Raw genomic sequence first — 57671 nt, 5'->3', positions numbered from 1 at the left:
TGCAGCGCGCCGTCGGGCAGCTGACCGCCTGGGACGCCGAGGGCCTGGGCACGGAGGGGCACTACGTCGGCGTCAACTTCTCGGTGCGCTCGCTCGAGCGGCGCGGGCTGGTCGAGGAGGTGCTCGCCGTCCTGGGCGCCGCGGGGCTGTCGCCGGCCCGGCTGCTGGTCGAGGTCACCGAGGAGGCCGCGGCCTCGAGCGCCGCGGTCCGTGCCACGCTGGAGCGGCTGCGCGCACACGGGATGCGAGTGGCGCTCGACGACTTCGGGACCGGCTACTCCTCCCTGGCCTATCTCGAGCAGATCCCCGCGGACGTGCTCAAGGTGGCCAAGCCACTGGTCGACCCGCTCGACGCGGAGCCTGCGACCGACCATGTGCTGCGTGCGCTCGTGGCGTTGGCGGCCGACTGCGGCCTGGAGGTCCTCGCGGAGGGGGTGGAGACCGAGCGCCAGCGCCGGCGGCTGCTCGGGCTCGGGGTCTCGCGGGCCCAGGGCTATCTCTTCTCCCGCCCGCTGCCGGCGGAGGAGGCGCGCGGACGGCTGACGGCGTACCCGGAGCTCGTTGCTCCCTGAGCGCCGCGGCTCGCCTGTCCGGAGACGGCTGGCTCGCCCCGTAGCCTTGGTCGCATGTGCGGGATCGTGGGTTACGTCGGGAGCAAGCCGGCGCTGGACGTCGTGATGAACGGGCTGCGCCGCCTGGAGTACCGCGGATACGACTCCGCGGGGGTCGCGGTGGTGTCCGAGGGCAAGCTGGCCACGCGCAAGCGCGCGGGCAAGCTGGCCAACCTGGAGGCCGCTCTCGGCGAGCAGCCGCTGCCGGCCAGCTCGACCGGCATGGGGCACACCCGCTGGGCGACGCACGGCGCGCCGAACGACCGGAACGCCCACCCGCACCTGGACGACACGGGCAGTGTCGCGGTCATCCACAACGGGATCATCGAGAACTTCGCCACGCTCCGCGCCGAGCTGGAGGCTCGCGGCCACGAGCTGGTCTCGGAGACCGACACCGAGGTCGTCGCCCACCTGCTGGCCGACGAGTTCGACGGGCAGCAGGAGGACGGCGGCGAGGCCGACCTCGCCGAGGCGCTGCGCCGGGTGTGCAGCCGGCTCGACGGGGCCTTCACGCTGGTCGCGACCCACGGGTCCGCCCCCGACGTGGTCGTGGCCGCGCGCCGCAACAGCCCGCTCGTGGTGGGCCGCGGGGACGGGGAGAACTTCCTCGCCTCGGACGTGGCCGCGTTCATCGAATACACCCGCAACGCGGTCGAGGTGGCCGACGGGCAGGTCGTCGAGCTGCGCCCCGAGGGCATCACGATGACCGACTTCGACGGCAACGAGGTGCAGCCGAAGGAGTACCACGTCGACTGGGACGCCTCGGCGGCGGAGAAGGGCGGCTACCCCTACTTCATGCTCAAGGAGATCGCCGAGCAGCCCAGGTCCGTCGCGGACACCCTGCTCGGGCGCATCGACGACACGGGTCGGCTGGCGCTGGACGAGGTCCGGCTGTCCGAGGAGGACCTGCGCGAGGTCGACAAGGTGATCGTGATCGCCTGCGGCTCGTCCTACCACGCCGGGCTCATCGCGAAGTACGCGATCGAGCACTGGACGCGGCTGCCGGTCGAGGTCGAGGTGGCCTCGGAGTTCCGCTACCGCGACCCGATCATCGACCGCTCCACCCTCGTCGTGGCGATCTCGCAGTCCGGCGAGAGCATGGACACCCTCATGGCGGTCCGGCACGCCCGGGAGCAGAAGGCGCGCGTCATCGCGATCTGCAACACCAACGGGTCGACGATCCCGCGCGAGTCCGACGCGGTGCTCTACACCCACGCCGGCCCGGAGGTCGGGGTCGCCGCGACCAAGACCTTCCTCACCCAGCTCGTCGCGTGCTACCTGCTCGGCCTCTTCCTCGCCCAGGTGCGCGGGACCAAGTTCGCCGACGAGGTGCAGGCCATCGTCCGCGAGCTCGCGGCGATGCCCGACGCGGTCGACGACGTCCTCGACACCGTCGAGCCGGTGCGCGAGCTCGCCCGCTCGCTGGCCGACGCCAAGGCCGTCCTCTTCCTCGGCCGCCACGTCGGCTACCCGGTGGCCCTCGAGGGCGCGCTCAAGCTCAAGGAGCTGGCCTACATGCACGCCGAGGCGTTCGCGGCCGGCGAGCTCAAGCACGGCCCGATCGCGCTCATCGAGGACGGCCTGCCGGTCGTCGTGGTCGTCCCGTCGCCGCGCGGGCGCTCGGTCATCCACCAGAAGATCGTGAGCAACATCCAGGAGGTACGCGCCCGCGGGGCCCGCACCATCGTGATCGCGGAGGAGGGCGACGAGGCGGTCACGCCCTATGCCGACACCGTGATCCGCACCCCGCGCACCGCGACGCTGCTCGCGCCGCTCGTCGCGACGGTGCCGCTGCAGGTCTTCGCCTGTGAGCTCGCGCTCGCCCGCGGGCTCGACGTCGACCAGCCGCGCAACCTGGCCAAGTCGGTCACCGTCGAATAGCCCGCCGCGCCGGGCGCCCTTCGCCGGGCGTCCGGCGCGCTATTGCTCAATGCACTAGAACGGCTGAGCCGTACTGCTCATGCCCGGTCCGGCCATTCGCTGGACGTTCGTGACGCTCCGCTCCGGTCAATTGGCGCAGCGCAATAGGCGTCCGCCATTCCGGTGGTTGCCGCGGCGAAAGCTGCGCCGACAACCTTTCGCTGATTACTCTCTGTGCTGAAGTGCCGGAGAGTGGTGGGCGAAAGGCGAAAAGTGGCGACGAAGAGTGACGGGGCCGTCGCGTCCCGGGCTCGAGGTCGTCGCCGCGCTCCCCGCTCGTCCCGCCAGGGGAACGCAGGGGCGCACATGCGCCCGCAGGGCACGGGCCCGCAGAGCGCCAGGCCCTCCCTGCCGCTCACCCGCCCGCTGCTGGCGGCGGCGCTGGCGGTGTGCGTCGCCGCCGCGCTGCTGCTGCCCACCGCCGTGCCGTGGGCCGTCCTCGCCCCCTGCGCCGCGCTCGTGTTCGCGGTCTCCGGCGGGCTGTCCGGGCCGGTCGGCCTCGGGTCCGGTGGCGGCGGGCGCAGCGGCGAGCTGCCCGGGACGGCCCCGGTGGCGTACGTCCCCCTCGCCGTGCTGCTGCCCGGGCCCGCCGCGCTACTGACGCTCGCCACGGGCATGGCCGCGGCGCTGCTGCTGCAGGAGCGCGCCGCCTGGCACCGCGCGGCCCTGACGTCGGCCGCGCACACCGTGACGGGCGCGGCCGGGCTGGTCCTCCTTGCGGCCTCGGGCGTCGAGCCGGTGGGGGAGCGGGCCCTGGTCGCTGCGTCCACGGCGTTCGTCGGCGCCCTGCTCACCACCCGGGTGCTCCTTGCCCGCACCGAGATCGGCGGCAGGGGCGGCCCGGCGCTCGCGCGGCTGTGCCGGTGCGCGACGCCCACCGCTGCAGCGTCCGCGGCCGTCGGCGCCGCGCTGGCAGCCTGGGGCGAGCGGACGCCGGCAGTGCTGTGGTCGGCGGCGGTCGTGGCCGCCGCGGTCAGCCTCGTCGTCGCCGTGCACGAGCGGCAGCGCCGCGAGGCCGAGCGGCTGCACCGGGCGCTCGGCTTCGTCGTCGAGCTGTCGGCGCTGCGCTCGGCCGGCGACGTGCGCGACCGGCTGCGCTCGGCCCTCGCCGACGTCGTCGACGGTGCCCGGACCCACCTGACCTCCGACCCGCCGCCGCCGGGCGAAGCGGCGGTCGAGCTGCCGACGGTGGGCGAGCGGCGCGAATGGCTCCTGGTGCAGGCGCCCGGCCCGATCAAGCCGTCGGTCGCCGGCGTCGCCGCGACGATGGTGGACGCGGCCCGCCGCTCGGTCGAGGTCATGCACGAGCGCAGCCGGCTGCACCACGCCGCCCGGCACGACCCGCTGACCGGGCTGGCCAACCGTGGCCAGCTCGAGGAGGTCGCCCGCCGCGAGCTGGCCCGGGCACGGCGCGAGGGCGGCCACCTGGCCCTGCTCTACATCGATCTCGACGGCTTCAAGCAGGTCAACGACGAGTACGGCCACCGGGCCGGCGACGACTTGCTGCGCCAGGTCGCCGGGCGCATGCAGGCGGCGCTGCGCGAGGGAGACCTGCCAGCCCGCATCGGCGGCGACGAGTTCTGCGTGCTGCTCACGACGAGCGTGCGCGGGCCCGGCGACGTCGACGCGGCCGTGCAGCGCCTCGTCGAGCAGGTCTCCTCGCCCTACCTCGTCGAGGGCAAGGTGGTGAACGTCGGGGTCAGCATCGGGGCCGCGGCGCCGGAAGAGGGCGTGCACGACTTCGAGGCGATGCTGCGCGCCGCCGACGCCAGGATGTACGCCGACAAGCGAGGGCCGGCCGGGCGGCGCTGAGCGCCACACCCGCTGCGGGCAGGATGGCGCCGTGATCCTCGGAGTCGGCATCGACGTGGTGGACGTCGCGCGGTTCTCGGCCACGCTGGAGCGGTCGCCGCGGCTGCGCGGCCGGCTGTTCACCCCCGACGAGCAGGAGCTGCCGCCGGCCAGCCTCGCCGCCCGGTTCGCGGCGAAGGAGGCGGTGGCGAAGGCGCTCGGGGCGCCGCGGGGGCTGCGCTGGGTGGATGCCGAGGTGATCCGGGACGACGCCGGCCGGCCGCACATCCGGGTGACGGGGACGGTCGCCGCGGAGGCCGAGCGGCGCGGCGTGCTCGCCTGGCACGTGTCGCTCAGCCACGACGCGGGCATCGCGTCGGCGGTGGTGGTCGCCGAAGGGGCCGGGGCGCCCGCGAAGGGACAGGAGGGCGCATCGTGAGGCTGGCGTACGACGTGGAGGCGGTGCGCGCGGCCGAGGCCGCGCTCGCGGCGGGCCTGCCCGCGGGGACGCTGATGGACCGCGCGGCGGCCGGTATCGCCGCGGCCTGCGCCCGGCTGCTCGGGTCGACGTACGGCACCCGCGTCGTGCTCCTCGTCGGCAGCGGGGACAACGGCGGCGACGCCCTGCACGCCGGCGCGCGGCTGGGCCGGCGTGGCGCCCGGGTGGACGCGCTCTGCCTCGGGTCGCGCACCCACCAGGAGGGGGCGGCCGCGCTCCTCGCCGCCGGCGGCCGGCTGCACGGCGGGACGGAGCGCGCCGACCTGCTCGACGACGCCGACCTCGTGGTCGACGGCATCGTCGGCATCGGTGGCTCCGGCGGCCTGCGCCCCGACGCCGCGCGCGTGGTCGCCCGGGCGGAGGCGTCGGCGGCGCTGCTGGTCGCGGTCGACGTGCCGAGCGGGGTGGACGCCTCCACCGGCGAGGCCACAGGGGAGGTCGTGCACGCGGACGTCACGCTCACCCCGGGCACGCTCAAGCCGGGGCTGCTGGTGGACCCGGGGTCGTCCTGCGCGGGCCTGGTCGAGGTCGTCGACATCGGCCTCGGCCCGCACCTCGCCGCGCTCGGCGCCCCCGACGTCGAGGCGCTGGAGGCGGACGACGTGGCGGCGCTGCTGCCCGCGCCCGGTCCGGAGTCGGACAAGTACCAGCGGGGTGTCGTCGGTGTCGTGGCCGGCAGCGACGAATACCCCGGCGCCGCCGTCCTCTGTGCCGGCGCCGCCGTCCGCTCCGGGGCCGGCATGGTGCGCTATGTCGGGCCCGACCACGCCACGTACCGCGTCCTCGCCCGCTGGCCCGAGGCCGTCGCCGGCGAGGGGCGCGTGCAGGCCCGGGTGATCGGGCCGGGGATCCCCGAGCTCGACGCCGTCCTCGACCAGGTTGCCCGGCCCGAGCCGGTCGTCCTCGACGCCACCGCGGCCACCGCGTACGCCCGGGCGGGCGGCCCCGCGCTGCTGACCCCGCACGCCGGCGAACTGGTCCGCGTGCTCGCCGCGGCCGGGGTCGAGGCGACGCGCGAGCAGGTCGAGGCGCGGCGGCTGCACTGGGCGCGCGAGGCGGCCCGGGCCACCGGCTGCGTGGTGCTGCTCAAGGGCTCGACGACAGTGGTCGCCGCGCCCGACGGCCGCGTCCGGGTCAACCCCACGGGCACGCCGTGGCTCGCGACGGCCGGCTCCGGCGACGTGCTCGCCGGGGTCGCGGGCGCGCTGCTCGCCGGTGGCCTGCCGCCGTTCGACGCGGGGTCGGTCGCCGCCTGGCTGCACGGGCTCGCCGGCCGGCTGGCGGCCGACGGGGCTTCCACGAGCGCCTCGGCGGTGCTCGACGCGCTCCCCGCCGCGCTGCGGGCCGTCCTGCGCTGACGCCGTCCGCGGCTACGACGCCCGCACGGGCCCGTCCCGACGTCCCGCCCCGACGCCCATTGCCCGGCCCCGACGCCTCTCGCCCGGCCCCGACGCCCATCGCCCGGCCCCGACGCCCAGCGCCCCGCCCCGACGCCCAGCGCCCCGCCCCGACGCCTCCCGCCCCGCCCGGTTCCGTCGCAGTGCCGCATTCTCGCGGTACCCGTCAGGCTGAATGCCGCATTGTGCCGATAGGTTCGCGAGAATGCGGCATTCTGCCAAACCGGGGCGGTGCCGGGGTCAGGGCCGGGGGGCCGGGGGGGCGGGGGTCAGGCGGCGGCGGGGAGGGCGGGCGGCAGGCTCTCCTGCATCTGCGTGAGCACGTCGAGGTTGTAGGTCTCGCTCGCCTGGACGTACGCCCACCGCCGCTGGCTGGTGGCGCCAAACCGCGACTTCTGCAGGCCGGCGCTCATGCCGAACAGGATCTTTCGCGCCCCGCGGCGCCGCCCGCTGCGGACCGCCTGCCACAGCGTCTGCTGGTACGCCCGGTGCGAGGCCACGTAGTCGTAGTCCAGCCCGACGAACAGCGGCGCGACGTGCTGCCCGCCGAGGTGCTGCACGCCGAAGGCGACGGGGGCATCGGGCCCGCCGACGAGCCGGAGCACGGTCAGCTCCCAGCCGGGAGTGGCGAGCACCGCGTCGAGCACGCGCCGGGGCAGCGGGAAGACGTTGAGCTCGAGATTGCGGGCGTGCACGTTGCGGTAGAGCCCGTAGAGGTGGTCGAGCTCGGTCGACGGCACCGACGCGGCCTCCGCCGACCCGCCGGGATACGCACGTACGTCATAGCGGCCCTCCCACGCCAGCACCTGCGTCCGCTGGTGGTAGCGCGCCTTCTTCGACAGCCCGGCGAGGAACTCCCCGTCGTCGGCGAAGTCGATGTCCCGCTCCCACGTCGCGAGGACGGGGATGCGCAGGAAGCCCTCGGCGACCATGAGCTCGTGGAGCTCGTCGTCCCCGTCGGCGATGTCGCGCACGACCACGGACGAGGCGCCGGCGAGGTCCTCCTCGGCGCGCGCCGCGTCGAGGATCAGGCGAAGCGCGCTACGCCAATCCGCGCTCCGGTCGAGGTAGAGGTGGTCGCCCTCGGTCAGCAGCGATCCCATCCCGACGACGCGCGAGGTGAGGTGGTAGGGGTCGTCCGCGCGGAGCCGCTCGACGGCGGCGGACACGTGCTCGTCGGCGAGCATGTCGTCCTTCCACAGCGCGGTCGTGAAGAACGTCGCAGCCACGGGGCGCCCGCTGGAGCCGTCACGGACGAGCCAGTAGTGGAAGGACCACCGGTGCTCCACGGCGTCCACGTGCTTGTCGGCGAAGACGGCCTCGAGCATCCGCAGGCCGTCCCACGTGAAGGCGCCCCGTCCGTCGAACATCGCGTCCCACTCGGCCTGGTCGACGACGTCCACCGTCGTGTGGTGCTCGAGCACAAGGCCGCTGGCGGCAGGCGACGCGGCGGGCAGCGGGCGGAGGCGTACGTCCCGGCCTTCGAGCTGCTTTGTGAACGACCGGGTCAGCACCTGAAGCGAGCTTCCCTCGTCGTGCAGGGCCGCCGGGAGCGAGGCGGCGAGCGCCTCCACCAGGCCGACGACGTCGTCGTCGGTGTGGTTCGCGGTGATGGTGACGCGCGCACCGGAGCGCTTCGCAGCCACCGCGGGGAACGTCGCCGTGTCGGCGAAGTAGCCGGCATCGCGCAGCCGCGTGGTCAGGTTGTACGCGACCTCGGGGCTGCCTGCGCCGATGCAGCGGATCGGCGCCTCGCTCGGGCTGACGAGCGGCAGGCCCTCGTCAGCGGCGAGCCGGTTGAAGAGCCGGATCAGGTGCAGCAGACGTTCCTGTCGCTCGACGATCGCGGGGCTCATGTGCAGCCTGGCCGACGCGAGGATCGCGCCGAGCAGCGGCGGCTGCACCGGGCCGGAGAAGATGAGGGGCCCGCCGACGGTGAAGACCCGGCGCCGCATCTCCTCGGTGGGGAAGGTCAGGGCCCCGCCGGCGGCGGCGAAGGACTTGTTGAGCGAGCCGGCGACGACGGACCGCTCGAGCGCCGGCGAGCGCAGGTGCTCGAGGGCGTGCCCGCGGCCGTGCCGGCCGGTCCAGGACACCGAGTGGGCGTCGTCGATGTAGAGCCAGAGGTTGTCGTGGCGCGCGGCGACCTCGTTGAGCTCGGCCACCGGCGCGAAGTCGGCGTACATGCTGTAGAGGCCGTCGGCGGCATACCACACCCGACGCCGAGTTCGGGAATACTCCTGCAGGCGACGCTCGAGCGTGCGGAGGTCGTTGTGCGGGACGAGCTCGACGGAGGTCCCCTGCGCCTGCGCGAGCTTGGCCGCGGTCTGGACGCTGTTGTGCACCTGGTGGTCGAGGATGAGCGCGTCATCGGGGCCGAGGATCGTCGGCAGCGTGGCGATGTGCCCCATGGTGGTGCTGGGGGTGATGACGGTTGGGCGGCCGAACAGCGTCGAGAGCAGCTGCTCCGCCTCGGCGTAGCGCGGCGGGGAGACGTACGCCCGTGACGAGGAGAACTGCGTCCCGAAGCGCTCCACGGCGTCGACGACGCCGGCCTTCAACTGCGGGTGCACTTCGAGCCCGAGGTAGCTGCAGGAGCCGAAGCTGACGAGCCGCTGCCCGCCGACCGTGATGGTGCGCCCGTCCAGATGCGCGTCCTCCGCCGCGGCGTGGAGCATCCCGCGTCGGGCGCCGTCGCTGATGACGTCGTCGACTGCCTGCAGCACCTGCTCCGCGTTCGCCACGCGTTCCTCCTCCGGAAGCCTGAGCGCCCGCGGGCGCTCGATGATCGCGGTCGCGACCGCCATCTCGGGAGTTCGTCGCCCGGGCCACCGGCCTTGAGCGACCGGCTGATGGCGCTCCCGCGGGGCGAGCGGGCCCAGTCTTGGGGGGCAGGGGTTTCGGCCCGACCACGTCGGGCAGGATGGGCAGGCGGCGGTTCAGGAACGAGCCCAGCACCGTGGCCGCGCTCTGTCGGTCACGGGGACGTTCCCCTACCGACCGAAGGATTGATGCGTGCAGCGGTTTGCACCTGAGACACCCGCACCGAGCGCCGACTTCATCGGCGCGTTCGAGACCACGCTCCTTCCTGCCTACGGCGTCGACGTCGCCGAGCTCAGCGGGCACAGCACGCGCTGGCAGGAGGACGCCGACCGACTGCTGGAGGCGGGGGTCCGCCGAGCGCGCTGGTCGCTGCGCTGGCACAGGATCGAGCCGGAGCCGGGCTCCTTCGACTGGGCCGAGACCGACCGCGTCCTCGGGCACCTGCACGACAGGGGCCTGGACCCGATCGTCGACCTCGTGCACCACACGAGCTACCCCACCTGGCTCGCCGACGGCTTCCGCGACCGTCGCTATCCCGCGGCCTACCTGCGCTACGTCGAGGCCGTCGCACGCCGCTACCCGTGGCTGCGGTCCTACACGCTGTTCAACGAGCCCTTCGCGACGCTGTTCCTCGCCGGCCACGAGGCGGTGTGGCCGCCCTACGACCGAGGCGTCGAGGGGTTCACGCGGCTGCTGCTCAACGTCCTCCCGGCGCTGACCGAGGCCTCGCGCTGCTGGTCTGACCTGCTGCCCGACGCGCAGCACGTGTGGGTCGACACCGGCGAGCACCACGGCGGCGCGCCCGGCGCCGGCGCCGACTACGCCGCCTTCGCGAACGACCGCCGGCACATCGCGCTCGACCTCGCCCTGGGGCACGACCTCGACCCGCAGCGGCCGTTCCTGCGCCAGATCCTCGAGGCGGGCGGCGAGCGCCTGCTCGACCTGCCGAAGGCCCGCGTCGACGTGCTGGGCCTGGACTACTACTGCCACTCCGAATGGTGGTACGACGGCCCCGGCTTCGCCCCGTCGCCGCACCCGGTGGGCTTCCGCGAGGTCGCGCGGCAGTACTGGGAGCGCTACCGGCTCCCGATGATGCTCAGCGAGACCAACATCCGCGGCCTGCCGACGGACCGCGCGTCCTGGCTGCGCTACATGCTCGAGGAGTACGAGGGCGCCCTCGCCGACGGCGTCCCGCTGCAGGGCTTCTGCTGGTTCCCGTCGGTCGACTCCTTCGACTGGGACTCGTTGCTGGCCCGGGCCGGCGGCCGCGCCGACCCCGTCGGGGTCGTCGGGGTCGGGCCGGCGGGGGAACGGGTGCGCAACGCCTTCACGGGCGTGTGGGAGGCGGCGGCCGCGGGGGCCCGCGCCGCCGAGCTCCCCGCGTACCGCTTCCAGTCGCCCTGCTCGGACCAGCTCACCGGGCTGACGCCGCGGCTGCGGCACTGGCCCTGGCAGGACCCGCCTGTGGAGGAGGCCGTCCCCCCGATCAACGTCTCCGTCGCGCCCGACGCCCCGTCGCGCCGAACCGATACCGAGGAGGTGGCAGCAATGCCTGCGAACCCCGTACGTCCCGATCTCGTGGTCCTGTCGCACCTGAGATGGGCCTGGGTGTGGCAGCGCCCGCAGCACCTCGTCTCGCGCTTCGCCGACGTGCTCGCCGCGTCCGGTGCCCGCACGTGGTTCGTCGAGGAGCCGATGTCCGGCCCCGTCGACGAGCCCGAGCTGCGCGTGGAGCAGGTCGGCCAGGTCACGCGGGTCTGGCTGGTCGTCCCGGCACGGCCCGGGCTGGCCGAGTACCTCGGCTTCGACGCGGACGAGGCCCAGGACTACGGCGAGCGGCTCGCCGACTGGCTGTCCACCCAGGGCATGCGCGCCGCACCGGACGTGCTGCTCTACTCGCCCATGGCGCTGGACGTCGCCGAGGCGCTGCAGCCGGGGCGCATCGCGTACGACGTCATGGACGACCTCGCCTCCTTCCTCGACGCGCCGGAGGGGCTGCGGCTGCGCCAGCGCCGGGTGCTGGCCGAGGCCGACGTGGTCTACGCCGGCGGCCGCTCGTTGCAGCGCGGAGTCCTGCCGCACCGCCCTGACACGCACCTGTTCCCGAGTGGTGTCGAGGCCGCGCACTACGAGGCGTCGCGGGCGCTGCGCGAGCCGCGCGAGCGGCGGGTCGCGGGCTACGTCGGGGTGATCGACGAGCGGCTCGACCTCGAGCTCCTCGGCAAGCTGGCCGAGCAGCTGCCGGACTGGACCCTGCGCATCGTCGGCCCGGTCACCAAGATCGACCCGGCGTCGCTGCCGCAGGCCCCGAACCTCGAGTTCCCGGGCATGGCGGCGTACGCCGAGCTCCCGCAGGTCATGGCCGGCTTCGACGTGGCGCTGATGCCGTTCGCGCTGAACGAGGCGACACGCTCGATCAGCCCGACGAAGACGCTGGAGTACCTGGCCGCAGGCCTGCCGGTGGTCTCGACCCGGGTGCCCGACGTCGTGGCCGACTACGACGGCGTCGTCCATCTCGCCGACGATGCCGAGGACTTCGCCGCCGCCTGCCGGCACGTCGTCGAGCACTCGCGCGAGGACCGCGACCGCCGGCTGCGCCCGATCCAGGAGCGGCACGAGTGGGACGCGATCGCGGGCGCGATGTACGCCCTGCTCGAGGCAAGCGGCGCGCGACCGGGCGCCACGCAGGCCGTCGAGGCGCTGGCGTGACGGCGCGCGACGGCGTGGCAGCCGACCTCGAGCGGGCGCACGCCCAGGGCGTGGGGGCCGCGATGGCCGGGCTGCAGGACCCCGGCCTCGGGGCGCTGCGGCTGGCGGGGACCGGCGTACGGGGGCTGGCCGAGGCCGCGGTCTCGTCCGCGACCCCGTTCCTGCGCGCCCCGCTCCTCGCCCGGATCTCACAGGCCCTGCTCCTGCACCCGCCGGCGGGTGACGAGGCCGGCCGCTGCCGCACCTGCGGCACCGACGCCCCGTGCGGCACGGCTCAGGCGCTGGCCGCATGAGCGCGGGCATGAGCGGGACGAGCGCCGGGACGCCCGACCTGGTCGTCGTCGGGGCCGGGTTCTTCGGCCTCACGGTCGCGGAGGTGGTCGCCCGCGAGCTCGGCAAGCGGGTGCTGGTGCTCGACCGGCGCAGCCACCTCGGTGGCAACGCCTGGTCCGAGCGCGAGCCGACGACGGGGATCGAGGTGCACCGCTACGGCGCCCACCTCTTCCACACCTCGAACCAGCGCGTCTGGGACTACGTCAACCGCTTCACCTCGTTCACCGGCTACCAGCACCGGGTCTTCTCGGTCTTCAAGGGCCGGGTCTACCCCATGCCGATCAACCTCGGCACGATCTGCGAGTACTTCGGCCAGCACCTGTCCCCGGACGAGGCCCGGGCGTTGATCCGCGACCAGGCGGCCGAGGTCGGCGAGGAGGCGGTGAACCTCGAGGAGAAGGCGGTCTCGCTCATCGGGCGCCCGCTCTACGAGGCGTTCGTGCGCGGCTACACCGCCAAGCAGTGGCAGACGGACCCGCGCGAGCTCAGCCCGGACATCATCACGCGGCTGCCGGTGCGCTACACGTTCGACAACCGCTACTTCACCGACACCTTCGAAGGCCTGCCGGTCGACGGCTACGACGCCTGGCTGACGCGCATGGCCGAGTCCCCGCTCATCGATGTGCAACTGGAGGTGGACTTCTTCGACGTGCGCGGAGAGCTGCCCGCCGGGGTGCCCGTCGTCTACACCGGGCCGGTGGACCGCTACTTCGACTACGCCGAGGGCCCGCTGGCGTGGCGGACGCTGGACTTCGAGCAGGAGGTGCTGCCGACCGGCGACTTCCAGGGCACGCCGGTGATGAACTACGCCGACGAGGACGTCCCGTGGACGCGCATCCACGAGTTCCGACACTTCCACCCGGAACGGGACTACCCCGCGGACAAGACCGTCGTCGTCCGCGAGTACTCCCGCTGGGCGGGGCCCGGGGACGAGCCGTACTACCCGGTGAACGCGGCGAGCGACCGGGAGCGGCTGCAGCGCTACCGGGAGCTGGCGCAGGCCGAGCGGGACGTCTGGTTCGGCGGCCGGCTCGGGACCTACAAATATCTAGACATGCACATGGCCATCGCGTCGGCATTGTCGATGGTGGACAACGAGCTGCGCGCTCGGCTCGCGTAGCGGACCATGGAGCGCGGGAAGCGCCCTACCGGGAGATCCCGGTAGGGCGCTTCTGTGCGTTGCCGTGCGGGAACGTCGCCAAATCGCTCGTCCGGGGCGGAAGTAGTAACGGCTGGATCACGATCACTCGACGCCGACGACGAAAGTGGCTACGTTGCCCCCACGGGGTGGATGTACGAGCCGTCGTACGCGACATCCCGCACCGCACCATCGTCGGCCCGCCTCAGCGCAGAGGAGCCCCGTGCTACCACCCCAGCCCTGGGCGGCCCCCAGCCGCCCGAGCTCCCGTCCCGGCAACTCCGACATCGTTGCCAATCCGGACAGCGCTTAGCGGGCTCGCCTCCCGGCCTTGTGCCGGCTTGTGCTGCTCTGTCGCGTCCTGTGCAGGCGCGCCGACGGCGCAGGTCCTTCCCATCCGCACGCCGCATCTTCCACCCCCGACCGCTCCGGCGGCCGGGGTGCGTTCGCCCACGCCGCCCGCAGCGGCGTGGCTCAGCGTCAAGACCTCATCTCGGAGGACGAGTACGTGATTCCCAGAACTGTCGACCGGCACGCCTCCCGAGGCCGCCGAAGGGCCGCCACCGGCCTGCTCGTGGCGGCCGTCGCCGCCGTCTCCAGCTCGATCGTGGCCCTGCCCACGGCCGTCGCCGCCGTCACCTGCGTCTCGGGCGCGGTCTGCGAGGCCGAGCAGGCCACGCTGACGGGTGGCGCGAAGACCAACACGGACCACCGCGGCTACACCGGCAGCGGCTTCGTGGACGGCGTGGGCGCGGGGGCCAGCATCGCCTTCGGCTACACCGCGGCGACCGCCGGCACCCACAACGTGACGATCCGCTACGCGAACGCGCAGGGTGGCGACGGGCAGAACACGACCCGGACCATGACGCTGCGCGTCGGGTCCACCGACGTCCCGGTGTCGCTGCCCCCGTCGGGCAGCTGGGACACCTGGGCCACGGTGACGGTCCCCGTCGCCCTGCCCGCCGGCGCCAGCACGCTCGACCTGCGTGTGGCCACCGGCAACAGCGGCAACGTCAACATCGACAGCATCACCATCGCCAAGGCCCCGGACGGCGCCGTCCGGGAGCAGGGCGTCACCCTCCGCATCTTCGACCTGGGCCTCCCGCTGCAGAAGCTCTGCACGCTCAAGCCGGGCCAGACCCCCAACGTCGACGTGCTCCGCCCCAACGTCAACTGGTCGACCACCGCGGACTGGGCGGGCTACACCGCCAACTTCCAGGCCCAGGTCGTCGCCGACCTCGACGTCGCCCAGGCCGGCAACTACACCTTCCGCGTCCTCAACGACGACGGGGCCAAGGTCTTTATCGACGGCCAGCAGGTCATCGACAACGACGGCCTGCAGGACTCCACCACCAAGGACGGCGACTACACGCTGACCGCGGGCCGGCACCAGCTGGAGATCCGCTACTTCCAGGCCGGCGGCGGCGAGAAGCTCACCCTGTCCTGGCGCAAGCCCGGCTCGACCACCTTCGAGGTCGTCCCGAACTCCGTCCTCTCGGTCGAGGCCGGCGGCGCGCGCGTCGTCGCTCCCGGCACCAAGGAGTGCGAGGGGCTCAGCGACGGCGCCGGCGACGGCCTCCCGCTGACGAAGGTCCACCCCAGCTTCACGCTGAGCAACCTGCGCCCGGCCGGCTTCCAGCCCGACGTCTCGGGCATCTCGTGGTACCCGAACGGCGACGCCGCCGTCCTCACGTGGGGCGCCGCGCAGGTCTCCACGAACGGCAAGCTCTACCGCGTCAGCAACGTGCAGAACGTCGTCGACCCGGCCAAGCTGGCCTACAAGGAGGTCGCAGCCGGCCTGCAGGAGCCGCAGGGCGTCGCGGTCGTCGACGGCGACACCTACATCACCTCCAAGGTCGGGCTCGAGAAGCTCGTCGACGCCGACGGCGACGGCTACTTCGAGGGCCGCCAGCGCATCGCGACGTGGCCCAACGGCCAGAACTTCCACGAGTTCGCCTTCGGCCTGCCCTACAAGGACGGCTACTTCTACGTCGCGCTGTCCGTCGCGCTCGAGCGCAGCGGCTCCTCGACCGTCCCGCAGCCCGGCCCCGACCGCGGCACGTTCCTCAAGGTCAGCAAGGACACCGGCACGATCGAGTTCGTCGCCGGCGGCCTGCGCACCCCGAACGGCATCGGCTTCGGCCCCGAGGGCGAGATCCTCGTGACCGACAACCAGGGCGGCTGGGTCCCGGCCAGCAAGCTGGTCCAGATCAAGCAGGGCGCGTTCTACAACCACTTCACCACGCACAACGACGAGAGCGGCAAGCCACAGCCCGGCCGGTTCGACAACCAGCCGGTCACGAAGCCGATCGTCTGGATGCCGCAGAACGAGATCGCCAACTCGCCCTCGACCCCCGTGGTCATGCAGGAGGGCCAGTTCGCCGGTCAGCTCGCCATCGGCGACGTGACCTACGGCGGCCTGCAGCGCGTCCAGCTGCAGAAGGTCAACGGCCAGCTGCAGGGCGCGCTCTACCGCATGACCCAGGGCCTCGAGGCCGGCGTCAACGAGCTCGCCCTCGGCCCCGACGGCGACCTCTACATCGGCGGCATCGGCTACGACGGCAACTGGAACCAGCCCGGCAAGCTGCGCTACGGCTTCCAGAAGCTGACGGCGAACGACACCGTCACGATGGACATCCTGAAGACCGAGATCACCGACAAGGGCTTCGACATCACCTACACGAAGCCGCTGTCGGAGCAGACCCGCCAGGGCCTCGCCGCGAAGTACCAGATCGACCAGTGGCGCTACAACCCGACCAGCCAGTACGGCGGGCCGAAGCTCAACCAGGAGAACCTCGCCGCCACGGCAGCGACCGTGAGCGCCGACGGCAAGACGGTCAGCCTGACGGTCCCGGGCGTCAAGCCCGACCGGGTCGTGCACATCCGCTCGCCGCGCCCCTTCGCCGCTGCTGACGGCGAGGCGCTCTGGAGCACCGAGGTCTGGTACACCGCCAACGAGGTGCCGGGCTACGTCGCCCCCGCCGACAAGGGCTGGTACGAGGCCGAGGACGGCCAGCTCAGCTCCGGCGCCAGCATCGAGACCGAGCACAGCGGCTACTCCGGCTCGGGCTTCGTCGGCGGCTTCTTCAACAACGGCGCGACGCTGACCTTCAACGTCAACGCGGCAACGGCCGGCGTGCAGCCGGTCCACCTGCGCTACGCCAACGGCCCGAACCCGTTCACGGGCACCAAGCGGGTCGCGGTCTACGTCAACGGCACCAAGGTCGACCCGTGGGCGCTGCCGGACACCGGTAGCTGGAAGAACTGGCGGACGGTCAGCCGGGACTTCAACCTGCAGGCCGGCAACAACACCATCACCTTCAAGTACGAGACCGGCGTCGACGGCAACGTCAACTTCGACGCCCTGAAGGTCGGCGCCGGTGTCGACATCTGCACCCCGGCGACGGAGGCGGGCTACACCAGCCTCTTCGACGGCACGCTGGAGAGCTTCCAGAAGTGGACGATGGCCGGCCCCGGCTCCTTCGGCCGCCAGGACGACTGCTCGATCCTCTCGGTGGGCGGCCTCGGCCTGCTCTACTACCCGCAGACGTTCAACTCCTACAGCCTGAAGCTCGACTGGAAGATGGCCGGGGACGACAACGGCGGCGTCTTCGTCGGCTTCCCGAACCCGGGCAACGACCCGTGGGTGGCGGTCAACCAGGGCTTCGAGATCCAGATCGACGCCACGGACGACCCCAGCCACACGACGGGCTCGATCTACGGCTTCCAGGCCGCGGACGCCGCGGCGCGTGACGCCGTCCTCAAGGCCCCGGGGCAGTGGAACTCCTACGAGCTCATCGTCGAGGGCCAGCGCATCCAGGTCTGGCTGAACGGCGTGAAGATCAACGACTACGTCAACACCGACCCGGCCCGGCTCAAGGGCGCGACGATGATCGGCCTGCAGAACCACGGCACGGGTGACGAGGTCTTCTACCGCAACGTGCGGATCAAGGCCCTCGGCGACACGACGGCCCCGACGACGTCGGCGACCGTCAGCCCGGCCGCGGCCAACGGCCAGAACGGCTGGTACGTCTCGCCGGTCACGGTCAACGTCACGGCCACCGACGACGCCGCGGGCGCCGTCAAGGTCGAGTACCGCCTCGACGGCGGTGCGTGGACGACGTACGCCACGCCGGTCGTGGTCGCCGCCGCCGGCGAGCACACGGTGGACTACCGGGCGACGGACGCCACGGGCAACGTGTCCACGGTCAAGTCGGTCTCCTTCAAGGTCGACGCCGCGGCCCCGACCGTCACGGTGACGGGCCTGGCCGACGGCTCCACGCACGGCGACTCCGGCACGCTGACCCCGTCGTGGACCGCGACGGACGCGACCTCCGGGCTCTCCGGCTCGGTGACCGCGACGCTGGACGGCAAGGCGATCGCCAGCGGCTCGACGGTGACGCTCTACGAGCTCGCGCTCGGTGAGCACACCCTCGTGGTCACCGCGAAGGACAACGCCGGCAACACGACGACCCGCACAGTGACGTTCACCGTCGGGACCTCGTTCGCCGACATCAAGGCGCTCATCGCGCAGTTCAACGCGGACGGCACGATCAGCGCCAAGACGGTGGCGTCCCTGCGCGACCGGCTCGACAAGGCCGAGCAGGCCGCCGACTCGGGCAGTGAGACGCGGACGATCTCCTACCTCGAGCAGTTCGTCGACCGGGCCAACAGCCAGGTCAAGGGCGATGACCGCGACCTGATGGTCCGTCAGCTGCTCAAGCGCGACGCCGCGGCGCTGATCGCCGAGGCGCAGCAGGCGGAGGCCGCCGAGGCCGCCGCCGCCCGCTAGCCGCTCCTCTCCCAGGGACCCCCTCCCGCCCGGGAAGAGCACCGCAGGCCCCGTCCGGACACCGTCCGGGCGGGGCCTGCCCCTTTCTTCGGCGTGCTTCGCTCAAGCCCGCCCGGCCCGCTGCCGAGTCGGGGGAGGTGACCGCCAGCACCGCCGTCGCCAGCGCCAGCACGACCCGCGCCGCCGCGCCCGGGACGTACCTCAACCCCGTGCTCGACGCGGGCCCCGAGGTCGACCATGGCGACCCTTTCGTCCTGGAGTTCCTCGGCGAGTACTTCCTCTACTACTCGGGGCCGACCAGCATCGCGGTCTGGCGCTCGAGCGACCTGGTGACGTGGGAGCCGGCCGGCACGGCCCTGACCGGCGCGCCCGCCGGGCACTGGGCCGAGGTCGAGCTCTGGGCGCCGGAGGTCGTCTACCGCGACGGCGAGTTCGTCATGTACGTCGCCGCGACCCGGCGCGGCGGGCCGGCCCGGACCTCGGGCAAGGCGGCCGGCGCCGACGGCGGCGACGACGAGCAGCGCCGCCAGGGCGTGGCGCGCTCCCGCTCGCCGCTGGGGCCGTTCGTCTGGGACGACACGCCGCTGGTCGACGAGTGGTCGATCGACGCGCACCCCTTCCTCGACGACGACGGCAGCGAGTGGCTGTTCTACAACGTGCGCAACGAGGAGACCCGGCACGCGGACGGCACGCTCGGCTGCGGCAACGTGGTGGACCGGGTGCTGGCCGACGGCCGGCTGGCCGGCGAGCCCGTGCCCGTCGCGTACCCGAGCGAGCCGTGGGAGGCGCACCCCGAGGGCGGGCAGTACTGGAACGAGGCGCCGTTCACGATGAAGCGCCACGGCCGCTACTACCAGATGTACTCGGGCGGCTTCTTCGGCGGCGACGGCTACAGCCTCGGCGTCACCGTCGCCGACTCGGTGACCGGCCCGTGGACGAAGGCGTCGCGCCACCCGATCTTCACGAGCGGCGCGCACGTCTCCGGGCCCGGCCACCACTGCGTCACCGTCGCGCCGGACGGCGTCACGCCGTACGCGGTCTACCACGGCTACGTCGGTGACGGCTACGGGCGCAAGGTCCACGCCGACCCGCTCTTCTGGGCCGGCGACGGGCCGCAGCTCGGCCTGGGCAGCACCCGGCCGACCAGCCCGTCGGGCCTGCCGCAGGCGCTGCCGCCGAAGCCCGTGTACGACGCCGACGTCGCCCCCTTCCACCTGCGCGCGTGGATGGAGGGCGCGGTGACCCTGGTCGACGGCGTCGGCGTGGCGCTCGACGGGCCCGTGCCGTGCCTGGTCGAGGCCGCGTACGACGGGGAGGCCCTGACCGTGCGGCGCAACGGCGCCGTCGTGGCCCGCCGGCAGGGGCCGGCCCGCCCGCAGCTGCACTGCGGCACGGTGCTCCACTCGGCCCTCACGTCCCGGCTCGACGTCGACGCCGAGCACGTGCTGGCCGCCGGTGAGGAGGTCGTCCGGGCCTGGGGCGGCGGCCTTCCCGTCTCCTGCTCGCTCGCGGTCTCGGGCCGCGTGCGGGTCGAGCTCGGCGACGAGGTGCTCGAGGTGGACGCCGCGCCGGACGCGTACGAGCTGGTGACGCTGTCCTCGCCGGCGGGCGCCGCGCAGCTGCGCGTCACGGCTGTCGGGCCGGCGCGGGTGGCCGACGTCGTGCTGGCGGCGCGCGCGGCGTGAGGGCCTGAGAGCCCGGGGCACGCGGGGATCGAGGCCCGAGGGTTGGGGCCGGTGGGCCGGGGAACGCGGATCGGCGTCGCCCCCTGACCCCAGGAGCCCAGATGACGCAGACCCGCCGAGGATTCCTCGCCGCCGCCGCAGCCGGAGGCGCGACGCTCGCCGTCGGCGGCCGCGCCGACGCGGCTCCGGCCCCCACCCTGCCCGCCGACCAGCCCGCCGGGCGGCTGGAGACGGTCGCCACGTTCTCCGGCCCGATGCCGACCGGCGTGACCGTGTCCGCCCTCGGCCGGGTCTTCGTCAACTTCCCGCGCTGGGGCGACACCGTGCCCGCGACGGTGGCCGAGCTGCGCGGCGGGCGGGCCGTCGCGTACCCGAACGCCACGATCAACCGCTATGACGCGCGGCCGCAGCAGGACCGCCTGGTGTCGGTGCAGAGCGTCGTCGTCGACCCACTAGACCGGTTGTGGATCGTGGACACCGGCAGCCCGAAGTTCGCGCCGACGACCTACGGTGGGCCCAAGCTCGTCGGGGTGGACCTGACGACGAACCGCGTGTTCGCGAAGATCCTCGTCCCGCAGGACGTCGCGCTGCCCACGTCCTATCTCAACGACGTCCGCTTCGACCTGCGCCGCGGCAACGGCGGGCTCGCCTTCCTCACCGACTCCTCGAGCACGGGCCCCAACGGCATCGTCGTCGTCGAGCTCGGCACCGGGCGCTCGTGGCGGCGGCTGCACGACCACCCGTCGACGAAGGCGGAACCTGGATTCCTGCCTCTGGTCGAGGGGCGGCCCGTCTACAGCTGGCGCAAGGGCGAGCAGCCGAAGAACCTCTCGCTCGGCAGCGACGGCATCGCGATCAGCGCCGACGGGGAGCGGCTGTTCTACTGCCCGCTCGCGAGCCGCCGGCTCTACTCGGTCTCCGTCGACGCGCTCGCCGACCCAGCGGTCTCCGACGCCGATGTCGCGGCGACCGTCGTAGACCACGGGGAGAAGGGCGGCGGCTCCGACGGCCTCGAGTCCGACGCCGCCGGCGGGGTCTACCTCACGCAGTACGAGCACAACGCGATCGTCCGCCGCTCGGCCAGCGGGACGTTCCGCACGGTCGTCCACGACCCGCGGCTGCTCTGGCCGGACACGATGTCCCTCGCTGCGGACGGATATCTGTACGTCACGGCGAACCAGCTGCACCGCGGCCCGGACTACCACGGCGGCAAGGACCTGCGCCGCAAGCCGTACGTCCTCTTCCGCACCAAGGTCGACGCCGCCCCGGTGCGCCTGCGCCCCTGACCTCCCGCACCGTCGGTCGGTGCGCGTCCCTTCTCGGATGAATGCGTCGTTCAAGCGATAGGTTCGCTTGAACGACGCATTCATGCCGAGGGGGGCGTCAGAGCTTCGGGAAGAGCACGTCCCCGTTCTCGCCCTGCTCGAAGACGGTGGCCGCCGGGCCGACGATGAGCGGGTCCGGCGGACCGACGACCTCGGCGTCCTTGCCGGTGTAGTCGAACCGGTTGAGCACGTGGCGCATGGCCTCGAGCCGCGCGCGCTTCTTGTCGTTGCTCTTCACCACGGTCCACGGCGCGTCGGCGGTGTCGGTGTAGAAGAACATCGCCTCCTTCGCCTCGGTGTAGTCGTCCCAGCGGTCGAGCGACTCCAGGTCCATCGGGGAGAGCTTCCACTGGCGTACCGGGTCGATCTGCCGGATGAGGAAGCGGGTGCGCTGCTCGGCCTGCGACACCGAGAACCACAGCTTGACCAGGTGGATGCCGGAACGGACGAGCATGCGCTCGAGGTCGGGCGCCTGTCGCATGAACTCGAGGTACTCCGACGGGGTCGTGAACCCCATGACCCGCTCGACGCCGGCGCGGTTGTACCAGGACCGATCGAAGAGCACGATCTCGCCGGCCGCGGGCAGATGCGCGACGTAGCGCTGGAAGTACCACTGCGTGCGCTCGCGCTCGGACGGCTTCTCGAGCGCGACGACCTGGGCGCCGCGCGGGTTGAGGTGCTCGGTGAACCGCTTGATCGTGCCGCCCTTGCCGGCCGCGTCGCGCCCTTCGAAGAGGATGACCAGCCGCTCGCCCGAGGACTTGATCCAGTTCTGCAGCTTCAGCAGCTCGATCTGCAAGACGCGCTTGGTGCGGTCGTACTCGTGCCGGGTCATGCGCTCGGAGTACGGGTAGCCCTCGCGCCACGTGTCGATGACGCTGCCGTCGGCGCGCAGCAGGATCGGCTCGCCCTCCTCGTCGACGTCGACGCGCAGGTGCGAGAGCTCCTCCGCCAAGGGAGTCGGCTCGACGGTCTTCCGGATGTCCGGCGGGACCACCTCGACCGCCGGCGGGAGGTGGCTCACCGGCGACGCCGGGGTCTCCGCGCCCGCCGCCGTGCCCTCGGGCAGGTCCAGCTCGTCCGTCTCGGCCTCGCCCATGGCCAGGTGCCCCTTCCTCGTCGTGTTCGCTTCCCCGGGGTCCCTACCCCGCATCGGGCCGGTCGCGCGCGATGGGACGGTGAACTCTCGGATGCTTCCGCGGTCCCGGCTCGGGACGCTCGACCGGCGGCCCCGGCGGCGGGCTGCCTGCCCGGTGCGGCTCCGGCCGGCTGGCAGGATGGTCGGTCGTGGGAGACGAGCTAGGGCCCTCGCGTACGGCGCGCATCGACCTCGGCGCCATCCGGTCGAACGTCGAGTCGCTGCGCGCGCACGCGGGGCAGGCCGAGGTCCTCGCGGTCGTCAAGGCGGACGCGTACGGCCACGGGCTGCTCCCGTCCGCCCGGGCCGCGCGCGCTGCGGGGGCCAGCTGGCTCGGCGTCGCCCTGCTCGAGGAGGCCCTGGCGCTGCGCGCCGCCGGGGTCGACGGCCGGCTGCTGGCCTGGCTGCTCGCGCCGGGGGAGCCGCGGCTCGCCGACGCGGTCGCCGCGGACGTGGACCTCTCGGTGTCTGCGGTGTGGGGCGTCGACGAGGCCGTCGCCGCGGCGCGGGCCGTGGGCCGGCCGGCCCGGCTGCACCTCAAGGCCGACACCGGGCTCTCGCGCGGTGGCGCGACCGCCGCGGACTGGGACCAGCTCGTCGCGACCGCGCTGCGCGCCGAGGCCGACGGCACGGTGCGCGTCGTGGGGGTCTGGACGCACCTGGCGTGGGCGGACGTCCCCGACCACCCGACGGTGGACAAGCAGCTCGACGCCTTCGCGTACGCCGTGGAGCGCGCCGAGCGCGCCGGCGCGCGGCTCGAGGTGCGGCACGCCGCCAACAGCGCGGCGACCCTGACCCGCCCCGACGCGAGGTTCGACCTGGTCCGGCCGGGGCTGGCGGTCTACGGGCTCTCCCCGGTGCCGCAGCTCGGCGGGCCGGAGGCGTACGGCCTGCGCCCGGCGATGACGCTGACGGCCAAGCTGGCACTCGTGAAGCGGGTCCCCGAGGGCAGTGGCGTGTCCTACGGGCACGCCTATGTCACGCCCCGCGACACGACGGTCGGGCTCGTGCCGCTCGGCTACGCCGACGGCGTCCCGCGGCACGCGTCCGGGAGCGGCCCGGTGCTGGCGGCGGGGCGGCGGCGTAAGGTCGCGGGGCGGGTCTGCATGGATCAGTTCGTGCTCGACCTCGGCGACGACGCGGCGGCGGCGGGCGACGAGGTCGTGCTGTTCGGGGCGGGCGACGACGGAGCCCCGACCGCCGAGGAGTGGGCGCAGGCGGCGGGCACCATCTCCTACGAGATCGTCGCCCGGCTCGGACCGCGCGTGCACCGCGTCTGGGTGGACGGGTGAGGGTCGGCCTCGCCGCGCTGCCGCGGGCGGGCGTCGTGGGCGCCGGGCTCGGGCTGGCCGCCGCGGGCGCTGCGGTGGGCGTGCTCGCCGAGCGCCGGGTGCTCCGCCGCCGCCGTGCCGGGGAGCCGTTCCCCTGGCCTGCCGACGCCCCGGGCCGCGACGTCATGACGGACGACGGCGTACGCCTGCACGTCGAGGTGGACGAGCCCGGGCCGGGGTGCGCTCCGCTGACCGTCGTGCTGGTGCACGGCTTCGGCAACGACCTGCGGGCCTTCCGCTACCAGCGCCGCGCGCTCGCGCCGTACGCCCGGCTCGTGCTCTTCGACCAGCGCGGGCACGGCCGATCGGGCGGCACCGACCCGCGCTCCCGGCTCGACCGGTCGGTCATCGACCAGCTCGGCGCGGACCTCGCCCGGGTGCTGGCCGAGTGCGCGCCGGACGGGCCGGTCGTGCTCGTCGGGCACTCGATGGGCGGCATGACGGTCATGGCCCTCGCGGACCAGCACCCCGAGCTCTTCGGGCCGCGGGTCGTGGGCGTCGCCCTCATCTCCACCTCGCCGGGGCAGCTCGCCGAGGTCACCCTGGGGCTGCCGGCCGCCGCCGGTCGCCTCGTGCACCGCACCGCGCCGCCGCTCCTGCGGGTGGCGACGCGGCAGGCGCAGCTGGTCGAGCGCGGCCGGCGGGTGACCGGCGACGTCGCGTACGCGCTGGCCCGGCGCTACGCGTTCGGCGGCGACGTGCCACCCGAGCTCGTCGCGTTCGTGACCGAGATGGTCGCCGCGACGCCGGTGCAGACCCTCGCCGAGGTCTTCCCCGCCTTCGCCGCGCACGACAAGCTGCGCGCGCTGGACGCGCTCGCCCCGCTGCCCGCGCTCGTGCTGGTGGGGGAGCGGGACCTGTTGACCCCCGCCGACCACAGTCGTGCGATCGCCGCGCGGCTGCCGCACGCCGAGCTGGTGGTCGTCCCCGAGGCCGGGCACATGGTCGTCCTCGAGCGCCCGGACGCGGTGGACGCGGCCCTGGCGCGGCTGCTCGCGCGCGCCGAGCCGGCGGCCGCGGGGGCGGGGCGATGACCGTCCTCGACCCGGCCGGCTGCGCCCCCGCCCAGCCGGACTGGAGGTCGCTCGCGGTCACCGTCCGGGGGTGCGTCGCGTGCGCGGAGCTGGTCGAGACGCGCACGAACGTCGTCCCCGGCGTACGCCCCGACTCCGCCGACGTGCTGCTCGTCGGGGAGGCGCCCGGCGCGCAGGAGGACGAGTCCGGGGTCCCGTTCGTCGGCAAGGCGGGCCAGCTGCTCGACGGGCTGCTGGAGGAGGCGGGGCTGCCGCGCGACCGGGTGGCGGTGGCCAACGTGCTGAAGTGCCGGCCGCCGAAGAACCGGAAGCCGACCCGCGGTGAGGTAGCCCGCTGCCGCCCGTGGCTCGCCCGGCAGATCGAGCTCGCCGACCCCGTCCTCATCGTGACGCTCGGCGGAACGGCTGCCGAATGGGTGCTGAAGCCTGGCGTACGAATCGGTGAACTGCGGTTTGCTGATGTGCACTACGCAGGACGTCGCGTGCTGTGCACCTACCACCCGTCGGCCGCGATCCGGTTCGGCCCGAAGGGGCAGCCGATGGCGGCGCTGCGCGAGGACCTCGCGCGGGCCGCGGCGCTCGCCGCCGAGCTGCGGGCGGCGCGCTAGGCGGCGTCACGCTTTCCGGTGGCGACGCGGTGCGCCCGGCTCTAACGTGAGCAGTGCCGCACCGATCCGTCCACGAAAGGGCGTTTCCATGCACATGCGTCGACTTCTCGCCACGTCTGCTGCTGCGGCTCTCCTCGGCAGCGCAGCCGTCGCCACCGCCCCCTCGGCCTCCGCCGCGGACCTGGGCACCGTCCCCCTGGCCTCCGTGCTCCTCGGCAGCGGCGGCCCGACCTACGACCGCAACGACGACGACTACGACATCGTCAGCGGTGCGGTCCTCGCGGTCCTCGCCGCGAAGCCGTCGTCCCCGCTGGCGCTCCTGGCCGACGGGACCGTCCCGTTGACCGCGTTCCTGCCCGACGACCGGGCCTTCCGCAAGCTCGTCATCTCCGTGACCGGCTCGAGCGTCAAGGCCGAGCAGGCCAACCTCGCGGTGGTCGCCTCGCTCGGCATCGACGCCGTCGAGTCCGTGCTGCTCTACCACGTCGTGCCGGCGACGGTCGACGCGACGACGGCGGGCCAGGCCGACGGCGTCAACCTCGCCACGGTCGCCGGGCCCTCCTTCACCGTCGACGTCGGGCAGTCGATCCGGCTCGTCGACGGGTCCTCCGCGACCAAGGACGCGAAGGTCAAGGTCGCCGACGTCAACGTCGGCAACCGCCAGGTCGCGCACGGCCTCGACCGGGTGCTGCTGCCGTCCTGACCCCCGTGTGGGGACGGGCGCCCCGCGACCGGGGCGCCCGTCCCTCCGCCGGCTACCGCCGGAGGGCGGTGAGCAGGAGGTACTCCCACTCCATCTCGAAGGACCCCCCGGCCCCCACCGTGAAGCGGCGAGCGAGGTCGGCGATGGCGGCGTCCAGCGCGGCAGTGCGCTCCGCGTCGCCCTCGAGCGAGCGGAAGACCGCGATGGTCGGCCCGTAGACCGCCTTGAAGAAGTCGCGCAGCTCCTCACCGCTGGAGAAGCGGCAGACCGGCAGCGCCTGCCGACGCGCCTGCACGTCGACGACCGCGTCGCCGAGCAGCGTGCGGACGTGGTCCTCGGAGCCCCACAGCGGCGGGGGAGAGGCGCCGGGCGGGGGCGGCGGGGCGTACGGCTTCATCGTGGCGAACAGCTGCCCGATGAAGCCTTCCGGCGTCCAGTTGATGAGGCCGATGCGGCCGCCGGGCCGGCAGACCCGGACCAGCTCGTCCGCGGTGCGCTGGTGGTGCGGCGCGAACATCACGCCGACGCACGAGAGCACCGCGTCGAAGCTGGCGTCCGCGAGCGGCAGCGCCTCCGCGTCCGCCTCCTGCCACTCGAGCCTCACCCCCGCTCTGTCCGCCTGTTTGCGGCCCACCTCGAGCAGCTCGGGCGTGAGGTCGGTGGCGAGCACGTCGGCGCCGGCCGCCGCGGCGGGCAGCGCGACGTTGCCGGAGCCGGCGGCGACGTCCAGCACGCGCTCGCCGGCGCGTACGCCGCTCGCCTCCACGAGGATCGGGCCGAGCGGCGCGATGACCTCGTCCACGACGGCCGGGTAGTTCCCGAGCGCCCACATGGCGCGGTGCTTGGCCTTGAGGGCGCGGTCCTGCTCGATCGACTCCGGCGACGAGCCCTGCGCCGGAGGCTGGGCCTGCGTCTGCGCCTGGGTCTGGGTCACGGTGTTCTCCTTCTGGTCGGTTGTCACGCCCCCGACGGTAGGAAGCGCGCGCAGGCCCGACTAGTACGCGTTCTGTACCAGTCCGCGTGGGGGATTGGGCGGGGCGCGTCGGGGCCCTGGAGCGAAGGATTGCGCACAACTGAATTGCGCCCTACTCTTGTCTCGTGAGCAAGGAGACGGGGCTCGAGCAGGCGGTCTGCTTCTCGCTCTACGCCGCCTCGCGGGCCATGACGTCGCTCTACCGGCCGGTGCTCGAGCCGCTCGGGCTGACCTATCCGCAGTACGTCGTGATGCTCGTGCTGTGGCGTCGGGGCGAGGCCTCGGTCGGCGAGCTCGGGGAGGCGCTGGCGCTGGACAGCGGCACGCTCTCGCCGCTGCTCAAGCGGCTGGAGGCGCAGGGCTACGTGCGCCGCGGGCGGAGCCCGCGCGACGAGCGCGTCGTGCTCGTCACGCCCACCCCGGCCGGGCTCGCGCTGCACGACACGCTGCGGGACCTGCCCGAGCGGCTGGGCTGCGCGCTCGACCTCGACGGCACGGACCTGGGGCAGCTGCAGTCGCTGCTGTCCCGGGTGCGCGCAGCGGCGGCCGTCGCCGCGCTCTAGGCCGGGGGAGATCCTCCCGGCCACTCCCGCATCCGGCGGGACCGACACGAACGGAGAGACCGATGCAGGCTGTCTACACCGCCTCGGCGACCGCGACCGGCGACGGGCGCAACGGCCACTCGCGCTCGAGCGACGGCGTCCTCGACGTCGAGCTCGCGGTGCCGAAGGAGATGGGCGGCCCCGGCGGCGCCACCAACCCCGAGCAGCTCTTCGCCGCCGGCTACGCCGCCTGCTTCCACGGCGCGCTGAAGCTCGTGGCGCGCAAGGAGGGCATCTCGCTCACCGACACCGCCATCACCGTCGACGTCGGCATCGGCGACAACGGCCAGGGTGGCTTCGGGCTGCAGGTCGCCATCGAGGCCGAGCTGCCGAGCGTGGACGAGGCCACGGCCCGGGAGCTGCTGGAGAAGGCGCACCAGGTGTGCCCCTACTCCAACGCGACCCGCGGCAACGTCGAGGTCTCCCTCGGGCTCGCCTGACGCCTGCCCCGCGCCTCGCGCCCCCTCCCGTGCGGTGCGGGTGGGGCGCGCCGTGCTGGTCGGGCCGCTCAGCGCGTGACGACGACCTTGGTGCCGACGGGCGCGAACTTCCAGAGCGCGGCCGCGTCGACCGGGGCCTGGCGCACGCAGCCCGCGCTGAGCGGCTTGCCGAGGTCCGCGAGGCGCTGCTCGTAGCCGCCGCTCCGCTTCTTGGGGATGTCGTGGAAGCCGATCGGCGCGCCCGTCCGCTCGCCGTAGGTGAAGCGGACCATGTAGTTCATCGTCGCGTCCGAGACCGAGCTGCTCGTGTGCATCGACTTGGAGTAGACGCGGAACGTCCCCGGGTCCGGCTGCGAGGGGCGCCCGGAGACGAGGTACGTCCGGGCCACCCTGCCGTCGGCGCCGACCAGCCAGACCTGCTGGCGCGCGATCGAGTAGACGATCCGCTTGCCGGTCCCGGACCCCGCCGGCAGGCCGGTGCGGGCCGGCCGCGGCGCCCGGTCCTTGGTGGCGGCGGCGCGGGGCTTCGCCGCTCGGTCCCCGGTCGCAGGGCCCTGGGGGCGTACGCCGGACGGCGCGACGGCCGGGCCGCCGGTGCGTACGTCGCTCGCCAGCAGCTCCGGGGCGACCGGGGCGGGTGCGGCCGACGCGGCCCCGGCCCCGGTCAGGCCGGCGGTGAGGCCGAGCACGAGGGCGGCGAGCGCGGGGGACAGGCGACGCGACATGCCCCCATGGTCGCAGCAATGGGCCCGGTGCTGTCGACGTAGCCTGCGACCGTGTCGGACCGAGCTGCGCAGGCCCCCGCGGACGGGCCCGTCGTCCTGCGCCGCATGCGCTGGTGGGACGTCGAGCCCGCGCTCGCCCTGGAGCGCGTGCTCTTCCCCGACGACCCGTGGTCGGCCGAGCTGTTCTGGTCCGAGCTCGCCGGCTGGCCGGAGACCCGGCACTACGTCGTGGCCGTACGCGGTGGCGCGCTCGTCGGCTACGCGGGCCTGTCCGCGCCCGCGGGCGACGCCGACGTGCAGACGCTGGCCGTGGCGCCCGACGCACAGGGCCGGGGCGTCGGCCGCACGCTGCTCGACGCCCTGCTCGCGGAGGCCGCGCGCCGCGGCGCCCCGGCGGTCTTCCTCGAGGTGCGCACCGACAACGACCCGGCGCTGCGGCTCTACGCGTCCCGCGGCTTCGAGCGCATCTCGGTCCGCCGCGGCTACTACGACGGCGGCCGCGTGGACGCGGCGGTGCTGCGGAAGCTGATGTCGAGTGCCTGAACTTCGCTTCACCCTATTCACCTTCCCCCGCTGATCAAGCACTTATGGCGAGTTGTCCACAGCAGGCCTGCTGTGGACAACTCGCCACATGCGCATGATCAGCGGGAGGGGGTGGTGGGTCAGAGGCGGTGCAGCCCCGGGTTGCCCGCCTCGACCGCGAACGACGCGCGCGTCTCGAGCGGCGCGCCCTGCGTCGTCACGTACGGCACGACCTTGAAGTCGGCGCGCAGCTGGTCGCGCTCGGCCTTCGCCAGGATGTAGCCGCGCCGGCTGTTGTAGAGCTTGATGTGCGGGTTCTCGGCGAGCTGTGCGGTGCCCGTCGCCGTCGTCTCCGAGCCGTTGCCGCCGGACGTGATCGACGTCGTGACAAGCTCGACGCCGAGCGTCTTCGAGGCCGGGTTGCGGAAGTCGGCCTTGATGTCGCTGGCGTAGTGCACGTGGACGTCGCCGGTGAGGACGACGGGGTTCGTGGCCCCGCTGCCGCCGAAGCCGGAGAGGATCCGCTTGCGGGAGGCGACGTACCCGTCCCAGGAGTCCATGCCGTACTCGTCGACGGCGCCGACGACGCGGTCGCGCTGGGAGAAGAACACCTGCTGGCCGAGGATGTCCCAGGTGGCCTCGGACCGGCGCAGCCCGTCGAGGAGCCAGCGCTCCTGCTTGTCGCCGGTGATGGAGCGTGCCTCGTCCTCGGCCGGGCCGCACCCCGCGCGCCAGCCGTCGTTGCACGCCTGGTCGCTGCGGAACTGCCGCGTGTCCATCATGTGGAGGCTGGCCAGGTTGCCCCAGCTGAGCCGGCGGAACAGCTGCATCTCGAGGTTGCGGGGCGTCGAGGCGCGGCGGAACGGCATGTTCTCGTAGTACGCCTGGTAGGCCCAGGCGCGGCGCTGCCGGAAGTACTCCACGGTGTCGGCGGCGTTCTCGCTGATGTCGCCGGCGTAGTTGTTCTCGACCTCGTGGTCGTCGGGCACCGCGGCCCACGGGGCGGCGGCGTGCGCGAGCTGCAGGTCTGGGTCGGTCTTGTACTGCGCGTAGCGCGTGCGGTAGTCGGCGAGGGTCTTGATCTCCTTGCCGCCGCTGTGCCGGCGTGCTCCCGTGCCGCCCGCACCCTCGTAGATGTAGTCGCCGAGGTGCAGCACGAGGTCCGGCATCTCGTTGGCCAGGTGCCGGTACGCCGTGAAGTAGCCGGCGGAGAAGTTCGAGCAGGAGGCGATCGCCATCGTCAGCGCACTGACGATGCTGCCCACGGCAGGGGCCGTGAGAGTGCGGCCGACGGGGGAGATGTGCTCGTCGATGCGGAAGCGGTAGTAGAGCTCCTTGCCCGAGGGCAAGCCGGTGAGCTCGACGTGGATGGCGTAGCCCTCGTCGCGGCGCGCGTGCTTGGTGCCGCGACGGACGACACGACTAAAATTCAGGTCTTCGGCTACCTGGAACTCGACGTCGTACTTCTCCGCGGTCATGCCACCGAAGCCGTCTTCGGCCAACGGGTCGACCGCGAGGCGGGTCCAGAGGACGACGCCGTCGGGCGAGGGGTCGCCGGAGGCGATGCCGAGGGTGAAGGGGTACGCGATGCGGCCCGGGCGGATCTTCGGGACCGCGAGCGCGGACGTGCCCGGCAGCAGGCCGCCGACCACGGCGCCGGTGCCGGCCGCGGCGGTGCCGAGCAGGACGGCGCGTCGGGAGAGGGAGGGGTTCGTCACGCCCGGAAGCCAATCGACGCACAGGGACGCTGCGTCGTACTCCAGGTGACATGTTCCGGACAGCTCGGGCAACAACCGGCAACGCGCACCGGGCTCGCCCCCACCCTCCGCGACGATCATGCAGAGTTGGCGAGTTGTCCACGGCTGGTGACTGTGGACAACTCGCCAACATTGCTTGATCAGCGGGGTAGTGAGTAGGCGCCCCGTGAGGCCGTCAAGTCAGAGGCGGTTGAGCTTCGGGTTCCCCGCCTCGACGACGAACGACGCGCGCGTGGAGACCGGCGCGTCCGGCACGGTCACGGACGGGACCACCTTGTAGTCGGCGCGCATCTGGCCGTGCTCCCAGCGGGTGGAGACGTATCCGCGCTGGGAGTTGAAGAACTTGATGTGCGGGTTCTCGGTGAGCGCGGTCTGGCCGGCCGTCGTCATGTCCGAGCCGTTGCCGCCGGAGGTGATCGAGGTGCAGACCAGCTCGACGCCGACCGTCTTCGAGTCCGGGTTGCGGAAGTCGGCCTTGAGCTCGTTGGCCCAGTTGCTGTGCACGTCGCCGGTGAGCACGACGGGGTTCGCCGCGCCGGTGCCGCCGAAGCCGGACATGATGCGCCTGCGCGAGGCGACGTACCCGTCCCAGACGTCCATCGAGTAGGACTCGACCGGGCCGAGCGTGCTGTCGCGCTGGGCGAAGAAGACCTGGTTGCCGAGGACGTCCCACGTCGACGCCTGCTTGTGCAGGCCCTCGAGCAGCCAGCGCTCCTGCTTGGCGCCGGTGATCGTGCGGTTCTCGTCGAGCGCCGCGGCGCAGCCGGTGCGGGTGCCGTCGCCGCACGCCTGGTCGTCGCGGAACTGGCGCGTGTCGAGCATGTGGAACGTCGCCAGGTCGCCCCACGCGAGCCGGCGGAAGATCTGCATCTCCGGGCCCTTGGGCGTGGAGGCGCGGCGGAACGGCATGTTCTCGTAGTACGCCTGGTACGCCCACGCACGGCGCTGGCGGAAGTACTCGGTCGTGTCGCCGGCGTTCTCGCTGACGTCGCCGGCCCAGTTGTTCTCGACCTCGTGGTCGTCGTTCACCGCGACCCACGGCGAGTTCGCGTGCGCGAGCTGCAGGTCCGGGTCGGTCTTGTACTGCGCGTGCCGCTGCCGGTAGCCCGCGAGCGTCTGCGTCTCCGGGCCGAGGATGCGCCGCGTCGTGTTGCCCGACTGCGTGTACTCGTAGTTGTAGTCGCCGAGGTGCAGCACCAGGTCGGGCATCTCGTTGGCCAGGTGGCGGTACGCGGTGAACCAGCCGGTCTCGAAGCGCGAGCACGAGGCGAACGCCATGTGCAGCGCCGCGACGCTGCTGCCGAGCGCGGGCGCGGTCAGCGTGCGGCCGACGGGGGAGATGTGCTCGTCGATGCGGAAGCGGTAGTAGAGCTCGGCGCCCGAGGGCAGGCCGGTGAGCTCGACGTGGATGGCGTAGCCCTCGTCGCGGCGGGCGTGCTTGGTGCCGCGGCGGGCGATCTTGCTGAACGCGAGGTCCTCCGCGACCTGGAACTCGACGTCGTACTTGTCCTTCGACAGACCACCGAAGCCGTCTTCGGCCACCGGGTCCGTAGCGAGCCGGGTCCAGAGGACGACGCCGTCGGGGGACGGGTCGCCGGAGGCGATGCCGAGGGTGAAGGGGTACGCCATGCGCCCCGGGCGGATCTTCGGGACGGCGAGCGCGGACGTGCCGGGCAGCAGGCCGCCGACGACGGCGCCGGTGCCGACGGCCGCGCCACCGAGGAGGAGGGAACGGCGGGAGAAGGGAGAAGTCGTCACGGCGAGGAGCGAACCGTGCCGGACGCTACCGGTTCCAGGGGCAACGAGTGACGTTTGGCCCACGTCCTGGCGACGAGCAGGTAGCCCGTTGTCCCCGCAAGCTGGGGCATACCGTCACCCTGCGTTCGGGAAGCGTTCGCCCGTCGTCCGTCGCGCGACCGGCCGTGCCAGGGCCAGGCTGCCTGCATGGAGCCTCGGCCGACCGCCTCCCGTCCCGACCTCTCCGCGCTCGACCGGCGCGGCTTCCTGCGCGCATCGGCCGTCACGGCCGGCGCCCTCGCCGTCCCCGGCCTGCTGCCGGCGTCCGCGCCCCGCGCGTACGCCGCGCCGGCGCTCGTCCGGGCCGGGCGCCCCGTCGTCTCGCACGGGCTGCAGGCCGGCGACGTGACGGCGGACCAGGCGGTCGTCTGGGCGCGTGCCGACCGGCCCGCGCGCATGCTGGTCGAGGTGTCGCGGGACCCGTCCTTCCGCGACGCCGAGCTGCGCTACGGGCCCGTCGTGACGCCGGGCTCGGACCTGACCGCGAAGGTGCGGCTGCGCAAGCTGGCGGCGGGACGCCAGCACTACTACCGCGTCTCCTTCGCCGACCTCGACAACGCCGCGCTGCGCAGCGAGCCGGTCGTCGGGTCCTTCCGCACCGCGCCCACCGCCGCCCAGGACCTGCGCTTCCTGTGGTCCGGCGACATGGTCGGCCAGGGCTGGGGCATCAACCCCGACCTCGACGGCATGCGGCTCTTCGCGCAGATGCACAAGCTCGACCCCGACTTCTTCATCCACAGCGGCGACACCGTCTATGCCGACGGGCCGCTGCAGGAGTCGGTCGTGCTGCCGGACGGCCGCGTCTGGCGCAACGTGCTCATCGAGGAGAAGCTCAAGGTCGCCGAGACGCTCGACGAGTACCGCGGCCAGTACCGCTACAACATGATGGACACGAACGTTCGCGCGTTCTTCGCCGACGTGCCGCAGCTGAACTCGTGGGACGACCACGAGACCACGAACAACTGGTATCCCGGCGAGGTCCTCACCGACCCGCGCTACACCGAGCGCCGCGTCGACGTGCTCAACGCCCGCGCCCGCAAGGCGTGGTTCGAGTGGGTCCCGATCACGCCGCAGGGGCCCGACGGCATGGGCCGGGTCTACCGCAAGCAGGAGTACGGCCCGCTGCTCGACGTCTTCGTGCTCGACATGCGGACCTACCGCGACGCGAACACCCCCGGCCTGGACCCGGCCCCCGAGCACGGCATCCTCGGCAGGCAGCAGGCGCGCTGGCTCGAGCGTGAGCTCGCCCGCTCCACGGCCACGTGGAAGGTGATCGCCGCCGACATGCCGATCGGCGTCATCGTGCCCGACGGCCGCGACATCGAGGCGATCGCCAACCGGGACGGCGGGGTGCCGAAGGGACGCGAAGTCGAGATCGCCGAACTGCTCAGCGGCATCAAGCGGCGCGGCGTGAAGAACGTCGTCTGGGTCACGGCGGACGTGCACTACACCGCCGCCAACCACTACGACCCCGCGCGGGCCGTCTTCAAGGACTTCGACCCCTTCTGGGAGTTCGTCTCCGGGCCGCTCAACGCCGGGGCGTTCGGCCCCAACGCGATGGACGCGACGTTCGGCCCGAAGGTCGAGTTCTACTCTGCGCCCCCGGTGGTGAACGCCTCCCCGATGGAGGGCTACCAGTTCTTCGGCCAGGTCGACATCGACGCCGACAGCCGCGTGATGTCGGTGGCGCTCAAGGACCTCGAGGGCACGCGCCTGTGGGGCGTGGACCTGCAGCCGCAGTAGCCGCTCAGCGCCCGCGCCGGGCGTACGCCGCCAGCAGCTCGTGCCCGCTGCGCTCCAGGTCGAGCACCTCCTCGGCCGGCAGCTCGTCGGCCACGGGCTCGCCGGCGGCGACGTCGTACGCCGTCCGCAGCTCCAGCAGCCGCTGGGCCAGCTGCTCGACATCGGCCTGCTCGGGCTCGGGGCGCGCGGCCCGGTCGTACGCCGCGCGGCAGGTGGTGAGCGCGGCCTGCAGGCGCGGAGAGGCGTGCCGGTCGGCCAGGGCCAGCGTGCACACGATCGCGACCCCGGCGCCGAGGACCGTGTCGAGGAGCCGGTCGCGGACGAGCTCACCGGTGCCCGTGTGCCGCCCGATCTCCGTCAGCAGCAGCGAGAGCGGGGTGATGAAGAGCATCGCGAGCGCGTAGTTGCGGGCGACGTAGAGCTCGGCCAGCAGCTGCAGGGCGACGATCGAGGCCACCATCGCCGCGGCCCCCGGCTCGACCGCGAGCAGCAGCCCGGCCCCGAGGACGCCGACCGCCGTGCCGATCGAGCGTTGCACGCCGCGGGCCACCGCAGCGGCCGCGTGCGGCGCCTGCAGCGCGGCCACCGCCGCCACCGCCGCCCAGTACGTCTGCCCCAGCCCGACCGCGTGCGCGAGCAGCCCGGCGAGCGTGACGGCGACCAGGACCCGCAGGACGGCCGGCTCGAGCAGCGCGCTGGGCCGACGCAGCAGGGCGAGGAGCTGGCGGCGGCGCGACGGGGCGCCGGCCGCGGCGTACATCCCCTCGACCGACCAGCCCTCGAGCTCGGCGGCCTCGTCCGGGCGCGGCGTGAGGGCCGGCGCGTCCCCGCCCTGGCGCAGGGCGCGCGCCGCCTCGCGGATCGCGGACGCGCGCTCCGGCGCGGGCGGCTCGTGCAGCGCGGTCTCGGCGCGCGCCACGACGGGCCGCAGCCGGGCGGCCACCGCGTCGCCCCCGCGCCGTCGCGTCTCCAGCCGGCCCACGCGCTGCCATGCGTGCTGCACGGCGAGCGCGGCGCGGTGCCGCGCGCCGGGAGCGGGCGTGCCGGGGCCGGCCAGGGCGGCGACCGCGTCGAGGGCGCGCGCGACCGCCAGCCGCTCCGGCGCGTACGGGCGGGCCAGCCAGCCGGACATGCCGACGGCCCACGCGGCGGCCGCCGCGGCGGCGGTCAGCGCCGCGCGCTGCGGGACGTCCGCGAGCTCGCCGGGGATGGCCGCGCTCGCGGCGCCGGCGAAGGTGAGGAAGAGGGCGCCCGGGGGCCCGGTCCGCAGCGCCGCGCACAGCACGGTCCCGGCGGCCGCGAGGGCGCCGACGGTCACCGACGACAGCAGCACGCTCTCGGCGGCGCCGGCGGCGGACCCGATGGCGACGACGGCCACCAGGGCCGCTCCGACGACCGCGAGGACCCGGGCGCGGGCGGGGTAGGCCTCGTCACGGGCGTAGAGCCCGTTGAACGCGCCGAAGCCGGCCCAGGCCGCGAGGTCGAGGCGGTCGACAGCGAGCAGGACGACGAGCGGGACCGCGACGGCGACGGCCGCCCGCAGCGCCGGGGCCCAGACGGCGTCGACGGGGCGCAGCACGAGCAGCCCGCGCAGCGAGAGGCCCCGGGCGAGCAGGTCGAGCCGGCCCCTCACAGCCGCTCGACCACCAGCGCCGTGTGGGCGCCCAGCACCCGCGTGAGCACGACCGTCACCGACGGCCCGCGGCCGCGCTCGGGCAGCGACTTCAGGACCTGGGCGCGGAAGCTCTCCGGCACGACGGCGGTGCCGCGCTTCTTCACGACGACGTCGCCGGCACCGCGGGCGCGCAGCATCGCGGCCACCCGCCGCAGCGAGAACGGCGCCGACTCGTGGACGACGTACGCGGTCATCAGCCGCGTGGGCAGGTGCCGGTCGGCGCTGACGTAGGCGATCGTCGGGTCCAGCAGCCAGCCCTCGACCTCCTGGGCCGCCTCGGCGACCAGCCCCGCCCGGATCACCGCGCCGTCGGGCTCGTAGAGGAACGCCCCGGGCTCGCGGGCCGGGGGCGGGCTCGTCGCCGGCCCGGAGACGGAGGCGCCGGAGGGCAGCAGCGTCGCCGTGCGCGGCCAGGCGCCGGCCAGCGGGCCGAACCACACCGCCGCCTCCACGACGTCCCCGTCCACCGACACCCACTCCGCCTCGGCCCCGGCCGGCACCAGCGCGTGCTCGATCCCCGGGGCGACCTTCGCCACCGTCCGCGGGGTCTGCCCGGCCACGCGCCGGACGAACTCCCACGGCGGGGACCACTGCTGCGGGTCGTACCTGCGCCGCCCCTGCCCGCGCCGGGCCGGGTCGAGGTAGGCCGCGTCGCAGCCGTCGAGGCCGACCTGCGTCGCGTCGCCCTCGACCACGTCGACGAGGTGCGCGAGGCCGGCGGCGGCCGCGTTCGCGCGCGCGACGGCCGCCGTGACCGGGTCCCGCTCGACCGCCAGCACCTGCAGCCCGGCCCGGGCGAAGGCCAGCGAGTCCGCGCCGATCCCGCACCCGAGGTCCGCCACCCGCCGCGCGCCGCCGGCGGCCAGGCGTGCCGCCCGCCGCTCGGCCACCTCGCGCCGCGTCGCCTGCTCGAGCCCGTCGGCGGTGAGCAGCAGGCGCTCGGCGTCCGGCCCGAGCTTCGCGACGGCGCGCGCCCGCAGCCGGGCCTGCGTCATCGCCGCCGCCACCAGCGCCGGCTCGAAGCCCTGCCGCCGCAGCCGCTCGCCCATGGCGAGCGCCGCGGTGTCGTCGTACGCCGGCAGCTCGGCCAGCAGGGCACGTCCCCGCGGCGACATCAGGGCTTCGATGTCGGCGGGCTGCACGACAGGAGATGGTTGCAGCCCGCGACGACGGCCCCGTCGCAGGGTGATGTCGTGCGGCTCGCCGGTGGGGCGTCGGTGCCCTCCGCCAGAATGTGGGCAGCGCCGCGGCAGGGGGCCGTGGCCGACGGGGGGGAAGCGCGTTGCGCGGCACCAGCACCAGCACCAGCACCAGCTCACGACTGGCCCGGCTCACCCGGCTCGCGGCGGCGGCCGCGACCGCCGCACTGCTCACCACCGGCCTGCCGGAGCAGGCGTCCGCCGGGGTGGCCCGGGTCGGCCCACCGGCCGATGCCTTCGCGACCTGGGTGGACGCCGCCGGGACGGTCTGGGCGCAGCGGCTCGACGGCAGCGGGGCACCGCGGCGGCTGCTGGACAACGCCGGCCCGGGCACGCGGGCCCTGGTGAGCCGGGACGCCTCGCGCATCGTCCTGCTCCGGGCCGCGGAGGTGCTCGCGGCGCCGGCGGCCGGCGGCCCGGTCCGGCGCGTGCTCGACCGCAGCGTCGACGCCGCCGTGCTGTCCCCGGACGGCAGCACGCTCTACATCGCGGAGAACGCCGACCTGGGCCGCGACGGCGTCATCCGCGCGCTCGACCTCCGCACCGGCGCGATCCGCGCCGTCGTCGATCCGTCCTGGCCCGTCACCGATCTGGACATCAGCAGCGACGGGGCCCGGCTCGCCTACTCCTCGGGCGTCTCTCTGTACGCCGTCGGAGGCCTCTTCCGCGGGCAGGCCCGGGTGGTCGACCTCGCCACCGGCGCCGACACCCGGGTCGGCCCGCCGGAGGCCGACGTGGTGTCGGTCACCTTCGGGCCGGGGGACGGGGTCTGGCTCACGGCGATGCGCGGGGACGACGACTACTACACCCAGCCCTTCTCCTCGCCGCCCTACGCGCCCTACCCCAACGCGGGCGCGGCGCCGGAGGCCGCGGGCGAGCTCGTCGCGTTCGGCGGCGGCGACGGGATGGCCGTCGAGGAGGCGCACTTCGTCGCCGCGGCGGCCGCGGACGGTCGGCGAGCCGTTCCCGGGGACGTCGACTCGGTGGTCGTCGGGGGTGGCTCCGAGGGGGTCTACGCGCAGGTCGCCGGGGAGGACGACCTCGACGCCGACCTGATGCTGGCGCCGGCCGACGGCTCCGCGCCCGTGCCGCTGAGCGTCGACACGTCCTACGCCGCGATGACCGTCAACCACGGCCCGCTGCCGGCTCCGCTCGGGCTGCGCGCTTCCGTCGACGCGCTCTATCCGGCGAGCGAGGAGCCCCTGGCGGGCGACACCGCCCGGGTGCACGACGCCGGAAGCACGCTCTCGGTGTACTTCAAGGCCCCGCTGCGCGGGATCGGGTTCGCGAACGTGGTGCTGTCCCGCTGGCAGGACGGGCGGTGGCGGCGCGTGGGCACGCTCCCGGTGCTCGACGGCCAGGTGAGGATCAGGACGCGTGTGACGGGCTACACCACGCTGCGGCTGCAGGCGGGCAAGGAGCGCGCGGACCTGACGCTGGCCGTCCGCAACGTCGTGACGCTGACCGACCCCGTCGCCGGCGACCGGCCGCTGCTGCGCGGCACCGTGGTGGGTGCGCGCGGAGGACGCGTGCAGGTCCAGCGCCTGGTCCGGCCGGAGCAGGCCCGACCCGGTCGGCGGCCCGTGCCGGCGGTGTGGCGCACGGTCGCGACGGCGCCGGTGCGCAACGGGCGCTTCGCCCTCCGCGTCGATGCCGCCGGCCAGGCGTACTACCGGGTCGTCCGGCCCGCCGACACGACACATGACGCCGGTTTCAGCGAATCGGTCGTCCTGTGAGCGGAGGCCCTGGCGTCGACCCCGTGCGGAGCGCCCGGCTCGACCGGGGGCGGCGCGGCCCCGCCCTCGGGGCGGCGCTCGCCGCCGGCATAGCCGCAGCCGTGGTGGCGGGGCTCCTCCCGGCCGCGGCCACGGCTCGGGCGGCGGCCGAGCCGCCGGCCGACGGCTACATCGCGTACGAGGCGGACGGCAGCCTCTGGGCGATGCCGTTCCGCGACGACGCCCAGCCGACCGAGCTGCTGGCGAACGTCGGTGGGGGCACGTCGGTCGCTCTGAGCGCCGACGGCTCGACGCTGGCGGTCGCCGGCCCGGACGGGGTGCACGTCGCCACGGCGCGCACCGGCTCGGCCCGCACCGTCCTGCACGTCGGTGTCGCCGCCGCCGCGCTCTCCCCGGACGGCAGCCGGCTCTACTACGCCCGCAACGCCCCTCCCGAGCCGGAGCCGGACTACGACGACGGCTCGACGGCCGTCCCGCTGCCCGGCAGGCCGGCCCCGCCGGTGCCCATCCCGGTGCTCCCTCCGGCGCCGGAGGAGGACGAGCCCGAGACGGACGAGCTCTGGTCCCTCGACCTGGCGACGGGCAACGCCTCCCGGCTGCCGGTGCAGACCGGCCCGGTCCACGACATCGAGGTGTCGGCGGACGCCGCGACCCTGGGCCTCGTCGTCGGTGGCCAGGGCCGGTGGGCCGACAGCACCCGCGCCGCCCTGCTCACGCTCGACACCGGGCGGACCGAGCTCGTCGGCGGGTTCGACGCCCGCGACGTGACGTTCGACGTGAACGGCGGGCTGGTCGTGTCGTCGGGCAACCCGGACGCGGTGCAGACGGTCGACGGCTTCGACCTCTTCCCGCTCGTCACGGACCTGTCCCTCGCGCAGGGCACGCCGGAGGGCATCTATGCCACCGGCGGCGGCGAGCCCGAGCCGGAAGGCTCCTCGGCGCCGGAGCCGGGTGTCCGGCCGAGCGGGCCGTTGCAGCTGTGGCTGAAGCCGACGGGCGGCGGTGAGCCCGTCCGGGCCCTCGAGGAGCTCCCGCACACCGCGAGCGGCTTCGGCCTCGCCTTCGCGATCGGGCACGGCCCGCTCCCGGCGCCCTGGACCTTGCGTGCCCGGGTGGAGCGCGTCACGCTCGACGTGTACGGCCGGCTGGTGCTCGGGCAGCGCGCGCTCACCTCCGTCGGCGTCGACCTGGCGACGCCGGGCAGCTCGGACGGGCAGGTGCAGGTGCAGGAGCGCCGGCCCGCCGGATGGACGACCGTGGCGGACGTGCCGCTCGAGCGGGGCTACGCGACCGTCGAGCTGCCGTTGCGCGAGACGACCGTGCTCCGTGCGGTGGTGGCGGGGGTGGCGAGCAAGCCGCGCCGGGTGCGCGTGGCCTCCGCGGTCTTCCTCTCCGCGACCCGTGCCGGGAGCGACGTCCGGCTGCGCGGCTCCGTCCGCGGCCCCGACGGGGGCCGCGTGCTGGTGCAGCGCAGGGTCGGCACCCGGTGGACGCAGGTCGGCACCGCCGCCGTGCGCCGGGGCCGGTTCGCCACGTCAGCGCGCTTCGACGCGGCGGGCACCTGGCGGGTGGTCCGGCCCGCCACCCGCACCCTCGACGCGGGGACGAGCAGCGCCGTCCGCGTGTCCGCCGTGAGCTGAAGCGACGCGAGTCGGCGCCGCGGGGGAAGCCACAGCAGGGATGCCGGGTTGGCCCCAGGCGTACACGTGCTTCAACAGAGAAGGCGAGCATGACCGTCGAGACCTCCCAGCCAGCCGCGCAGAGCGGGACGTTCAGCATCGGCGGCGACCTGCCGGTCAACCGCCTCGGCTACGGCGCCATGCAGATCACCGGCGAGGGCATCTGGGGCGAGCCCCGCGACCGCGCCGAGGCCGCACGCGTCCTGCGCCGCGCGGTCGAGCTGGGCGTCACCTTCATCGACACGGCGGACTCCTACGGCCCGTTCGTGTCCGAGCAGATCATCCGCGAGGCGCTGCACCCGTACGCCGACGACGTCGTCATCGCCACCAAGGGCGGACTGACCCGCTCCGGCCCGGGCGACTGGCGGCCGGTGGGCCGCCCGGAGTACCTCCGCCAGCAGGCCGAGCTCTCGCTGCGCCACCTCGGCCTCGAGCGCATCGACCTCTACCAGCTGCACCGCATCGACCCGAAGGTGCCGCTCGAGGAGTCCCTCGGCGAGCTGGGGCTCCTGCAGCAGGAGGGCAAGATCCGGCACATCGGCCTGTCCGAGGTGTCGGTGGCGCAGATCGAGCAGGCCCGCAAGGTCGTCGACGTCGTGAGCGTGCAGAACCTCTACAACCTCGCGAACCGGCAGTCCGAGGAGGTCCTGGACTACGCCGAGCGCGAGGGCCTCGGCTTCATCCCGTGGTTCCCGATCGCGACCGGCCAGCTGGCGGCCCCCGGCGGCCCGCTCGACGCGGCGTCCAAGGAGCACGGCGCAACGCCCGCGCAGCTCGCGCTGGCGTGGCTGCTGCGCCGCTCGCCGGTCATGCTGCCGATCCCCGGCACCTCGCGGGTCGCCCACCTCGAGGAGAACCTCGCGGCCGGCGCGCTCGAGCTGACCGACGAGGAGTACGAGACGCTGACGAAGGCCGCCGGCTGACCGACGCTCGCATGATCAGTTGGCCGTGGCGGCTGCTGGAGCAGCCGGCACGGCCAACTGACTGACCACCCCTCCCGGCCGGGGCCGTCGTCAGTCCTCGGCGAGCTCCTGCGGCTCGGCCGGCTCGGAGTACGCCAGCGGCAGCGACTCCTCGAGCTCGCGGATGCGCGCGAAGGCCGGGAGCAGGGCGGCGTAGACCTCCGAGTAGAGCGGGCGCAGCGTGGCGTAGACCGACACGGCGGCCGGGTCGGGGGCGACGACCTCCTCGATCTCGATCAGCGCCTCGGCGGCGTCGACCGACTCCACGAGGCCGACCGCCTGCATGCCGAGCAGCGCGGCCCCGAAGCTCGAGCCTTCGTGGCCCTTGGCGAACGACACGGGCATGCCGAGCACGTCGGCGAGCGTCTGCCGCCACAGCCGGCTCGCGAAGACGCCGCCCGTCGCCCGCACCTCGTGGACCTCGTTGCCCGCGGCGCGCATCGAGTCCAGCACCAGCGCCAGCTGCTGGCAGATCCCCTCCAGCGTCGCGCGGACCAGGTGCGCCCGCCCGTGCGCACGGGTCAGCCCGACGTACGCCGCCGACGGCACCGACGTCCAGTGCGGCGCCCGCTCGCTGAGGAGGTACGGCAGCATCACGAGCCCGCCGCACCCGGGCGGGACCGAGGCGGCCAGGTCGAGGACCGGCTCGACGGGGGAGTCGCCGAGCTCGGGCGCCAGCTCCTCGAGCTCGGGGGCCATCGTGTCGCCCGCCCACCTGACCGCCACGCCGCCGTTGGTGATCGCCCCGCCGACCGCCCAACGGTCCTCGGTGAGCGCGTAGCAGAACACGCGCCCCTGCGGGTCCACCGACGGGCTCTCCACGACGACGCGCAGCGCGCCGCTGGTGCCGACCGAGCATGCGGCGACGCCCGGCTTGACCGCCCCGATGCCGAGGTTGGCGAGCGGGCCGTCGCCGCCGCCGACGACCAGCGGGACGTCGGCGGGCAGGCCGAGCTCGGCGGCGACCGCCGGCAGCGGGCGCAGCCCGGCGTACGTCGTCGCGACCAGCCGGGGGAGGCGCTCGGGCCCGACCCCGGCCAGCTCGAGCGCCTCGCGGTCCCAGCTGCGCGAGCGCAGGTTGAACAGCCCGGTCGCCGACGCCACCGAATGGTCCGTCACCCACTCGCCGGTCAGCGCGTGGACCACGACCTCCTTGATGCCGGCCCAGGTGGCCACCCGTGCGTGCAGCTCCGGGTCCTCCTCCCGGAACCACATGAGCTTGGTCAGCGGTGACATCGGGTGGGTGGGCGTGCCCGTGCGCAGCTGTAGCTCGAGCCCCTTGCCCGACGTGCGCAGCCGGTCGGCCTGCTTGTTGGCGCGGATGTCCGCCCACGTGATCGACGGCGTCAGGGCCACGCCGTCGGCGTCCACGCCCACCAGGCTGTGCAGCGCGGAGCTGAAGCTCACGGCCCGGACCACGGCGCCCGGCGGGAGCTCCGCCGTGACCGCGCGGATCGCCCGCAGCGCCGCCGCAGTGATCTCGGCGGGGTCCTGCACGGCCTCGCCCGGGGACGGCTCGAGCAGCGGGTAGCCCGCCGAGGACGAGGCATGCTCCTGCCCGTGCACGTCGAACGCGACGACCTTCGTGGCCGTGGTGCCGAGATCGACGCCGAGGACGACGTCGATGACCCCTGCACTCGCGTTCAGGATCCCGGGTTCTGCTGTCACCGCTCCTCCTCCTGGCCGTCGCCGGACCAGCCCGCGTGGAAGCTGCCCGGCCGGTCGACGCGGCGGTAGGTGTGGGCGCCGAAGAGGTCGCGCTGGCCCTGGATCAGCGCGGCCGGCAGCCGGTCGGCGCGCAGCGCGTCGTAGTAGGCGAGGGCGCTGGAGAAGCCGGGGACGGGCACGCCGGACGCGGTCGCGAGCGACACGACGCGGCGCCACGCCTCCTGCCCGTCCACGAGCGCCTGGGTGAAGTACGCGTCGAAGAGCAGGCTGGGCAGCTCGCGCTCCCGGTCGTACGCCTCGCGGATGCGGTCGAGGAACCGTGCCCGGATGATGCAGCCGCCGCGCCAGATGGTCGCCACCGCGCCGCGGTCGATGTCCCACCCGTAGCGCTCGTTCGCCGACCGCATCATGTCGAAGCCCTGGGCGTAGGCGACGAGCTTGGAGGCGTAGAGCGCCTTGCGCACGTCTTCGACGAACGCGTCGCGGTCGTCGACGTGCGGGCGGCCCGCCGGGCCGGGGAGCAGGCCGCGGGCGCGCTCGCGCTGCCCGCTGTGGCTCGACACCCCGCGGGCGAAGACGGCTTCAGCAATTCCCGAGACGGGCACGCCGAGCTCGAGGGCGGTCTGCACCGTCCACAAGCCCGTGCCCTTCTGCTCGGCCTCGTCGACGACGACGTCGACGAACGGGCGTCCGGTGGCCCCGTCGACGTGTCGCAGCACCCGGACCGTGATCTCGATGAGGAAGGACTCCAGGTCCCCCGAGTTCCACGTCTCGAAGACGTCGGCGAGCTGGGCAGGCGTCTCGTCGAGGGCCGAGCGGAGCAGGTCGTACGCCTCCGCGATGAGCTGCATGTCGGCGTACTCGATGCCGTTGTGCACCATCTTGACGAAGTGGCCGGCGCCGTCGGGCCCGATGTAGGTGCAGCACGGCGTGCCGCCGACCTGGGCCGCGATGGCCTCGAGCATCGGCGCGAGGGCCTGGTAGGCCTCCCGGTCGCCGCCCGGCATGATGCTCGGCCCGTTGAGCGCGCCCTCCTCGCCGCCGGACACGCCGACGCCGAAGAACCGGATGCCCTTCTCCTTGAGCGCTGCCTCCCGGCGGCGCGTGTCGGCGAAGTGGGCGTTGCCGCCGTCGATCACGATGTCGCCGGGCTCGAGCACGCCCGCCAGGTCGTCGATCACCGCGTCGGTCGCCGGCCCGGCCTTGACCATCACGAGCACCCGGCGCGGGCGCTCGAGCACCGCGGCCAGCTCCTCCAGCGACGACACCGGCACGAACGTGCCCTCGTCCCCGTGCTGGGCGACGAGCGCGTCGACCCGCTCCTGCGTGCGGTTGTGCAGCGCGACGGAGAACCCGTGGCGGGCGAGGTTGCGGGCCAGGTTGTGCCCCATGGTGGCGAGGCCGGTGACCCCGATCTGGGCGGACGGCTGCGGGCTCACGACAGGCTCCATTCGACGGTGGATGGTGCTCGGGGAGGCGACGGCCGGAGGCTGTGCGGCCGGCGCCGGCGCCGCCAAGATCACACCACAGCCGGGGCCAATTCGTTAAGTCCTCCCGACGAATTCGAGGGGCCGGTCATAGGACCAGGCTGAGCAGCAGGATGACCACCAGGGCGACCGTCGAGATCACGCACTCCAGGAACGACCACGTCTTGAACGTCTGCCCCACGGTCATGCCGAAGTACTCCTTGATGAGCCAGAAGCCGGCGTCGTTGACGTGGGACAGGAAGAGCGAGCCGGCGCCGACCGCGAGCGCGAGCAGCGCGGCATGGGTGTCGCTGAGGTCCGCGGCCAGCGGGGCGACGATCCCGGCCGCCGTGATCGTCGCGACCGTCGCCGAGCCGGTCGCCAGGCGGATGAGCACCGCGATCAGCCAGCCGGTGACGAGCGGCGAGAGCGAGGTGTCCTCGGCCGCCCTGGCCACGACGTCGGCCACCCCCGAGTCGACCAGGGTCTGCTTGAAGCCGCCGCCCGCGCCGACGATGAGCAGGATGCTCGCGATCCCGGTGAAGGAGGAGTCGACGGCGCGCGAGAGCGTCGAGCGGTCCCGCCCGATGGTGACCCCGAGCGTGACCAGCGCGACGAGGGCGGTCGCGAGGAGCGCGACGAGCGGGCTGCCGATGAACTCCAGCGACGTCCGCAGCCGGGTGTCCTCGTCGAGCACCGACTCGGCCAGCGTGCGCCCGAGCATGAGCACGACCGGCAGCAGGATCGTGAAGAGCGTGACGCCGAAGCTCGGCCGCCGGCCGGGGGCGGGCTCGGCGGCGTCCTCCGCGGTGACGGTGCTCCCGGCCTCGCGGGCCGCGCCTGCGCCCGTGACACCCGCAGCACCGGTGCCACCCCCGCCGCTGGGGCCGCTGGAGCCGCTGGAGCCGCCCGGCGTCGCCGCGGGGTTGCCGGAGATGTCGCGCGGGGTGACCAGGTCGTCCTCGCCGCGCCCGCCGCGGGCCAGCGCCGTCTCGCGCTCGCGGGTGGGGCGCGTACCGGCGCCGGCGGCCCCCGCGAGCGCCGGCGGCGGCGGGAGCTGGACCCAGCGCTCCATGACGGGGACGAGCAGCGGGCCGGAGACGATCAGCGTCGGCACGGCGACGAGCAGCCCGAGGCCGAGGGTGAGGCCGAGGTTGGCGTCGAGGGCGTCGATGGCGATCAGCGGCCCCGGGTGCGGGGGCACGAGCCCGTGCAGGACGGAGAGGCCCGCGATCGCCGGCATGCCGACCCGGATGAGCGACTGCTGGGCGCGCCGGGCGACCAGCATCACGACCGGGATGATGAGGACGACGCCGACCTCGAAGAAGAGCGGGATGCCGATCACGAACGCGATCAGCGCCATCGCCCACGGCAGCCGCGCCGTGCTCGTGCGGGCCAGGATCGTGTCGACGATCTCGTCGGCCCCGCCGCTGTCGGTGAGCAGCTTGCCGATGATCGCGCCGAGGGCGATGAGCACGCCCACGCCGGACACGGTCGACCCCAGCCCGGAGGTGAAGCTGGCGAACGTGTCGGCGAACGGGATGCCGGCGGCCAGGGCCAGCACCCCGGAGCCCAGGGTCAGCGAGAGGAACGGGTGCAGCTTCACCACGGTGATCAGCACCACGATCACCGCGATGCCGACCAGGGCGGCGATTACGAGGCGGCTGTCGCTCGCCGACGTCTGCACGTCGCCGTCCGCCGCGAGCAGCTGCGTCTGCTGTACGGCCGCGCCGAGCGCTGCTGGAACCATGGCGTGCACTCCCGTTCGCCGGACCGAGGGCCGGAGCGGCCCACGGGTTGCTACCCCGGAGCCCGCGCGGATCACGCCGTCGGCCTACTTCTGGCACTCGCCTTGACCGAGTGCCAGGCAGCCTCCTAGTCTTCGTGTTGGCACTCTCCTGGTGAGTGTGCCAGCGAGCGACGAGGCCCGACCCCCGCGACGGCGTGCCGACTCGCCCGCCCCCCAACGCAGTGCGTTCAGAGCACAGTGCAGATCCGTGCAGGACGTCTCTCACGATCCGGGAGGTCGCAGACGTGACGACGACCGCTTCCAAGGTCACCATCAAGCCGCTCGAGGACCGCATCCTCGTCCAGGCGCTCGAGGCGGAGCAGACGACGGCCTCCGGCCTCGTCATCCCCGACACCGCCAAGGAGAAGCCGCAGGAGGGCACTGTCCTCGCGGTGGGCCCGGGCCGCTTCGACGAGGACGGCGCCAAGCGCGTGCCGCTCGACGTCAAGGTCGGTGACGTGGTCATCTACAGCAAGTACGGCGGCACCGAGGTCAAGTACAACAACGAGGAGTACCTCATCCTCTCCGCTCGCGACATCCTCGCGATCGTCGAGAAGTAAGGCTCCCCCTCTCGTCTGCGGCGATCGAGCGTTCCTGCTCGGTCGCCGCAGTCGGTTCGGGCCTCGCCCCGGGACCTCGTCGGGCTCCTCGTCCGGCCCCGGCCCGGCCCGCCTGCCACACCTGCCGGCCCCGTCGCGGGCCGGCCGCCCTGTTGTGACGTGTACGGAAAGGATGGCCGGATGGCCGCCAAGCTCCTGCAGTTCGAGGATGACGCGCGTCGCGCGCTCGAGCGCGGCGTCAACGCGCTCGCGGACGCGGTGAAGGTGACGCTCGGCCCGAAGGGCCGCAACGTCGTCATCGACAAGAAGTGGGGCGCCCCCACCATCACCAACGACGGCGTGACCATCGCCCGCGAGGTCGAGCTCGAGGACGCGTACGAGAACCTCGGCGCCCAGCTCGCCAAGGAGGTCGCGACCAAGACCAACGACGTCGCCGGTGACGGCACGACGACCGCGACCGTCCTCGCCCAGGCGCTCGTGCGCGAGGGCCTGCGCAACGTCGCCGCCGGTGCCACCCCGTCGGGCCTCAACCGCGGCATGCGCACGGCCGTCGAGGCCGTCAACGCGCGCCTGCTCGACGTCGCGCGCGAGGTCTCCGGCAAGGAGGAGGTCGCGAGCGTCGCGGCTGTCTCCGCGCAGAGCCCCGAGATCGGCGCGATCATCGCCGAGGCGATCGACAAGGTCGGCAAGGACGGTGTCATCACCGTCGAGGAGTCCCAGACCTTCGGCACCGAGCTCGAGTTCACCGAGGGCATGCAGTTCGACAAGGGCTACATCTCCCCGTACTTCGTGACGGACGCCGAGCGCCAGGAGGCCGTCCTCGAGGACGCCTACATCCTGATCAACCAGGGCAAGGTCAGCGCCGTCTCCGAGGTGCTCCCGCTCCTGGAGAAGGTCGTCCAGGCCGGCAAGCCCCTGCTGATCATCGCCGAGGACGTCGAGGGCGAGGCGCTCTCCACGCTCGTCGTCAACAAGATCCGCGGCACCTTCACCTCCGTCGCCGTCAAGGCGCCGGGCTTCGGTGACCGCCGCAAGGCCATGCTCGAGGACATCGCCGTGCTCACCGGCGGCCAGGTCGTGGCCGCCGAGGTCGGCCTCAAGCTCGACCAGGTCGGGCTCGAGGTGCTCGGCCGCGCCCGGCGCGTGACCGTCACCAAGGACGAGACGACGATCGTCGACGGCGCCGGCGAGGCGTCCGCCGTGTCCGACCGCGTCCGCCAGCTGCGCGCCGAGATCGAGGCGACCGACTCCGACTGGGACCGCGAGAAGCTGCAGGAGCGGGTCGCCAAGCTCGCCGGCGGCGTCTGCGTCATCCGGGTCGGCGCGGCCACCGAGGTCGAGCTCAAGGAGCGCAAGCACCGCATCGAGGACGCCGTCTCGGCGACCCGCGCGGCCGTCGAGGAGGGCATCGTCGCCGGCGGCGGCTCGGCCCTCGTCCACGCCTCCACCGCGGTCGACGCGCTCGAGCTCGAGGGCGACGAGGCCGTCGGCGCCTCCATCGTGCGCCGCGCGGCCGTCGAGCCGCTGCGCTGGATCGCCGAGAACGCGGGCCTCGAGGGCTACGTCGCGGTCGAGAAGGTGCGCGGTCTCGAGGTCGGCAGCGGCCTCAACGCCGCGACCGGCGACTACGGCGACCTCATCGGCGCCGGCATCATCGACCCGGTCAAGGTGACGCGCTCCGCGCTGACCAACGCCGCGTCGATCGCCAGCATGATCCTCACCACGGAGACCCTCGTCGTGGAGAAGAAGGAGGAGGAGGCTCCCGCGGCTGCGGCGGGCCACGGTCACGGCCACAGCCACTGACCCCTCCTCGTCCGCAAGGACGGACCAGAGCACACCTGGACGTCCCCGGCCCGGTCGGGCGCCTCTGCGGAGGCGCCCGGCCGGGCCTGCGGTGTCTCCGGGGTGAACGCGAGCCTGAGGAGAGCCGAAGAATCCGCTACAGGCCTGCGACGTATTCGCCGAATCAGGGATCACAGGTAGCCTGGCGGGCGTTGTCCCGCGACGTGGTGAGACGAGCGGTCGGAGGCAACCAGCGGATGCGTAGGGCACGAGCAGCGGGTGGCACGGGGACGATGACGGGAGGCCGGCCGGTGGGTCGCGACGCCTACGGGCTGCCAGCTCGGCAGGCCCGGCGCGCGCTGCCGCAGGTGTCCCTGGCCGTCGGCCTGGCCGCCTCGGTGGCGGCGACGCTCGCACTGGCCGTCCCTGGGCCGGCGGCGGCATCCGCCCTGCCCGCGGCTCCCGCACCCGCCCCGACCGCCGGCGGCGGCCTCGGTGACGTGACGGGCGGAGTGCCGGTCGACGACACCGCGCCGAAGCCCAGCGCGACCGCGTCGCCGAGCGCCACCCCGAAGCCGGCAGCGACCCCGAAGCCGGGCGCGAGCCCGCAGGCGAGCGCCTCCGCGAAGCCGGGTGCGACGCCGAGCGCGGGCGCGACGCCGAGCCCCGGTGCCACGGCCACGCCCGGCGCGACCGCGTCGCCCGGTGCGACCCCGACCCCGGCCGCCACCCCCGCCGTCCCGGTGCTCTCGCCGGAGCAGGCGGCCGAGCTGGCCCGAGAGGTCAACGAGGGGACCGTGTCGCTGGAGACGGCGACGGCCCGGCTCGCCGAGCTGCTCAAGGAGGCGCGACGCGCGCTCGAGGCGCACGCCGCGGCGAAGAAGACCGCGTCGGACGCCCGCGCGGACGACGCGGACGCCCGCAAGAAGCTCGCCGCCGCCCAGAAGGCTGCGGACGGCGCGCAGACCGAGCTCAACCGCTTCGCCGCCGACGCCTACCGGGCCGGGCCCCTCGGCACCCGCGGCTCCGGGCTGGGCGCGCTGCTGAGCGCCGACAACCCCAGCGACTTCCTGCGCGGCGCCGCGGACATCGACGTGCTCGCCGATGCCCAGGCCGCCTCGCTCGACGCACTGCAGGACGCGATCGAGGGCGAGAAGCTCGCCGCGAAGAAGGCCGACGCGACGGCGAAGACCGCCGCCGAGACGGCGGCCACCGAGAAGGCCGCCAAGGCGAAGGCCGACGAGCTCGTCGCCCGCCAGCGGACGGTGGTCTCGGCGCTGCAGGCCAAGCTGCTCTCGACCGGCACGACGGACCAGCTCGCCCAGGCGCTCTCGGTCGCCGAGCAGCGCCGGCGCACCGCCGCCCTGCAGAAGGCCCAGGCCATCGCGTCCGGGCAGGCGGTCCTGCCCGACGCGGGCGCCGTCGGCTGCACGGGCGAGGACGTGTCCGGCTACCCCAACGGCCAGCTGCCGCTGACCGCGCTCTGCTCGATCTGGGGCGCGCCGGGCCACCTGCTGCGGGCCGACGCCGCAGCCGCGTTCTCGGCGATGAGCAAGGCCTACGCCGCGGTCTTCGGGTCGCCGATCTGCATGACCGACTCCTACCGCAACCGGGCGATGCAGGAGGACCTGTACGTCCGCAAGCCCACGCTCGCCGCCATCCCCGGCACGTCCAACCACGGGTGGGGCGTGGCGGTGGACCTCTGCGACGGCGTCGAGAACTTCGGGACGCCGCAGCACGAGTGGCTCGTGCTCAACGCGGCGACCTACGGGTGGTACCACCCGGCGTGGGCCGAGGCCTCGGGCAGCCGCCCGGAGCCGTGGCACTGGGAGTACGGCGGCTGAGCCCGCCCCGGCGACGACCTACGGACGGCCGCCGCACCTGCGAGGGTGCGGCGGCCGTCCTGCTTCCTGCGTGCGCTGCTCGGGCAGCGGCGCGGGACGGTGGGCCGGGCGGGTCAGGCGACGGCGGAGTCCGCGGGACGGCCCTGGGCCGGCAGCCCATGGCCCGCCGCCGCGTACACCGCCTCCCGCTCGTCCTCCGACATCCCGCCCCAGACCCCGTAGGGCTCGCGGACCGCGAGCGCATGCCGGGCGCACTGGGCGATGACCGGGCACGCGGCGCAGACGGCCTTGGCCGCCGCCTCCCGTGCCCGTCGCCGCGGACCGCGCTCGCCGTCGGGGTGGAAGAACACGTCGGGGTCGGTGCGACGGCACGCTCCGGACAGCTGCCAGTCCCACAGATCGGCGTTGGGACCGGGTAGCCGGGACAGCTCGGCCATGGCAGGGCCTTCCTGAAGTCGTTGGTACTCGTATACCGCTTCACAAGTGGTTCAACCCTCGTCGTCGAGGCTACTTCAGCACCTCCCGGTGGCGCTCCCTCCCGACCCGGTGGACGATTCCGACCATGAGGCCGACGAGTGGCGACTTCGAGGGGGCGCAGAGCGTGCAGAACGCCCCGGAGCCGGCGCTCACCGTGGCCGCCGTCGCGCGGCGGCTGGGCGTCGCGCCGGCGACCCTGCGCACCTGGGACCGGAGGTACGGGCTCGGGCCCTCCTCGCACACGGCCGGGGCGCACCGGCGCTACACCGCGGCGGACCTCGCGCGGCTGACGCTGATGCGGCGCCTGACGCTCGAGGGCGTCTCGCCCGCGGAGGCCGCCGCCATCGCGCTGGCACGCGCGGGCGAGGCCCAGCCCCACGCGCCGGAGCCCGAGCGCCCGCACCCGCTGCCTGCCGAGGTCACCCGGTTGCGGACGGCGGGCTCCGGCGTCCCCACCGCCGCCCTTCCCACGTCCGCTGCCACGCCGGGCGGCGGGCGCGTGCTCGCCATTCCCGGCGGCAGCGCGGCCTCCCGCGGCCTCGCCCGTGCGGCGATGGCGCTCGACGCCCACGTCTGCCGCGAGATCCTGCGGGCGAGCCTGCAGGCCCGTGGAGTGGTCTCGACCTGGGACGGCCTGCTCTCCCCGGTGCTCGCGGGCATCGGTGCCCGCTGGGCCGAGACGGGCGAGGGCGTCGAGGTCGAGCACCTGCTCAGCGAGGTCGTGATGGGGGCGCTGCGGGCCTACCCCGAGTCCGTCACGACGCCGGTGAACGGGCGCCCGGTGCTGCTCGCCTGCAGTGAGCACGACCAGCACTCGCTGCCGCTGCACGTGCTGGCGGCGGCGCTGGCCGAGCGCTCGGTCGCCACCCGGCTGCTCGGGGCGCAGGTCCCGGCGCGGGCGCTGTCCGACGCCGTACGCCGCACCGGCCCGGTCGCCGTCTTCCTCTGGGCCTCGCTGCCCGTCCACGCCGACCCCGCCATGCTCGCCGGCCTGCCGGTGCAGCGGCCCTCGGCCGTCACCCTGCTCGGCGGGCCCGGCTGGGCCGGGCGCCCGTACCCGCCCAGCGCCGAGCTCGTCGGCTCGCTGTCCGGCGCCGTCGAGGCCGTGCTCGGCGCGGTCACGGCGCAGCGGGCCTGACGCGCGGCACCTCCGAGGGCGTTCGCCGCGCCCGGGCGTCGCTCCGCCGCTCGGGCAGCGCCTGCCTCCTGCGGGCCGTCGCGCGGTCCGGCCTCCGGCGGCCCGGGCCGGCTGCGGCCCCCGTGCTGGGCACCAGGGTCGAACTTGACGGGCCCAAGGGCCCGAAGGGCTCCACTGACGGGTGACATCTGCCGAAAGCTCTCTTGGCGGGAGGCACGAGAGCCCTCGCCGCGCAGCCCAGCAGGGCGGCGCTGGTCGAGAGAAGGGGACGTCGATGCCGACCGTCATGGTGTGCGACGACTCGCCGCTGGCCCGCGAGGCGCTCCGGCGCGGGGTCGCGTCCGTGCCGGGGATCGAGCGTGTCGTGGTCGCGGGCTCGGGCGAGGAAGCGCTCGCCCGCTGGTCCCGGGAGCGTCCGGACCTGGTCCTCATCGACGTCCGCATGCCGGGGCTGGGCGGGATCGAGGCCGCGCGGCGCATCCTCGCCGCCGACCCGACCGCCAGCGTGATCATGCTGACGATGGCCGAGGACGTCGACGGGGTGGCGCGCGCCGTCGCCTCCGGTGTCCGGGGCTACCTGGTCAAGGACGCCTCCCGTGAGGAGGTCGCGGCGACCGTGGCCTCCGCGCTCAGCGACGCCGCCACCCGGCGCGCGCCCGCGGCCGGCAAGCCGGTCGACGCCGACCTGCCGTCGCTCACCGAGCGCGAGCTGCAGGTCCTCGACGGCATGAGCCGTGGCCGCAGCAACGCCGAGATCGGGCGCGAGCTCTACCTGTCCGAGGACACGGTCAAGACCCACGCCCGCCGGCTGTTCCGCAAGCTCGGCGCGGCCGACCGTGCGCACGCCGTCGCGCTCGGCTTCCGCAAGGGGATCGTGCACTAGCCCGGGGAGTCCCGCGTACGACAACGGGACGTGCCTGCCGTCCACGGGGGAGACGGCGGGCACGTCCCGTCGTCGTTCCGGGCTTCAGCGCGCGGCTACGATGGCAGTCAGCCGCGCCGGCACCCCGGCGGTCTCCGCCAGCTTGCGTCGCGTGCCCCCGACCGGTGACCGCTCCCTTGGAGGCGCGATGGGCCAGCCCGTTCCCGACGAGACGACGCTGGGCCTGCCCGCCCGGTTCGCGGCCGTCGGCCTCACCTACGACGACGTCCTGCTCCTTCCCGCGTCCTCGGACGTGGTGCCGGCCGAGGTCGACACGAGCTCCCGCCTGACGCGAGGCATCACGGTGCGCCTGCCGCTGGTGTCCAGCGCGATGGACACCGTGACCGAGGCGCGCATGGCGATCGCGATGGCCCGCCAGGGCGGCATCGGCGTGCTGCACCGCAACCTCCCGGCCGAGGAGCAGGCCCAGCAGGTCGACCTGGTCAAGCGCAGCGAGGCCGGCATGGTCGCCCAGCCGGTCTGCATCGGGCCCGACGCGACGCTCGTCGAGGTCGACGAGGTGTGCAACCGGTTCCGCATCTCCGGGCTCCCGGTGGTCGACGCCGCCGGCCTGCTCGTCGGCATCGTGACCAACCGCGACATGGCCTTCGAGCGCGACCGCACGCGCCTGGTGCGCGACGTGATGACGAAGGCCCCGCTCGTGACGGCGCCCGTCGGCGTGACCCACGACGAGGCGCTCGAGCTGCTGCGCCAGCACAAGATCGAGAAGCTGCCGATCGTCGACGCCGCCGGCAAGCTGCGCGGGCTGATCACGGTCAAGGACTTCGTCAAGAGCGAGCAGCACCCGTTCGCGACCAAGGACGACCGCGGCCGGCTCCGCGTCGGTGCCGCGGTGGGCGTCGGTGACGACGCGTTCGTCCGGGCCGGGCTGCTCGTCGAGGCCGGCGTGGACGTCCTCGTCGTCGACACGGCCCACGGGCACTCCCGCGCCGTGCTGGACATGGTCGCCAAGTGCAAGGCCAACTTCCGCGTCGAGGTCATCGGCGGCAACATCGCGACCCGCGCCGGCGCGCAGGCGCTCATCGACGCCGGTGCCGACGCGGTCAAGGTCGGGGTCGGCCCGGGCTCGATCTGCACGACGCGCGTGGTGGCCGGGGTCGGGGTCCCGCAGATCACCGCGATCTACGAGGCCAGCCTCGCCGCCGGGCCGGCGGGCGTCCCGGTGATCGGCGACGGCGGCCTGCAATACAGCGGGGACATCGCCAAGGCCCTCGTCGCCGGCGCCGACACGGTCATGCTCGGCGGCCTGCTCGCCGGCTGCGCCGAGAGCCCGGGCGAGATCGTCTTCATCCAGGGCAAGCAGTTCAAGAGCTACCGCGGGATGGGCTCGCTCGGCGCCATGGAGTCGCGCGGCAAGTCCGGCGGGCGGGCCTACAGCCGCGACCGCTACGCCCAGGACGACGTGCTCTCCGACGACAAGCTCGTGCCCGAGGGCATCGAGGGCCAGGTGCCCTACCGTGGGCCGCTGTCCGCGGTCGCGCACCAGCTCGTCGGCGGGCTGCGCGCCTCGATGGGCTACGCGGGGGCGGGGACGGTGGCCGAGCTCAAGGAGCGCGGCCAGCTGATCCGCATCACCCCCGCCGGCCTGCGCGAGAGCCACCCGCACGACGTCCAGATGGTCGTCGAGGCGCCGAACTACACGACATCACGGTGACGGCCCTGCCGACGCCGGTCCCCGGAGAAGAGGACTGCAGTTGACCGAGGTCGAGATCGGGCGGGGCAAGCGCGGCAAGGTCGGCTACCCGTTCGACGACATCGCCATCGTCCCGAGCCGCCGCACCCGTGACCCCGAAGAGGTCTCGGTCGCGTGGCAGATCGACGCCTACCGCTTCGAGATGCCGGTGATGGCTGCGCCGATGGACTCGGTCATGTCCCCGGACACGGCCTGCACCGTCGGGCGGCTCGGCGGCCTCGGCGTGCTCGACCTCGAGGGGCTCTGGACGCGCTACGCCGACCCGGAGCCGATCTTCGAGCAGATCGCCGCGCTGCCGGAGGAGGAGGCGAACCGGCGGATGCAGGAGCTCTACTCCGAGCCCATCAAGCCGGACCTCGTGGCCGAGCGCATTGCCCAGATGCGGGCATCGGGCAGCACGGTCGCCGCCTCGCTGTCGCCGCAGCGCACCCAGCAGCTGTGGAAGACCGTGGTCGACGCGGGCGTGGACATCTTCGTCATCCGCGGGACGACGGTCTCGGCCGAGCACGTCTCCGGGCGGGCCGAGCCGCTCAACCTCAAGCAGTTCATCTACGAGCTCGACGTCCCGGTCGTCGTGGGCGGCTGCGCGACCTACCAGGCGGCGCTGCACCTGATGCGTACGGGCGCGGCGGGCGTGCTGGTCGGGTTCGGCGGCGGCGCGGCCCACACGACGCGCTCGGTCCTCGGCGTCGCGGTGCCGATGGCGAGCGCAGTGGCCGACGTCGCCGCGGCGCGCCGGGACTACATGGACGAGTCGGGCGGCCGCTACGTGCACGTCATCGCCGACGGCGGCGTCGGGCGCAGCGGCGACCTCGCCAAGGCGATCGCGTGCGGCGCGGACGCGGTCATGATGGGCAGCCCGCTCGCGCGCGCCACGCAGGCTCCGGGCCGCGGGTGGCACTGGGGCTCGGAGGCCTCGCACGCCGAGCTCCCGCGCGGGCGCCGCCAGCACGTCGGCACCGTCGGTTCGCTCGAGGAGATCCTGCTCGGCCCGTCGAGCACCTCCGACGGCTCGCTGAACTTCATCGGTGCGCTGCGCCGGGCGATGGCGACGACCGGCTACTCCGACCTCAAGGAGTTCCAGCGGGTCGAGGTCGCGGTCGCGCCGTACTCCCGCGGCTGATTGCCTGCACGATCCGGGCACCTCGCGCGTTGTCAGAATGTGTTCGTACAAACGCGTGGGGTCGAAAGGTTCCGTCGGGTAAATTTCTTGCCCTCTGACGGTCACGGGGGTCTCGTCAGGGTCGACGGTCGAGCGCCAGCGGCCCCGCGCCGGGCGGCGCCGGCCATCGGACAGGCAGGGCCCCGTCGGGCCGGGGATGCGTCGTCGGGGCCCTGCCTACCCGAGCCTCTCCCTCGCGTACGCCGCCTCGGCGCGGCGGCGCTGGTGACGCTCGTCGCGGCGACCGGCTGCAGCACGGGCTCCGGCGGCGCGCAGCCGGCGGCAACCCCGCCCTCCGTGCCGGCGAGCGCGTCCGCAGAGGCGGGAGCCTCCGCCGAGCTGACGGCGGCGCCCACGGACAGCCCCTCGGACACCCCCTCCGCGCCGACCGCCCCGCCGTCCACCGCCTCCCCGGGCGTGTCGCCCGCCCCGACCGGGTCGCCCTCCCTGACCGCGCCCCCGAGCGCCCCGCCGGCCCCGGCCCGGGTCGCGCCCGACGCGATGTTCGCGACGGTGCAGCGGCTGCAGTCCTTCGGACCGCGCGAGGCGACGGGCGGGGCGTTCCGGCGGGCCGCGGCGTACGTCCAGGGCCGGCTCGAGGACGACGGCTGGCAGGTCGCGCGGCAGGGGCTCTCCGTGCCGGCCGGCGTGTCGTGGGGCGTCCCGGTCGACGCGGGGGAGACGTTCAACCTGGTCGCCACCCGGCCGGGCTTCGACCCCGAGCAACCGCACGTCGTCGTCGGCGCGCACCTGGACACCGTCCCGCAGTCGCCCGGCGCCGAGGACAACGGCTCGGGCGTCGCCGTGCTGCTCGAGCTCGCCCGGCTCGCCGCCGCGGAGCCGCCGGCGGTCCCGGTGATGCTGGTGGTCTACGGCGCCGAGGAGCCGCGCGGGCCCGGGGACTCGCGCCACCACTACGGCTCGCGGGTGCAGGTGGACCGGATGCCGGCGGCGCAGCGCGACGCGGTGCGGGCCATGCTCGCGCTCGACCGGGTGGGGGTGGGCTCGGTCGTGCCGGTGTGCGACGGCGGGCTGGCCGGCGGCGTCGTGGCGCGGCAGCTGCTGCGGGCGGCCGAGCGAGCCGACGTCCCGACGACGTCCTGCGGGCAGAACCGCTCCTCGGACCACTGGTCGTTCGAGAAGGCCGACATCCCGGCGGCGCGGCTCGGCAGCACCTCGTGGGCGGGCTACCACTCGGCGGACGACACGACGCGCTACATCCGGGCGGGCCAGCTCGGCCGCTCCGCGCGAATCGCCTGGGAGTGGCTCAGCGGCCTGCGTTGAACGGCGCCCCGCTCTCCTCCCACACCGGCGCGAGCACGTCGCGGGCGGCGGCGCCGCGCACGGCCTGCGGGCGGAAGCGCGAGTCCATGCGGTAGGGGACGAGGTCGGCGGCCTTGACGTCCTCACCCCAGAACGTGAGTTCCAGGAACGCGCCTTCCATCGTCTCCCGCGAGAAGTCCATGTCGAAGACGAAGTTGCCCAGCGAGTGGGCGATCAGC

42 protein-coding genes and 1 pseudogene (1 of these 43 running past the window's edge) are annotated in these 57671 nt (G+C 74.1%); 30 read left to right on the top strand and 13 right to left on the bottom strand.

Annotated features, from left to right (window positions below; genetic code table 11):
* The 5 genes from G9H71_RS14360 to G9H71_RS14340 form a co-directional block, all read left to right on the top strand.
* On the top strand, positions 1 to 572 hold the end of the coding sequence (locus G9H71_RS14360) for a putative bifunctional diguanylate cyclase/phosphodiesterase (RefSeq protein WP_166282999.1). 1657 nt of this gene lie to the left of the window's left edge; only the last 572 of its 2229 coding nucleotides appear in the window; its start codon lies beyond the left edge, outside the window; its stop codon occupies positions 570 to 572.
* Positions 573 to 626: 54 nt separating this feature from the next.
* Positions 627 to 2492: a glutamine--fructose-6-phosphate transaminase (isomerizing) gene (gene glmS / locus G9H71_RS14355; RefSeq protein WP_166282997.1), complete on the top strand. Its 1866-nt coding sequence runs from the start codon at positions 627 to 629 to the stop codon at positions 2490 to 2492.
* Between the two features lie 345 nt (positions 2493 to 2837).
* A complete protein-coding gene (locus G9H71_RS14350; RefSeq protein WP_166282995.1) occupies positions 2838 to 4343 on the top strand; it encodes a GGDEF domain-containing protein in 1506 nt (501 codons plus the stop codon).
* Between the two features lie 31 nt (positions 4344 to 4374).
* A complete protein-coding gene (locus tag G9H71_RS14345) occupies positions 4375 to 4761 on the top strand; it encodes a holo-ACP synthase (RefSeq protein ID WP_166282993.1) in 387 nt (128 codons plus the stop codon).
* Complete coding sequence (locus G9H71_RS14340) at positions 4758 to 6179, top strand: NAD(P)H-hydrate dehydratase (RefSeq protein ID WP_166282991.1); 1422 nt, start codon at positions 4758 to 4760, stop codon at positions 6177 to 6179. Before G9H71_RS14345 ends, G9H71_RS14340 begins: the two co-directional genes overlap by 4 nt.
* Positions 6180 to 6487: 308 nt before the next feature.
* Here G9H71_RS14340 and G9H71_RS14335 read toward each other — a convergent pair whose 3' ends face one another.
* On the bottom strand, positions 6488 to 8962 hold the full coding sequence (locus G9H71_RS14335; RefSeq protein ID WP_166282989.1) for an aminotransferase class I/II-fold pyridoxal phosphate-dependent enzyme: 2475 nt from the start codon (positions 8960 to 8962) through the stop codon (positions 6488 to 6490).
* Positions 8963 to 9233: 271 nt separating this feature from the next.
* On the opposite strand from G9H71_RS14335, the gene G9H71_RS25150 reads away from it, so the two are divergent.
* The 6 genes from G9H71_RS25150 (at position 9234) to G9H71_RS14305 (ending at position 20984) form a co-directional block, all read left to right on the top strand.
* A complete protein-coding gene (locus G9H71_RS25150; RefSeq protein ID WP_166282987.1) occupies positions 9234 to 11750 on the top strand; it encodes a family 1 glycosylhydrolase in 2517 nt (838 codons plus the stop codon).
* Positions 11747 to 12043, top strand: coding sequence for a hypothetical protein (locus tag G9H71_RS14325; protein WP_166282985.1), 297 nt, complete (start codon positions 11747 to 11749; stop codon positions 12041 to 12043). The genes G9H71_RS25150 and G9H71_RS14325 overlap by 4 nt, the downstream gene beginning before the upstream one ends.
* An 8-nt stretch (positions 12044 to 12051) precedes the next feature.
* Positions 12052 to 13203 carry a UDP-galactopyranose mutase gene (gene glf / locus G9H71_RS14320; protein ID WP_231134834.1) on the top strand — a complete coding sequence of 384 codons (1152 nt, stop codon included), beginning with the start codon at positions 12052 to 12054 and terminating at the stop codon, positions 13201 to 13203.
* A gap of 526 nt (positions 13204 to 13729) precedes the next feature.
* On the top strand, positions 13730 to 18013 hold the full coding sequence (locus G9H71_RS14315) for a family 16 glycoside hydrolase (RefSeq protein WP_166282981.1): 4284 nt from the start codon (positions 13730 to 13732) through the stop codon (positions 18011 to 18013).
* A gap of 137 nt (positions 18014 to 18150) precedes the next feature.
* Positions 18151 to 19698 carry a glycoside hydrolase family 43 protein gene (locus tag G9H71_RS14310; RefSeq protein ID WP_166282979.1) on the top strand — a complete coding sequence of 516 codons (1548 nt, stop codon included), beginning with the start codon at positions 18151 to 18153 and terminating at the stop codon, positions 19696 to 19698.
* A gap of 101 nt (positions 19699 to 19799) precedes the next feature.
* Positions 19800 to 20984 carry an L-dopachrome tautomerase-related protein gene (locus G9H71_RS14305; protein WP_166282977.1) on the top strand — a complete coding sequence of 395 codons (1185 nt, stop codon included), beginning with the start codon at positions 19800 to 19802 and terminating at the stop codon, positions 20982 to 20984.
* Positions 20985 to 21081: 97 nt separating this feature from the next.
* Here G9H71_RS14305 and ppk2 read toward each other — a convergent pair whose 3' ends face one another.
* The gene (gene ppk2 / locus G9H71_RS14300) at positions 21082 to 22122 is read right to left on the bottom strand and encodes a polyphosphate kinase 2 (RefSeq protein ID WP_166282975.1); all 1041 of its coding nucleotides are present in this window, start codon (positions 22120 to 22122) and stop codon (positions 21082 to 21084) included.
* 188 nt (positions 22123 to 22310) lie between these two features.
* On the opposite strand from ppk2, the gene alr reads away from it, so the two are divergent.
* The 4 genes from alr to G9H71_RS14280 all read left to right on the top strand — a co-directional run bounded on the left by alr (position 22311) and on the right by G9H71_RS14280 (position 25837).
* A complete protein-coding gene (gene alr, locus G9H71_RS14295) occupies positions 22311 to 23453 on the top strand; it encodes an alanine racemase (RefSeq protein ID WP_166282973.1) in 1143 nt (380 codons plus the stop codon).
* Positions 23450 to 24526 (top strand): alpha/beta fold hydrolase, encoded by a 1077-nt coding sequence (locus G9H71_RS14290; RefSeq protein WP_331273009.1) that lies wholly within the window; start codon positions 23450 to 23452, stop codon positions 24524 to 24526. Before alr ends, G9H71_RS14290 begins: the two co-directional genes overlap by 4 nt.
* Positions 24523 to 25134 (top strand): uracil-DNA glycosylase, encoded by a 612-nt coding sequence (locus G9H71_RS14285; protein ID WP_166282971.1) that lies wholly within the window; start codon positions 24523 to 24525, stop codon positions 25132 to 25134. Before G9H71_RS14290 ends, G9H71_RS14285 begins: the two co-directional genes overlap by 4 nt.
* A gap of 88 nt (positions 25135 to 25222) precedes the next feature.
* A complete protein-coding gene (locus G9H71_RS14280; RefSeq protein WP_166282969.1) occupies positions 25223 to 25837 on the top strand; it encodes a fasciclin domain-containing protein in 615 nt (204 codons plus the stop codon).
* Between the two features lie 52 nt (positions 25838 to 25889).
* Here the strand turns inward: G9H71_RS14280 and G9H71_RS14275 are convergent, their stop codons facing one another.
* Entirely contained in the window at positions 25890 to 26669 is a 780-nt protein-coding gene (locus tag G9H71_RS14275) for a class I SAM-dependent methyltransferase (RefSeq protein ID WP_166283021.1), read from the bottom strand.
* Positions 26670 to 26935: 266 nt separating this feature from the next.
* Here G9H71_RS14275 and G9H71_RS14270 point away from each other — a divergent pair, with 266 nt between their 5' ends.
* Both G9H71_RS14270 and G9H71_RS14265 read left to right on the top strand, forming a co-directional pair.
* Positions 26936 to 27373, top strand: coding sequence for a MarR family winged helix-turn-helix transcriptional regulator (locus G9H71_RS14270; RefSeq protein WP_331273007.1), 438 nt, complete (start codon positions 26936 to 26938; stop codon positions 27371 to 27373).
* Between the two features lie 62 nt (positions 27374 to 27435).
* Positions 27436 to 27852 carry an organic hydroperoxide resistance protein gene (locus G9H71_RS14265; protein WP_166282967.1) on the top strand — a complete coding sequence of 139 codons (417 nt, stop codon included), beginning with the start codon at positions 27436 to 27438 and terminating at the stop codon, positions 27850 to 27852.
* A gap of 68 nt (positions 27853 to 27920) precedes the next feature.
* On the opposite strand, the gene G9H71_RS14260 is transcribed toward G9H71_RS14265, so the two are convergent.
* Positions 27921 to 28577, bottom strand: a complete 657-nt coding sequence (locus tag G9H71_RS14260; protein ID WP_166282965.1) for a L,D-transpeptidase — start codon at positions 28575 to 28577, stop codon at positions 27921 to 27923.
* Positions 28578 to 28628: 51 nt separating this feature from the next.
* On the opposite strand from G9H71_RS14260, the gene rimI reads away from it, so the two are divergent.
* Positions 28629 to 29120 (top strand): ribosomal protein S18-alanine N-acetyltransferase, encoded by a 492-nt coding sequence (rimI, locus tag G9H71_RS14255; protein ID WP_331273006.1) that lies wholly within the window; start codon positions 28629 to 28631, stop codon positions 29118 to 29120.
* A 119-nt stretch (positions 29121 to 29239) separates the two neighbouring features.
* On the opposite strand, the gene G9H71_RS14250 is transcribed toward rimI, so the two are convergent.
* Both G9H71_RS14250 and G9H71_RS14245 read right to left on the bottom strand, forming a co-directional pair.
* Entirely contained in the window at positions 29240 to 30817 is a 1578-nt protein-coding gene (locus G9H71_RS14250) for an alkaline phosphatase D family protein (RefSeq protein ID WP_331273005.1), read from the bottom strand.
* 219 nt (positions 30818 to 31036) lie between these two features.
* Positions 31037 to 32614: an alkaline phosphatase D family protein gene (locus tag G9H71_RS14245; protein ID WP_166282961.1), complete on the bottom strand. Its 1578-nt coding sequence runs from the start codon at positions 32612 to 32614 to the stop codon at positions 31037 to 31039.
* Positions 32615 to 32800: 186 nt separating this feature from the next.
* On the opposite strand from G9H71_RS14245, the gene G9H71_RS14240 reads away from it, so the two are divergent.
* Positions 32801 to 34396 (top strand): alkaline phosphatase D family protein, encoded by a 1596-nt coding sequence (locus G9H71_RS14240; RefSeq protein ID WP_166282959.1) that lies wholly within the window; start codon positions 32801 to 32803, stop codon positions 34394 to 34396.
* 4 nt (positions 34397 to 34400) lie between these two features.
* Here G9H71_RS14240 and G9H71_RS25145 read toward each other — a convergent pair whose 3' ends face one another.
* The gene (locus G9H71_RS25145; protein ID WP_166282957.1) at positions 34401 to 36029 is read right to left on the bottom strand and encodes an FUSC family protein; all 1629 of its coding nucleotides are present in this window, start codon (positions 36027 to 36029) and stop codon (positions 34401 to 34403) included.
* Positions 36026 to 37186 (bottom strand): class I SAM-dependent methyltransferase, encoded by a 1161-nt coding sequence (locus tag G9H71_RS14230; protein ID WP_166283015.1) that lies wholly within the window; start codon positions 37184 to 37186, stop codon positions 36026 to 36028. Before G9H71_RS14230 ends, G9H71_RS25145 begins: the two co-directional genes overlap by 4 nt.
* Positions 37187 to 37353: 167 nt before the next feature.
* Between G9H71_RS14230 and G9H71_RS14225 the strand changes: the two genes are divergently transcribed.
* The 3 genes from G9H71_RS14225 to G9H71_RS14215 all read left to right on the top strand — a co-directional run bounded on the left by G9H71_RS14225 (position 37354) and on the right by G9H71_RS14215 (position 41608).
* Positions 37354 to 39006: a hypothetical protein gene (locus G9H71_RS14225; protein WP_166282955.1), complete on the top strand. Its 1653-nt coding sequence runs from the start codon at positions 37354 to 37356 to the stop codon at positions 39004 to 39006.
* Positions 39003 to 40646: a TolB-like translocation protein gene (locus G9H71_RS14220; protein WP_166282953.1), complete on the top strand. Its 1644-nt coding sequence runs from the start codon at positions 39003 to 39005 to the stop codon at positions 40644 to 40646. The genes G9H71_RS14225 and G9H71_RS14220 overlap by 4 nt, the downstream gene beginning before the upstream one ends.
* Positions 40647 to 40735: 89 nt before the next feature.
* The gene (locus tag G9H71_RS14215; protein WP_166282951.1) at positions 40736 to 41608 is read left to right on the top strand and encodes an aldo/keto reductase; all 873 of its coding nucleotides are present in this window, start codon (positions 40736 to 40738) and stop codon (positions 41606 to 41608) included.
* Positions 41609 to 41698: 90 nt separating this feature from the next.
* On the opposite strand, the gene G9H71_RS14210 is transcribed toward G9H71_RS14215, so the two are convergent.
* The 3 genes from G9H71_RS14210 to G9H71_RS14200 all read right to left on the bottom strand — a co-directional run bounded on the left by G9H71_RS14210 (position 41699) and on the right by G9H71_RS14200 (position 46531).
* A complete protein-coding gene (locus G9H71_RS14210) occupies positions 41699 to 43315 on the bottom strand; it encodes a gluconokinase (RefSeq protein ID WP_331273003.1) in 1617 nt (538 codons plus the stop codon).
* A complete protein-coding gene (gene gndA / locus G9H71_RS14205) occupies positions 43312 to 44754 on the bottom strand; it encodes an NADP-dependent phosphogluconate dehydrogenase (RefSeq protein WP_331273002.1) in 1443 nt (480 codons plus the stop codon). Before gndA ends, G9H71_RS14210 begins: the two co-directional genes overlap by 4 nt.
* 136 nt (positions 44755 to 44890) lie before the next feature.
* Positions 44891 to 46531: a GntP family permease gene (locus tag G9H71_RS14200; RefSeq protein ID WP_166282947.1), complete on the bottom strand. Its 1641-nt coding sequence runs from the start codon at positions 46529 to 46531 to the stop codon at positions 44891 to 44893.
* A 284-nt stretch (positions 46532 to 46815) separates the two neighbouring features.
* On the opposite strand from G9H71_RS14200, the gene groES reads away from it, so the two are divergent.
* From groES to G9H71_RS24585, 3 genes are all read left to right on the top strand, one after another.
* Positions 46816 to 47130, top strand: coding sequence for a co-chaperone GroES (groES, locus tag G9H71_RS14195; protein ID WP_166166520.1), 315 nt, complete (start codon positions 46816 to 46818; stop codon positions 47128 to 47130).
* Between the two features lie 180 nt (positions 47131 to 47310).
* Positions 47311 to 48933, top strand: coding sequence for a chaperonin GroEL (gene groL, locus G9H71_RS14190; protein WP_166282945.1), 1623 nt, complete (start codon positions 47311 to 47313; stop codon positions 48931 to 48933).
* Between the two features lie 290 nt (positions 48934 to 49223).
* The gene (locus tag G9H71_RS24585; protein WP_331273001.1) at positions 49224 to 50756 is read left to right on the top strand and encodes a D-alanyl-D-alanine carboxypeptidase family protein; all 1533 of its coding nucleotides are present in this window, start codon (positions 49224 to 49226) and stop codon (positions 50754 to 50756) included.
* Between the two features lie 113 nt (positions 50757 to 50869).
* Here the strand turns inward: G9H71_RS24585 and G9H71_RS14180 are convergent, their stop codons facing one another.
* On the bottom strand, positions 50870 to 51193 hold the full coding sequence (locus tag G9H71_RS14180) for a WhiB family transcriptional regulator (RefSeq protein ID WP_166282943.1): 324 nt from the start codon (positions 51191 to 51193) through the stop codon (positions 50870 to 50872).
* A gap of 125 nt (positions 51194 to 51318) precedes the next feature.
* Here G9H71_RS14180 and G9H71_RS23840 point away from each other — a divergent pair, with 125 nt between their 5' ends.
* The 5 genes from G9H71_RS23840 to G9H71_RS14155 all read left to right on the top strand — a co-directional run bounded on the left by G9H71_RS23840 (position 51319) and on the right by G9H71_RS14155 (position 57453).
* A complete protein-coding gene (locus tag G9H71_RS23840; RefSeq protein WP_231134832.1) occupies positions 51319 to 52371 on the top strand; it encodes a MerR family transcriptional regulator in 1053 nt (350 codons plus the stop codon).
* Between the two features lie 274 nt (positions 52372 to 52645).
* Positions 52646 to 53254 carry a response regulator transcription factor gene (locus G9H71_RS14170; protein WP_166282941.1) on the top strand — a complete coding sequence of 203 codons (609 nt, stop codon included), beginning with the start codon at positions 52646 to 52648 and terminating at the stop codon, positions 53252 to 53254.
* A gap of 187 nt (positions 53255 to 53441) precedes the next feature.
* Positions 53442 to 54968: an IMP dehydrogenase gene (guaB, locus tag G9H71_RS14165; protein ID WP_196792104.1), complete on the top strand. Its 1527-nt coding sequence runs from the start codon at positions 53442 to 53444 to the stop codon at positions 54966 to 54968.
* A 40-nt stretch (positions 54969 to 55008) separates the two neighbouring features.
* A complete protein-coding gene (locus G9H71_RS14160; RefSeq protein WP_166282937.1) occupies positions 55009 to 56130 on the top strand; it encodes a GuaB3 family IMP dehydrogenase-related protein in 1122 nt (373 codons plus the stop codon).
* A 264-nt stretch (positions 56131 to 56394) separates the two neighbouring features.
* Positions 56395 to 57453 (top strand): M28 family peptidase, encoded by a 1059-nt coding sequence (locus G9H71_RS14155; protein ID WP_331273000.1) that lies wholly within the window; start codon positions 56395 to 56397, stop codon positions 57451 to 57453.
* Here the strand turns inward: G9H71_RS14155 and G9H71_RS14150 are convergent.
* Positions 57437 to 57671, bottom strand: a pseudogene (locus G9H71_RS14150) (hypothetical protein); the annotation flags it as partial. The gene G9H71_RS14155 and the pseudogene G9H71_RS14150 sit on opposite strands and share 17 nt — an antisense overlap.

This window comes from Motilibacter deserti (genome assembly GCF_011250635.1).
Classification (GTDB): Bacteria; Actinomycetota; Actinomycetes; order Motilibacterales; family Motilibacteraceae; genus Motilibacter_A; species Motilibacter_A deserti.
Note: the sequence above shows the minus strand (reverse complement) of the source record. Positions and strands in the feature narration are given on the sequence as shown.

Coding starts and splice junctions, on each gene's coding strand:
- G9H71_RS14285 (WP_166282971.1), top strand. CDS start 24,523: ATGACCGTCCTCGACCCGGCCGGCTGCGCCCCCGCCCAGCCGGACTGG.
- G9H71_RS14230 (WP_166283015.1), bottom strand. CDS start 37,186: ATGTCGCCGCGGGGACGTGCCCTGCTGGCCGAGCTGCCGGCGTACGAC.
- G9H71_RS14180 (WP_166282943.1), bottom strand. CDS start 51,193: ATGGCCGAGCTGTCCCGGCTACCCGGTCCCAACGCCGATCTGTGGGAC.
- guaB (WP_196792104.1), top strand. CDS start 53,442: ATGGGCCAGCCCGTTCCCGACGAGACGACGCTGGGCCTGCCCGCCCGG.
- groL (WP_166282945.1), top strand. CDS start 47,311: ATGGCCGCCAAGCTCCTGCAGTTCGAGGATGACGCGCGTCGCGCGCTC.
- G9H71_RS14305 (WP_166282977.1), top strand. CDS start 19,800: ATGACGCAGACCCGCCGAGGATTCCTCGCCGCCGCCGCAGCCGGAGGC.
- G9H71_RS14350 (WP_166282995.1), top strand. CDS start 2,838: ATGCGCCCGCAGGGCACGGGCCCGCAGAGCGCCAGGCCCTCCCTGCCG.
- G9H71_RS14240 (WP_166282959.1), top strand. CDS start 32,801: ATGGAGCCTCGGCCGACCGCCTCCCGTCCCGACCTCTCCGCGCTCGAC.
- G9H71_RS14265 (WP_166282967.1), top strand. CDS start 27,436: ATGCAGGCTGTCTACACCGCCTCGGCGACCGCGACCGGCGACGGGCGC.
- G9H71_RS14275 (WP_166283021.1), bottom strand. CDS start 26,669: ATGTGGGCGCTCGGGAACTACCCGGCCGTCGTGGACGAGGTCATCGCG.
- G9H71_RS14200 (WP_166282947.1), bottom strand. CDS start 46,531: ATGGTTCCAGCAGCGCTCGGCGCGGCCGTACAGCAGACGCAGCTGCTC.
- glmS (WP_166282997.1), top strand. CDS start 627: ATGTGCGGGATCGTGGGTTACGTCGGGAGCAAGCCGGCGCTGGACGTC.
- G9H71_RS14170 (WP_166282941.1), top strand. CDS start 52,646: ATGCCGACCGTCATGGTGTGCGACGACTCGCCGCTGGCCCGCGAGGCG.
- G9H71_RS14260 (WP_166282965.1), bottom strand. CDS start 28,577: ATGTCGCGTCGCCTGTCCCCCGCGCTCGCCGCCCTCGTGCTCGGCCTC.
- ppk2 (WP_166282975.1), bottom strand. CDS start 22,122: ATGGGCGAGGCCGAGACGGACGAGCTGGACCTGCCCGAGGGCACGGCG.
- G9H71_RS14280 (WP_166282969.1), top strand. CDS start 25,223: ATGCACATGCGTCGACTTCTCGCCACGTCTGCTGCTGCGGCTCTCCTC.
- G9H71_RS14215 (WP_166282951.1), top strand. CDS start 40,736: ATGACCGTCGAGACCTCCCAGCCAGCCGCGCAGAGCGGGACGTTCAGC.
- glf (WP_231134834.1), top strand. CDS start 12,052: ATGAGCGGGACGAGCGCCGGGACGCCCGACCTGGTCGTCGTCGGGGCC.
- G9H71_RS23840 (WP_231134832.1), top strand. CDS start 51,319: ATGAGGCCGACGAGTGGCGACTTCGAGGGGGCGCAGAGCGTGCAGAAC.